Annotated in this window: 43 protein-coding genes (1 of these 43 running past the window's edge); 23 read left to right on the top strand and 20 right to left on the bottom strand. The window is 56.2% G+C overall.

Annotation, left to right across the window (positions count from 1 at the left end):
• Both RE6C_RS16280 and RE6C_RS32495 read right to left on the bottom strand, forming a co-directional pair.
• Positions 1-210, bottom strand: the beginning of a protein-coding gene (locus RE6C_RS16280; RefSeq protein WP_008658231.1) for a ComF family protein. It extends 699 nt beyond the left edge of the window; the window shows 210 of its 909 coding nt (coding positions 1-210); the start codon lies at positions 208-210; its stop codon lies beyond the left edge, outside the window.
• A gap of 583 nt (positions 211-793) precedes the next feature.
• On the bottom strand, positions 794-931 hold the full coding sequence (locus tag RE6C_RS32495) for a hypothetical protein (RefSeq protein WP_173401797.1): 138 nt from the start codon (positions 929-931) through the stop codon (positions 794-796).
• An 89-nt stretch (positions 932-1020) separates the two neighbouring features.
• Between RE6C_RS32495 and RE6C_RS16270 the strand changes: the two genes are divergently transcribed.
• Complete coding sequence (locus RE6C_RS16270; RefSeq protein WP_008658229.1) at positions 1021-1776, top strand: RNA polymerase sigma factor; 756 nt, start codon at positions 1021-1023, stop codon at positions 1774-1776.
• A gap of 407 nt (positions 1777-2183) precedes the next feature.
• Positions 2184-2984 (top strand): response regulator, encoded by an 801-nt coding sequence (locus tag RE6C_RS16265; protein WP_039962301.1) that lies wholly within the window; start codon positions 2184-2186, stop codon positions 2982-2984.
• Between the two features lie 218 nt (positions 2985-3202).
• Here RE6C_RS16265 and RE6C_RS16260 read toward each other — a convergent pair whose 3' ends face one another.
• Positions 3203-4192, bottom strand: coding sequence for an alpha/beta hydrolase (locus RE6C_RS16260; protein ID WP_008658225.1), 990 nt, complete (start codon positions 4190-4192; stop codon positions 3203-3205).
• Between the two features lie 121 nt (positions 4193-4313).
• Here RE6C_RS16260 and RE6C_RS16255 point away from each other — a divergent pair, with 121 nt between their 5' ends.
• Positions 4314-4763 (top strand): nucleoside deaminase, encoded by a 450-nt coding sequence (locus tag RE6C_RS16255; protein WP_008658223.1) that lies wholly within the window; start codon positions 4314-4316, stop codon positions 4761-4763.
• Here RE6C_RS16255 and RE6C_RS16250 read toward each other — a convergent pair.
• A complete protein-coding gene (locus RE6C_RS16250; protein WP_008658221.1) occupies positions 4754-5872 on the bottom strand; it encodes a hypothetical protein in 1119 nt (372 codons plus the stop codon). The two genes, RE6C_RS16255 and RE6C_RS16250, sit on opposite strands and share 10 nt — an antisense overlap.
• A gap of 519 nt (positions 5873-6391) precedes the next feature.
• Positions 6392-8098, bottom strand: coding sequence for an ABC1 kinase family protein (locus RE6C_RS16245; protein ID WP_039962291.1), 1707 nt, complete (start codon positions 8096-8098; stop codon positions 6392-6394).
• Between RE6C_RS16245 and RE6C_RS16240 the strand changes: the two genes are divergently transcribed.
• The 4 genes from RE6C_RS16240 to RE6C_RS16225 all read left to right on the top strand — a co-directional run bounded on the left by RE6C_RS16240 (position 8097) and on the right by RE6C_RS16225 (position 13721).
• Positions 8097-9764 carry an ABC transporter permease gene (locus RE6C_RS16240; RefSeq protein ID WP_039962289.1) on the top strand — a complete coding sequence of 556 codons (1668 nt, stop codon included), beginning with the start codon at positions 8097-8099 and terminating at the stop codon, positions 9762-9764. The genes RE6C_RS16245 and RE6C_RS16240 overlap by 2 nt on opposite strands.
• Positions 9765-9803: 39 nt before the next feature.
• The gene (locus RE6C_RS16235) at positions 9804-10763 is read left to right on the top strand and encodes a ZIP family metal transporter (RefSeq protein WP_008658214.1); all 960 of its coding nucleotides are present in this window, start codon (positions 9804-9806) and stop codon (positions 10761-10763) included.
• 23 nt (positions 10764-10786) lie between these two features.
• On the top strand, positions 10787-11782 hold the full coding sequence (locus RE6C_RS16230) for a cation diffusion facilitator family transporter (protein WP_008658212.1): 996 nt from the start codon (positions 10787-10789) through the stop codon (positions 11780-11782).
• A gap of 76 nt (positions 11783-11858) precedes the next feature.
• A complete protein-coding gene (locus RE6C_RS16225) occupies positions 11859-13721 on the top strand; it encodes an alkaline phosphatase D family protein (RefSeq protein ID WP_008658209.1) in 1863 nt (620 codons plus the stop codon).
• Between the two features lie 4 nt (positions 13722-13725).
• On the opposite strand, the gene RE6C_RS16220 is transcribed toward RE6C_RS16225, so the two are convergent.
• A complete protein-coding gene (locus RE6C_RS16220) occupies positions 13726-14745 on the bottom strand; it encodes an alkaline phosphatase family protein (RefSeq protein WP_052034983.1) in 1020 nt (339 codons plus the stop codon).
• A 34-nt stretch (positions 14746-14779) separates the two neighbouring features.
• Here RE6C_RS16220 and RE6C_RS16215 point away from each other — a divergent pair, with 34 nt between their 5' ends.
• The gene (locus RE6C_RS16215) at positions 14780-15064 is read left to right on the top strand and encodes an acylphosphatase (protein ID WP_008658205.1); all 285 of its coding nucleotides are present in this window, start codon (positions 14780-14782) and stop codon (positions 15062-15064) included.
• Between the two features lie 105 nt (positions 15065-15169).
• Here RE6C_RS16215 and gyrA read toward each other — a convergent pair whose 3' ends face one another.
• Positions 15170-18106 carry a DNA gyrase subunit A gene (gene gyrA / locus RE6C_RS16210; protein ID WP_008658203.1) on the bottom strand — a complete coding sequence of 979 codons (2937 nt, stop codon included), beginning with the start codon at positions 18104-18106 and terminating at the stop codon, positions 15170-15172.
• A gap of 198 nt (positions 18107-18304) precedes the next feature.
• Between gyrA and RE6C_RS16205 the strand changes: the two genes are divergently transcribed.
• Entirely contained in the window at positions 18305-20140 is a 1836-nt protein-coding gene (locus RE6C_RS16205) for an AAA family ATPase (RefSeq protein ID WP_008658202.1), read from the top strand.
• A gap of 88 nt (positions 20141-20228) precedes the next feature.
• Here the strand turns inward: RE6C_RS16205 and RE6C_RS16200 are convergent, their stop codons facing one another.
• The 9 genes from RE6C_RS16200 to RE6C_RS16160 form a co-directional block, all read right to left on the bottom strand.
• Positions 20229-21077: a hypothetical protein gene (locus RE6C_RS16200; RefSeq protein WP_008658201.1), complete on the bottom strand. Its 849-nt coding sequence runs from the start codon at positions 21075-21077 to the stop codon at positions 20229-20231.
• Positions 21078-21128: 51 nt separating this feature from the next.
• Positions 21129-21830: a class I SAM-dependent methyltransferase gene (locus RE6C_RS16195; RefSeq protein ID WP_039962300.1), complete on the bottom strand. Its 702-nt coding sequence runs from the start codon at positions 21828-21830 to the stop codon at positions 21129-21131.
• On the bottom strand, positions 21827-22777 hold the full coding sequence (locus tag RE6C_RS16190; RefSeq protein ID WP_008658199.1) for a hypothetical protein: 951 nt from the start codon (positions 22775-22777) through the stop codon (positions 21827-21829). The genes RE6C_RS16195 and RE6C_RS16190 overlap by 4 nt, the downstream gene beginning before the upstream one ends.
• Positions 22764-23627, bottom strand: a complete 864-nt coding sequence (locus RE6C_RS16185) for a fumarylacetoacetate hydrolase family protein (RefSeq protein WP_008658197.1) — start codon at positions 23625-23627, stop codon at positions 22764-22766. The genes RE6C_RS16190 and RE6C_RS16185 overlap by 14 nt, the downstream gene beginning before the upstream one ends.
• Before the next feature lie 74 nt (positions 23628-23701).
• A complete protein-coding gene (locus RE6C_RS16180; RefSeq protein WP_008658196.1) occupies positions 23702-24802 on the bottom strand; it encodes a type III polyketide synthase in 1101 nt (366 codons plus the stop codon).
• Positions 24799-26145 carry an NAD(P)/FAD-dependent oxidoreductase gene (locus RE6C_RS16175; protein ID WP_008658194.1) on the bottom strand — a complete coding sequence of 449 codons (1347 nt, stop codon included), beginning with the start codon at positions 26143-26145 and terminating at the stop codon, positions 24799-24801. Before RE6C_RS16175 ends, RE6C_RS16180 begins: the two co-directional genes overlap by 4 nt.
• Positions 26145-26900: a methyltransferase domain-containing protein gene (locus RE6C_RS16170; protein WP_008658193.1), complete on the bottom strand. Its 756-nt coding sequence runs from the start codon at positions 26898-26900 to the stop codon at positions 26145-26147. The genes RE6C_RS16175 and RE6C_RS16170 overlap by 1 nt, the downstream gene beginning before the upstream one ends.
• A complete protein-coding gene (locus RE6C_RS16165) occupies positions 26897-27895 on the bottom strand; it encodes a 2-hydroxyacid dehydrogenase (protein WP_008658192.1) in 999 nt (332 codons plus the stop codon). Before RE6C_RS16165 ends, RE6C_RS16170 begins: the two co-directional genes overlap by 4 nt.
• A gap of 81 nt (positions 27896-27976) precedes the next feature.
• A complete protein-coding gene (locus tag RE6C_RS16160) occupies positions 27977-29386 on the bottom strand; it encodes a prolipoprotein diacylglyceryl transferase (RefSeq protein ID WP_390175922.1) in 1410 nt (469 codons plus the stop codon).
• Positions 29387-29741: 355 nt separating this feature from the next.
• On the opposite strand from RE6C_RS16160, the gene RE6C_RS31740 reads away from it, so the two are divergent.
• From RE6C_RS31740 to RE6C_RS16135, 5 genes are all read left to right on the top strand, one after another.
• On the top strand, positions 29742-29945 hold the full coding sequence (locus RE6C_RS31740) for a hypothetical protein (RefSeq protein WP_011122042.1): 204 nt from the start codon (positions 29742-29744) through the stop codon (positions 29943-29945).
• Between the two features lie 306 nt (positions 29946-30251).
• Positions 30252-31589 (top strand): hypothetical protein, encoded by a 1338-nt coding sequence (locus tag RE6C_RS16150; protein WP_008658185.1) that lies wholly within the window; start codon positions 30252-30254, stop codon positions 31587-31589.
• A gap of 38 nt (positions 31590-31627) precedes the next feature.
• The gene (locus RE6C_RS16145; RefSeq protein WP_008658183.1) at positions 31628-32758 is read left to right on the top strand and encodes an Mrp/NBP35 family ATP-binding protein; all 1131 of its coding nucleotides are present in this window, start codon (positions 31628-31630) and stop codon (positions 32756-32758) included.
• A 53-nt stretch (positions 32759-32811) separates the two neighbouring features.
• The gene (locus tag RE6C_RS16140) at positions 32812-33567 is read left to right on the top strand and encodes an SDR family NAD(P)-dependent oxidoreductase (RefSeq protein ID WP_008658182.1); all 756 of its coding nucleotides are present in this window, start codon (positions 32812-32814) and stop codon (positions 33565-33567) included.
• 62 nt (positions 33568-33629) lie between these two features.
• The gene (locus RE6C_RS16135) at positions 33630-34445 is read left to right on the top strand and encodes an MIP/aquaporin family protein (RefSeq protein ID WP_236618262.1); all 816 of its coding nucleotides are present in this window, start codon (positions 33630-33632) and stop codon (positions 34443-34445) included.
• A 42-nt stretch (positions 34446-34487) separates the two neighbouring features.
• On the opposite strand, the gene RE6C_RS16130 is transcribed toward RE6C_RS16135, so the two are convergent.
• Positions 34488-36842 carry a CHASE3 domain-containing protein gene (locus RE6C_RS16130; protein ID WP_052034982.1) on the bottom strand — a complete coding sequence of 785 codons (2355 nt, stop codon included), beginning with the start codon at positions 36840-36842 and terminating at the stop codon, positions 34488-34490.
• 516 nt (positions 36843-37358) lie between these two features.
• On the opposite strand from RE6C_RS16130, the gene RE6C_RS16125 reads away from it, so the two are divergent.
• Both RE6C_RS16125 and RE6C_RS16120 read left to right on the top strand, forming a co-directional pair.
• Positions 37359-38297 carry a TFIIB-type zinc ribbon-containing protein gene (locus RE6C_RS16125; RefSeq protein WP_039962286.1) on the top strand — a complete coding sequence of 313 codons (939 nt, stop codon included), beginning with the start codon at positions 37359-37361 and terminating at the stop codon, positions 38295-38297.
• Positions 38298-38304: 7 nt separating this feature from the next.
• On the top strand, positions 38305-39267 hold the full coding sequence (locus RE6C_RS16120) for a hypothetical protein (RefSeq protein ID WP_008658175.1): 963 nt from the start codon (positions 38305-38307) through the stop codon (positions 39265-39267).
• Positions 39268-39300: 33 nt separating this feature from the next.
• Here RE6C_RS16120 and RE6C_RS16115 read toward each other — a convergent pair whose 3' ends face one another.
• From RE6C_RS16115 to RE6C_RS16105, 3 genes are all read right to left on the bottom strand, one after another.
• On the bottom strand, positions 39301-39747 hold the full coding sequence (locus RE6C_RS16115) for a peptidase associated/transthyretin-like domain-containing protein (RefSeq protein ID WP_008658173.1): 447 nt from the start codon (positions 39745-39747) through the stop codon (positions 39301-39303).
• 1 nt (position 39748) lies between these two features.
• Positions 39749-40798, bottom strand: a complete 1050-nt coding sequence (locus tag RE6C_RS16110; RefSeq protein WP_008658171.1) for a DUF1559 domain-containing protein — start codon at positions 40796-40798, stop codon at positions 39749-39751.
• A gap of 363 nt (positions 40799-41161) precedes the next feature.
• Complete coding sequence (locus RE6C_RS16105) at positions 41162-42607, bottom strand: alkaline phosphatase PhoX (RefSeq protein ID WP_039962284.1); 1446 nt, start codon at positions 42605-42607, stop codon at positions 41162-41164.
• A 396-nt stretch (positions 42608-43003) separates the two neighbouring features.
• Between RE6C_RS16105 and RE6C_RS16090 the strand changes: the two genes are divergently transcribed.
• The 7 genes from RE6C_RS16090 (at position 43004) to RE6C_RS16055 (ending at position 57494) form a co-directional block, all read left to right on the top strand.
• Positions 43004-44587: an alkaline phosphatase D family protein gene (locus RE6C_RS16090; RefSeq protein WP_008658166.1), complete on the top strand. Its 1584-nt coding sequence runs from the start codon at positions 43004-43006 to the stop codon at positions 44585-44587.
• A gap of 603 nt (positions 44588-45190) precedes the next feature.
• The gene (locus RE6C_RS16080; RefSeq protein ID WP_008658161.1) at positions 45191-49198 is read left to right on the top strand and encodes a PVC-type heme-binding CxxCH protein; all 4008 of its coding nucleotides are present in this window, start codon (positions 45191-45193) and stop codon (positions 49196-49198) included.
• A gap of 321 nt (positions 49199-49519) precedes the next feature.
• The gene (locus RE6C_RS16075) at positions 49520-50707 is read left to right on the top strand and encodes a sialidase family protein (RefSeq protein ID WP_008658160.1); all 1188 of its coding nucleotides are present in this window, start codon (positions 49520-49522) and stop codon (positions 50705-50707) included.
• A gap of 280 nt (positions 50708-50987) precedes the next feature.
• Positions 50988-52466: a family 43 glycosylhydrolase gene (locus RE6C_RS16070; RefSeq protein WP_008658158.1), complete on the top strand. Its 1479-nt coding sequence runs from the start codon at positions 50988-50990 to the stop codon at positions 52464-52466.
• Between the two features lie 148 nt (positions 52467-52614).
• Positions 52615-53574: a hypothetical protein gene (locus RE6C_RS16065; protein WP_008658157.1), complete on the top strand. Its 960-nt coding sequence runs from the start codon at positions 52615-52617 to the stop codon at positions 53572-53574.
• A gap of 272 nt (positions 53575-53846) precedes the next feature.
• Positions 53847-55439 (top strand): CsgG/HfaB family protein, encoded by a 1593-nt coding sequence (locus RE6C_RS16060; RefSeq protein ID WP_039962280.1) that lies wholly within the window; start codon positions 53847-53849, stop codon positions 55437-55439.
• Positions 55440-55835: 396 nt separating this feature from the next.
• Positions 55836-57494 carry a Na/Pi cotransporter family protein gene (locus RE6C_RS16055; RefSeq protein ID WP_008658155.1) on the top strand — a complete coding sequence of 553 codons (1659 nt, stop codon included), beginning with the start codon at positions 55836-55838 and terminating at the stop codon, positions 57492-57494.
• The last annotated feature ends 177 nt before the right edge of the window (positions 57495-57671 follow it).

Raw genomic sequence — 57671 nt, 5'->3', positions numbered from 1 at the left:
CGGGGCGGACTGGACTAATGAGGTTTCGCACAGCCGGCAAAAGGATGCGAAGCGGCGTCGGGAAGCCAACGGAACGTTGGCTGAATCATCGCGTTCCGGTGCGATCCCTGTCAGCTCACCACAAAGCACGCAAACAGGCGGAAAAAGAAGCGGAGCCAGCAATTCGCTGGCGTTTTGCACACTTTCGGTCAAAAAGTCAGAGCTTTTCACAAAATAACTTTGTGTTCCCGCGAACCTTCTGCTGAAATAATCCTCTAACCAGTCAGCGACATCACCACCCCGTACGGGCGGGGACGTTGCATGAAGCGGTCGGTCACGGGCATGATTCCCTTGGCCGGTTCGTGATTGTAACGAATTCGGTGTCCTTACTTTCCGTTTTTGAGCTCCATCACCGCACCGAGAAAATCGGCGCAGGGAGGATTCGATGCGTAACCTGATCTCGACTCAACGTGTTGTCCGCATTTCCCACATCGTGGATGTCATGCGTACCAATGCTGCCGAGACTCTGTGCGTCGTCATCCATACCTGCTCATTGCAGTGGGAGGGCCTCGGTTATCCGGGGTCCAGCGCCCCGGAGCCTCTGGCAGCCAGTTTTGCGGCAATAAAACCCTGGCGGTTTTCATTTGCCACAGACCAAACGTGTCACAGGTCCATGCGATAAGGCCCCAGCCTTTTCCTCGCATTGAACTGAAGCACGCCGCGAAAAGTCTCTGGCACGACTGACCCTTTGGTCACGCCGTCGACTTTTTGTTTGCCGCCCATCGCGTTTCGCGTCGGCAGCGCCCCGCTCGGATCAGAACTTCGCCTGCATCTTCGTCCATCGTTCCAATCGATGGCGGAAGTCTCTCAACCAGACTTCTGGCAAAAACGTTGTTGCATCGAGCGAAGCAATCTCATCCGTCCGCTGGGCTCGCTGATTGAGCTGATTCACCGATCGGGTTTTCCAACTGGTTTGAAACAATTCAGCAGGCAGTCGTTTGGCTGGCCTGAACAGGAAAGTAATCCCGGAACTCCGGGAGGATGGACACCATGAAGATCACCCCTGATTTCACGACCACCGTGCCGCCTAGCGACGGCAACGCAATCGTTCGCAACTCGACTTCCGCATCCGCTTCCGGTCAAACGGTTGCCCAATTGGTGATTGCCGCCCAAGGCGGAGACCAATTGGCATTCGGTGATTTGTTCGAACGCTATCGTCCTGTCATTGTCGCATTGGCAATCAGCCGAGTTCGCAACGTGCACGAAGCCGAAGAATTGACACAAGACGTTTTCATCCAAGCGATGCAAAAGCTGGATCAACTTCGCGTGCCAGAAGCGTTCGGCGGATGGTTACGTCAGATCGTTCACCGAATGGCAATCAACCGATTCAGCCGACAACGAACTGCCACCGCGTGCGACCCAGAAACCCTGGAAGCAACTTGCGTGGATGACATCACGCCTGACAACGTGGCTCAAGATCGCGAGCAAGCCGCGGCGGTTCGAAGTGGCATCGCACGATTGGGAAGCTTGGATCGTCAAACGCTCAACGCGTTTTACCTCGATGGACAATCGTTGATCGAGATGAGCGATGCGTTCGACGCGCCAGTCGGAACGATCAAGCGGCGTCTGCACACCGCACGACGCCGATTGGCAGAAACACTGCAGGACGAAATGGCGTTTGGGGATTCGGCGGACAACAGTGCCGACGAATCCCCCGCCGTCTTGCCGATGCCATCGGCTCGTGAACGGTCGGATGACTCCATCGGTGATTCCACCCTGATCGCGCAAGCGGTCTGAATGGGGCCCGTGTATTTATTCCCTTCAACGTGTTTGGTGATGAAGACCAGAAACTTCAACTGAGCGGCGATCCAAAGTCGTCGCTCTCTAGGACTGGCGAGCCCAGCCACTGGCACTGAACAAGTTTCCAGAAACTCCGGCATCAGCACGGCGTTTTGCAGTCCTATGGAGTCCCCCGCTCTACCAGAACATTTTTCAAATCTCCGTTGACTCTACAGGAGTAAATGAATCTACTCCCATGCAGAGGTAGCAGTGATTTCAGGATCGGAATCAAAAACTGTCAATGGAATGGGGCAACTCTTCTCGCGAATCTTCATGCAAGGTTGACGTAATCCGGCGGGATTCGTGAGGTTTTTGAGGGTCGACTTGTGCCGTCGATGCTCACGCAACGAAACGGAGTTCCAGACATGTTGTTACTATCACGTAAACCGGGCGAAGCCATCGTATTTCCAGGCTTGGGAATCACGGTCAATGTCACGCGGTCTTCTGCAAGAACCGCCACGATCGGAATCGACGCGCCGCCCGAGATTCGCATCCTTCGAAAAGAGCTATTCAACGGGGCAGTTGAAAAAGCTATCGATTTCCCAAGTTTTGAGCAGGCTTTTGGGAATGTGCAGCGTGAAGTCCACCAGCTTCGTAATCATTTGAACACGCTGAACTTGGGGCTCCAGCTCTACCGCCAGCAAATGAATGCGGGGCTGAAAGAGGCGGCAGATCGAACGTTCTCGAAGGTGATTCATCAACTCGATTGTATCGAGCAACACTTCGGAAAACGTTCTGAAGCCATCGACGCACAGATGGAAAACCCAAACCTTCAAAGCTCGGTCAAACTGCTGCTGGTCGAAGACGACCCCGACCAACGAGAATTGCTGGCTGGCATCCTCTCCATGCGTGGCTGCGTTGTCGATTGCGTTGCAAGTGGCAATGCCGCGATCAGCTATCTGGACACCAACGAATCACCTGACTACGTCCTGCTGGATATGCAAATGGCGGACGGTGACGGTGCTTCAACGATCCGACAATTGCGACAATGCGAAGCGTCAAAGAACATTCGCATTGTCGCGACCAGCGGAAAGCCTCCCTGCGACTATGGAATCGCGGAAGGTCCAAACGGGTTCGATCGCTGGTTTGCAAAGCCGCTCAATACAGACGGCCTGCTTCAGTACATCCAATCCGATGACAACAGCATCAAACCATTGGCCTGCTAGCCAGTTCGCAGATATTATTCATGCACATCATCACTCGCACTCAAGGTTTGTGTTCAAGAAGCTTGCATTCAAGAGTTGCTATTGAACCTCATGGAATGAACCTCATGGACGAGGGTGAAGTACGACAAACGTTTTACTTCGACACAAACCAATCGCGGGTCACTGAAGCAAGACGCTTCGGTGACCCGTCTTTCATTTTGCAAACGAAGCCACCGATATCATTCATCCTTGATCGCGGTATCAAGCAGTCCAAAATTCGCGGCGTGGAATCGCATCAGATCAACACATCGCTGCTCGTAAATTTTCAATCCCGAGTGAGGCACATCCGGAACAACAATGCTTTCAAATGGAATCTCCAGTGATTTCAAGAAAGCCATGTATTCCAAGTTGTCCTGATAGTTGAAACCTTTGGTCCCGACGTAAATCATCCAGTCAACCTCGGGTGTTTTCGCCTTGGAATAGGCTCGTGCCAAATCCCAAGCGTTGTCACCTTCTGCGAAGACAAGCGTCGCTGACTCGCGACCGCCCGACTCGCTGATCTTGCGTTCGGTTTCATAACCGCCTCCGCCCGCTGCAGCACTGCAAAACAAATCCGGGTAACGAAGCGACAGCCGCATTGTTCCACGACCGCCCTGTGAAAACCCTTCAATTCCGCGGTGCTCACGATCAGCGATCGTTCGATAGGTATCGTCGATGTGTGGGATCAGTTCTTTGATGAACACGTCCGCACCCTGCTTGGTTGGTTCGCCGGGGATGTTGTAGTGGCTGACCGGACCGCCGTTGACAAAAACGTAGATCATGCCCGGAACTTGCCCTGATTCCATTGCCGAATGCATCTGCGGAACCAAGGCGATGGACTTCGATTCGCTGCCCGGTCGCCCGCCATGCAAGTAATAGACAACGGGAAATCGTTTGTCCGGTTCACCATCGGTGTATCCCGGCGGCAATAAAATTGCGTAGCCAACTTCGTGCTTCAGCGATGGGCTTTGGAAGGTTCCGTGTTTGAGCGACGAGTGTTGCCGTTGTTTGGGAATGGGATTCACCCACGCGAACGGAGCTGGCTTTTTCTTTCTCGGTTTTCGCGTTGTGTTCTTCTTGTCAGCTTGGGACGGCGACTTGTCCACTGACTGCGTCTGAGGTGCCTCCGCGAATGAGGCGGTTCCCGCAAGCAACGAGAAACTGAGAACCAAACACACAATGTGACGCATGAGCAATGTCCAGGGCGGGGATATTCGGTGGGGAAGCACCACTATACTATTCCGAGTTGCGACCGTTGTTCCGACAACGCAACACTCCCCAAGTTCCCTTCCACGATCGAGCGTCCCAACGATGGATCCGTTCTTGCAAGCCGCTCTAGACGAAGCACGCCAGGGGCTGAACGAACACGGAATCCCGATCGGTTCCGTGCTGGTGATCGACGATGAAATCGTTTCCCGCGGTCACAACCGCCGCATTCAAAGTGGCAGTTCGATTCTGCACGCCGAAATGGATTGCTTGGAACGTGCTGGCCGACTGACCGCCAACGACTACTCCCGATCCACGCTGTATTCGACATTGTCTCCTTGCGACATGTGCAGCGGTGCCGCCCTGCTCTACAAAATCCCACGGATCATCGTCGGCGAAAACCAAACGTTTCGAGGACCGGAGTCCTACGTACGCAGTCGTGGAGTCGACCTACAGATCATCAATGATCCAAATTGCATCGAGCTGATGCGGACCTTCATTCGAGACAACCCGACGCTTTGGAATGAAGACATCGGTCTACCAACTCAATCCTGACTTTCCTCCGCGACATCTCGCTCAACCACGGAACCGACGCCACACTTTTCACAGGCAGGCAAGAGCGAGTGACGGACTCCACCGCACTTCTCGCAAGCGTGAAAGAGCGTCGTTTCGCAGCACGGACAGGTGTACGGTTGATCGAATGTGGCCACATCGCCATCGACCGTGACGGGAGTTCGTTTCTTCAAACTTCGCCGCGTCCACACCGCGAATTTCAGTGGGCCACGTTGGATCGGGTAGTCGCATATTGGGCAGAAGAAATGTGCGTATGCTTCTCGGTATTGGCGAAGCAACCAATCGCGACTGGGTTTGGCAATCAGCCTCAGCAACCGCACCAAGACTCCCGTCGCAATCGCCAACGACAGCAAAATCAGGATGTACTTGAAGTAGATCGCGGGAAAGTGATCGTGCATCACGAGCAGAACCCGAGCGGCCACCGCACCGCTGATTGCATACACCAGCATCGCATAGGTGCCGCCGGCGTGACGTACAAACAACCAACCGCAAACAAGCAACAACGGGATTAACAACGCGAGTTTGTACGCAGCCAGTTTCCATTGATGCTGTTCCGCAAGCTCATCGTACTCATCCGCAATCGGGCGACTGGCTCGCGTGATGGCTTCTTCGTTCTCTCGTTGCTGCTGCTCGATATCGTCCAGTTGGTCATTGAGATTGGATAGTTCAGCATTGAGTGTTTGCGTTTGGCTTTGATTCGCCAAAAACAATTGCAGACTATCCGTGAGTGCCGATTGTTGACCATCGCTCAAAGACGTTGCATTCTCATCCGCGTTGCGTTTGAGTTCCAGCAACTGATTGATCGTCTGCTGCGAATCGCGAGTCGTTTGCGTCGTCAGTTGCCGACGTCGTTCGGTCGACACAATCTGCTGTTTCAGATCCACCAACTCCGCGGCGAGCACTTGCCGTTCGTCCTGCAACTCTTGCGGCAATCCGTCCTCCAGCATCCGGCTGTAGTTCGGCCCTTGCACGCGATCGATGTCGCGAACGATGTAACCGAGCAACCAAAACGCGAGCAGCCCCACCGCGACGCTGAATCCAAAGACCATGAAGCGAAGCATGAACGATCCGCGATGTTTCTTCGTCTTCATCTGTTCGCCTCGAGTCGAATGTTGGTGGGTGGAATTTCTTAACCTAAGCAGGTAGTCAGGAGTCTTTGGGTAAGTAAGCCGTTTGGCGTTCGCCTAGGCTTTCAAAAAGTTGTTGTTGCAGCGGATTCAACTTTCGCAGGTTTTGTTTCACGACTTCGCCCCAACGGGGCAGCCCTATGCCAGCCCAGGGCAACGCCCTGGGTTATGCCAAGACCAAGATTGCAAAGCCCCAAAGGGGGCAGTCCTAGCGGGTTTCGGGGAACGAAACCCCAGGCGATGCCTGGGGCTATCTTAGAGCTGCCCCGTTGGGGCGTAGGACAGAACAAAAACGAATGCCGCATTTTCCGTGTCAAACCTCCAGTTTTAAATGTCCAGCAATAACCCCAGTTAAGCGTGGGAACCGTGGCGAACGCCAAACGGCTCACATACCCGATGACACCTGCGTACCTGCCTAAAGCCCACTGCTTCGAGATTCTTCGCGAAAAATCCACCAAGTCTGTTTTTGGCGAAGTGGTCTGCCTACTCGCTTCGCAAAATCGCGAGGCACAGAGCGACCATCACGCTGAAACTGGCGATCAATCCCACCAGTCCCAGGATACTGACTCGTTGGATCCCGAACATTGGCTGATCGGGGAACAGCACCGGTGAAACCTCGTAGGACAGCATTAGCGCCGACCCAAGGAAAACCGCACTGGTCATCAAGCCAACGACCAAACGGTTGACCACCGGCGCAAAACGCTTGGGTTCCAAACGCACCTGCAACTGCCCCAGTCGAGCTTGGTTCATCAACGACAGCAATTGCTCTGGCGCGTTCTCCATGAACGCTTCGCTCTCCAGATAGATCCGTCGGGCTTGCCGAAGTCGCCGTGCCGGAGTTAAACGGCGAATCATCACGCGGCGAAGATAGGAGCGAACGATATCAAGCGAATCGAACCCAACGCCAATTTCGCGAAGTGTTCCTTCCAATGAGATCAGCATTTTCAGCAGCAGTGCCGACTGATTGGGCAAACCGATCCCATGCCGGTGAAGAATTTCGCTGAGTTGATTCAATGCCCCGGACAAATCAAAACGGTCGAGCGTTTGCCGGCCATACGTGTCCACAAAATCAGCCACATCGATTTCCAATGCGGATTGATCCAAGTCGACTCGCGGGTTGCCCACGCGACGAATCAAACGCGTCAGCCTTCGACAGTCTCCCGCGTTGATGGCCGCCAACATCTCTTCAATCGACTCACGCATCGCTTCATCAATGCGTCCGGTCATCCCAAAATCGAGAATTGCCAAACGACCGTCTTTCAAGCAAAACAAGTTGCCGGGGTGCGGATCGGCATGAAAGAACCCATCCTCGAACACCATTCGCAGATACGTTCGAGCAAGCGTTCGGCCCAGTTCGGGAGGCAAGTCCGCACGAGTTATCTCGTTTGACTCGCCAGAGGACGTGCGATCATCACGCTCAAACACTTTTGCCAATGGCTCGCCAACCATCTCTTCCATCACCAAGACGCGTCGCGTGCACAGTTGGTCGAACACGGATGGAATGACGATTTCGGCTTTGTCCGCCTCCAAGATCTGAGCGAACTGCTTCAGGTTGCTGCGTTCGCGATTGAAATCCAACTCTCGAAGGATCATCGGCATCAGTTGCCGGACCATGTCCGATGGTCCCCAGATAGCAAGCGACTCGACGTGGTCGGCCCATTGGGCCAAGCCCTCGAGAACATCCAGATCCTCGCGCATCATTTTCTCGATGCCGCGACGCTGGACCTTCAACACCACTCGCTGGCCGTCCATCAACTCGGCACGGTGGACTTGTCCGATCGAGGCGGTCGCGAGCGGCACCGGTTCGATGTGTCGGAAGTGTTTGCGGAAGTTCGGACCGAGCTCTTCGGCCAACGTTGCTTCGACGACTTCCATGCTGTCGGGTGAAACTTCGTTGCGAAGCTGTTTCAACTCTTCCGCGATTTCGTTGCCGACCAAGTCAGGTCGGGCCGCGAGGACCTGACCAACTTTGATGAACGTTGGCCCCAACTCGGTGATCGCCATCCGAATGCGTTGCGATCGTGTGTATTGCGTCAGCGGAACGCCCGAACGATCCTTGATCCAGTTCTGCAGCGGCAAACGTCTTGTGCGACTGATCCAGTCCGCCAATCCGTACCGGCGCAGCACCCTCAGGATCTCGCGTCCTCGGCGCAGATTGCGGTACAACTGGGGGATCGATGTCAGCTTCATGAGATTCCGTGAAAGTGTTGGTCGCTCCATTGTGATCGCAGGCTTGGCAAATCGTCGAGCAGGACGAATTTTCGGCCTCGAAAACCTTCCCTTTATGCCCAATATTCCGCTCGCAGCGTTGGTTCCGCCCGGATTGCCGGCCCCCGATCCGACATTTGCCGATGATTGGGCGACCGCGATCACAACGACGATCGAATTGATGCTGGTGTCAGCCGGGATCGCGGTTTTGATCGGAGTGCCCACCGCGTTTTTTGTCAGCCAATTGCGACCGAATCATTGGCTGGTTCGAACCTGGACGTTTTTCGCGTTCGTGACTTTGGCGATGCCCCTGATCTTGTTGGCGGCAGCCTGGGAATCAACCGCTGGTAAATTCGGATGGTTGGTTACAACGATGACGGGAGGCAACCTGGGCTGGGTCGGCTGGATCCATGGGATGCATGGAGTCGCCTTGGTGTCATTGGCAACGGTCTGGGCGACGCGTCGAATTTCTTCCGTCGCGATTCAACAGGCCGCCTTGGACTTCTCACCCGGCCAAAGCTGGTGGCGTGTGCGATTGCCAATCGCATTGCCATGGATCATTGCGTCGGCGATCGGTGTGATGGTGCTTGCGTCGACCGAAATGAGCGTCGCGGATTTGCACAGCGTCCGAACCGTCGCCGATCAGTTCTACCTATTCTACTCGGTGGATCCGAACACGACGTCCGTGCTGGTGTCCACGCTGGTGCCGATGGTGGTCGGTGGCATTCCAACCTTCCTGTGGTTTTGGCTGCAGCGTCGTCGATGGAAAGTCGCGTCCAATTGGGATGCTGAGCCAGTCGATGTGTCATCAACAACGACAGATACAGCATCAGGCGGAGTTCGCTTGATCGCGATGGCAGTCGTGATCGCTTGCACGCTGTTGTTGATCCTGCCACTTGCCGGATTGATCATCCAAACCGGCCACGCGGTCGAAGTGGTAGACGGCCAACGACAGGCGACCTTCCGCTGGCAATCATCCGTCCGCGCAATCGCCGAAGCTCCCAAGCTCTTTCGCGAAGAGATTGCCTGGACCATTCAGCTCGCTCTTTTCTCTGTCATCCTATCAGTGCCAATCGCAATGAGCCTTGCTCGTCTGGCACGCTCATCCAAGCCGGTTGGATTAGTCGTCGATGTGTTGGGAACGATGCTGTTCCTCGTGCCCGGCCCGGTCATTGGAATGACTGTCGCGGCTTTTTTCCGACTTCCTTTCGCGGGGCTGGACCGGCTCGCGACGCACACGTTGGTGCCGACGCTGATTGCGGTTGGCGTGCGAAGCGTTCTGGTCGCCTACGGGATTCTTCGAAATGCCTACGACGGCATTGATGATGCCACTTGGCAATCCGGGCAAATGGATGGCTCGGTCGTTTGGCGATGGTGGCACCTGGAGATCCCTTTGCTGCGACGCGGATTGGGTGTTGCCGCATTGGCGGTGGCGATCGTCTCGGCGGGCGACGTGCCAGCCGCGATGCCGGTTTTGCCCCCCGGCGTGACGACAACGGGCACTCGATTGTTCGGATTGCTGCACAGCGGAGCCCGATACCAGGAGGCATCGCTGGCGATGGTTCACACGGGAATAGTAATCCTGCTGTGCGGAGCGATCCTGGCCATGCGACTCCACTTGCGTCGTTCAAGCAAAGGCGTAGATTGAAACGTTTCGCCGCGTCCGTACCCCGCTTCGGCAATTGCCTTGTTTGTCCCCGAATCCCTGCTCGCGGTGTACTGCGTCCTCATCATCACGGCTTCGGTCAGTGGTGGATGGCTGCCATCTTTGGTGCGGATGACCCACCTGCGAACTCAGCTTTTGATGAGCTTTGTCGCCGGGTTGATGCTGGGGATCGCGATGCTGCACTTGTTGCCACATTCACTGCACAAGATCAGTTCCGCGTCCCAGGCCGGCGGAGGCGTCTTGGTTGGCATCATCACGATGTTCATCCTGCTCCGCGCGTTCCACACCCACGTGCACGGCCACGGCGAATCGCACGATCATCATCACCACGGTCATGAGCACGGGCACGCCCACAATCATGATCACCCGAGTGACCACAATCATGACCACAGCCACTCGCATTCTCATTCGAATGCCAAACGCGTCAGCAGCAAACCGCTCGGTTGGCTCGGCATGTTGTTTGGTTTGGGGCTTCACACGCTGATGGACGGAGTCGCCTTGGCAGCCAGCATCGCGGCGGAGTCCCAACACTCGCCGTGGTTGGGCCTAGCAGGACTAGGCACCTTCCTCGCCGTCGCACTACACAAGCCACTGGACGCTTTCGCGATCACATCCGTGATGAGCAAAGGCGGGTGGACGTCGGCCCAACGCACGATGGTGAACTTGACCTTTTCAATGGCCTGCCCGATCGGCGCGATCGCGTTTTACTTTGGTGCCACCCAATTTGCCAACACGGAAGCTTTGCTCGGATGGGGCCTGGCACTCTCGGCCGGGTTCTTTATCTGCATCTCGCTATCGGACTTGCTTCCCGAAGTCGCGTTTCATGACCACGATCGATTGAAGTTGACCACCGCGCTCTTGCTCGGCGTTGCCCTGGCCGTTGGAATCGAAAGCTTGCCTGGCCACAACCATTCCATCGCTCCACTCGGGCAACCTGCCTCGATCGTCGATAGCAACAACGTGCCAAACGTGAATCCCTAGTCCACTTACCCAGGATCAATCTCATGGGAAGTTGCGATCACAACCATTCCGGCGAATCGGCTGAGAACCACGAAAACTGTGGAAGCTTGCACCATCACGGCCTGACTTCCGCTGGTCAGTTCGACTCGGTCAGCGATTCAAGATTGCTCTGGTCGGTGTTGCTGAATCAATTCCTGACAGTTGCCCAAGTGATCGCGGGAATCTTCTCGGGCAGCGTGGCCTTGCTGTCCGACGCGGCCCACAACTTCAGCGATGCCAACTCGCTGCTGATCGCCTACATCGCCCGGCGAATCGCTCGCAAAAAAGCGAACCAGAGATACACGTTTGGTTATCGAAGGGCCGAACTAATTGGAGCCACCATCAACCTCACACTGTTGGCCGTCGTCGGCTGTTACTTGGTTTACGAAGCCATCCATCGCTTCTTTGATCCACAACCGATCATTGGTTGGTTGATGGCGGTGACTGCCGCCATCGCATTGGTCGTCGACCTTGGCACCGCATTTTTGCTGTGGGCGATGAGCAAGGGTTCGCTGAACGTCCGAGCCGCCTTCATTCACAACTTGGTGGACGCCGCCGGCAGCGTTGCCGTTCTCATCGGAGCCGCGGCCGTGATTTATTTGGATTGGCTTTGGGTGGACTCGTTTCTAACGCTGTTGATCGCGACTTACATCCTCTACCAAGTCTGGCAGATGCTCCCCGAAGCGACTCGCATCTTGATGGAAGGAGCCCCCGCAAACTTCCATTTCGAGGAAATGATGACCGACCTCGGTGGAATCGATGGCGTATCGGGTGTCCACCATGTCCATCTTTGGGAACTGGACGAATCACATCGGGCGTTGGAAGCTCATGTCGTGATTCAGCCGACACGGTTTGAGGATTTGGAAACAATCAAACGTGAAATCAAGTCGTACCTCACCGGCGAACACAACATCCGTCACTCCACACTCGAGTTTGAATTCGCTGGGACGTCGGACTGTCACGATTCCGACGGCAACCTGATCCATGAGGGCTGTTCGTAGAAGCCACTGGCAGCGTGTTCGGCAGGTACACTGGGAAACCCCAATCCTCCCCCTGCCCATCATCACGCGTTGCCCCATGACACGATTCCCATCGACCGCATTTGCACTCGCACTTGTTGCTCTGGTCTCTTTTTCGTCCACCACATACGCACAACGTGATCCCAGTCGATTGACTCACGGCCCCATGCTTGGCAGGCCGTCATCAACCAGCGTCGCCGTATGGGCTCGCACATCGGACGCGGGCGAATTCACCGTGCACTACGGAACTCGACCACCCGGAAACCATGGGGGCGATTTGTCGGACCACGTCAGCGAACCGGGCCGAACACGCATTGAACACGACAACACGGGCGTGGTGATGCTCAGCGATCTCCAACCCGACACGCGGTACTACTATCGCGTCTATGTGAACGACCGTCCGCAAGGTGAACCGGGAACGTTCCGCACATTGCCCGATCAGGCAGGCTCCGAATCGGAACACAATCCTGATGGACTGTTCAACTTCCGATTTCAAATTGGTTCGTGTGCCAACCAAAACCCGCTGCATGGAATCGGCCACGACAGCCCCACCTACAAACACCTCAATCAAGATTGGGCGGACAAAGTCCATTTCCACATCATGAACGGAGACTGGCTGTACGAAGAACTTCGAGAGTATCCGGCTGAGGCGTGGAGACTGACACAAGGCATCGACCAACTTCCGCAAGTTGTTCAAACCATGCCAACCGTGACCGGCGTGTGGGAGAACTACAAACTGTATCTCACTCGAAACCATGCCCTGTCGACTTGGCACCGCAATGTGCCCTCGCTGTTTACCTTCGATGACCACGAATTGGTCAATGACATCTGGGGAGCCTCCGAAGCGGGCAAGCGTCACCGCCGAACCGTCTTCCGCGACATTGGAACTTACGCCTGGAACGATTACCTGGGCTGGGCCAACCCGTTCGAATCCAAGCAACGTTTGCATGTTGGGACTGCGAAGTTGACCGCCGGCAGCGACTTGTTGGTCGATCGCCAAACCAACTTTCGACAGTTACCGCTGAACGAAATGCTGAACCTGCACGTCCACTGGGGAACCGATACGGCAGGCGTCAACGACATGGTCTACGACACCGACGATGGTGAAGCCAATTCGTACGTCTATGACATCGTCGAAGTGGTGGATGAACACACCGTTCGGCTTCACATGCCCGCCAAAGCGGACGGCCAAGTCAGCTACTCCATCGGGCAACGCAGCTACGGAAAGTTCAGTGTTTCCAACTGCGACTTCTTTTTGCTCGACACTCGCGGCGACCGTGACATGCACGATGTTTCACAGCGCGACAAACCAGGTGTTTCGATGCTGGGCCAACATCAACGCGATTGGCTGCTGCGTGAAATGAAAGCCAGCGACGCGAAATTCACTTTTCTCATTTCTAGCGTTCCGATGATGATCCCACACAGCGGTGCGGGTGGCTTCGAAGCCGACGAAGCCAACAAAGAAGAAGCCTGGACCGGCTTTCTCGACGAACGAGAAATGCTAATCGATGCCTGGGATGAGATGGACAAACAAGTCTTTGTGATGACCGGCGACCTGCACAACAGCTTCGCAATTCGCGTGACTGACAATGTGTGGGAATTTTGTTGCGGGCCTCACAACAGCGTCAATCACGTACCGGAACTCGACGAAAGCGACCGCCCTGCGACGGGACGGTTTCAGTTTGGGCCGCGAGAGTGCGACATCCGATGGAGCAGTTATGTGCTGGCCGACCTGCCCCGCTTGGAACGGCTGTACCCGCATTTTTGTGTGGTGCAGGTCAACAACGTATTCAATATGCCGGTCAAACAAGGCGACAAACGCTTGGTCGCCTACCCGCATCCGCAGGTCGTGTTCCAGTACTACGACGGCTGGACTGGCGAACTGGCTTACGCCGAGTCCGTTTCCTTGCCGCGGGAATGATCCATCATTCGGATTTGGCTTCGGCAGTCGTGGGCGTTGTCTCTAACCAACCTTCCGCACTGCCGGCCAGTTGCCACTTCGGATTGATTGGGATCTGAAGATGAGTCAACGCGACGGTGACCAAATCCACCGTCGCTGGCGGTGCGGTTCCTTCGGCCCGTTCGATTCCGTCACTTTTCATCGCAGCATCCCCACTGACGATCATCGGCGCGGTGAAGACGTTCGGATTTTCACGGCCTCCGCCGTGGCCGGTTCCTTCGCCACCATGATCGGTGCTGATGAGAACCAGCCAATCTTCATCGGCATATGTCTTGCGTTGTTTGACCGCAGCGATCAACTCACCCACCATTCGATCAACGTTCTCAATCGCCGCGACGTATGGTGGCACGCTGGGATGAAACCCGTACGAGTGACCGGTTTCGTCGGTTGAGCCAAAGTAGATAAACGTCCAGTCCATGTCATCGTTTTGCAGGACTGGGATCGCCGACCAAGCCAACGACTGATCCGCCGCTTTCCAAACGGTTGAGGCTGTGGCATTCTTGCCAGGTGTGACAACAACATCGATATCGGCGTCCGTTGTCACGTGGGTGCTCAAGGGTGTCCAACACAGATACGACGCGGTTTTCAGGTTCGGTTTGACTTGCTTTGCCAGCGTGAATCCGTGCGGCGCGGCTTTTGCATCGCGGCCGTTGAACGAGTTGTCGAGCACGCCATGCCGATCCGCCCAAACCCCCGTTAGAAAAGTGGTCCAGCCCGGTCCACTGACTGTGTCACTATCCGTAACATCATCGGACGTCACTCGAGTTTCCAAACACAACGTGCCATTCGCGGAAAGCGAATCCATGTGAGGTGTTTTCGCGGCGACAAATGCGTCACGTCTCAAACCATCAATGCCAATCGTCAACACCTTGGGTTCGCCTGCGTATGCAGTCGACACAAACGTTGATGCCAAACAGACCCAAGCAACGCCAACCGAATTCAAACGAAACCAACTCATATACCGACCGTGTGGTGTGATCTGCATTGTCGAAATTGAAAGTGGCCGTCACCATAATCCAATGAATGCTGTCAAACAAACCAGGAAGGTCGTCCGTTATCGCGGTGACGTGCAGGGAGTGGGATTCCGAGCCAACGCGATCCACCAAGGCCGTGGCCTGAACGTAAAGGGCTTCGTGCGCAACGAGCCCGATGGAGACGTCCTTCTGGACGTGCAAGGGCCAACAAACGACCTCAACGAACTGCTTCGACGAATTGGCAGCTCAATGGAAAGAAAGATCAATGAAACGTTGATCGACGAAAGAGAGCCACTGCCGGACCGAGAAAAATTCTCGATCCGGTATTAGTGCGTCCGCCGCACAAGCTTTTGGGTTTGGCGACAACAACATAAGACGGACTCGGAAGTCCGCCACATTTCGAGTTAGAAACTGTCAGGCGAGACCTGACCGACCTCATTCTGGTGCAACGTCTGAGTCGGATCCGGCGTCTGCCTCAGGGCTGGCATCGGTTTCTGCAACTGGCTCAGCTACCGCAGTGGCGTCGGCTTCCACCGCTTCCACCGCTTCTTCCGCATTCTCTTCAGCTGGCACGCGAACGACCGCGATCAGTTCGTCACCGTCATCCACGTTCATGATGCGAACACCTTGCGTGTTGCGACCGATCACGTTGATGTCGCCAGCACTGATTCGTTGCAGCTTGCCTTTTGCGGTCATCAGGAACAGCTCGTCATCATCATTGACGCGAGCGATTCCGATCACCTTGCCGTTCCGCTTGCTGGTCTTGATGTCTCGCAATCCTTTGCCACCACGCTTCTGCGTGCGGTAGCGAGCCGAACCGCTGGCAGCTGCCGCTTCGTCGTCTCCGCCTTCGCTGAATTCTTCCGAGTCGGTTTCAGAAACATCGGCCAAGTTGGGTCCGAACGGTGTTCGTTTTCCGTAACCGTTTTTGCAAACCGTCAGCAGAGTCGCTTCGGGGTCGGTCACGACCATTCCCACAACGGCGTCGTCGCCAACCAACGAGATCCCCTTCACGCCGGAAGTGTTGCGTCCCATCGGACGAGAATCCGATTCGCGGAAACGAATCGCCATGCCGTCGGCTGTGACCATGATGATCTCATCGCCAGGGCCAACCACGGCGGCGTCCACCAACTCATCGCCTTCGCGGAGTTTGATGGCGATGATGCCACCTCGCTTCGGTCGGCTGTATTGTTCCAGCGGAGTCTTCTTCACCAGACCGCTTTTGGTTGTCATCACAATCGTGTGACCGGGCTGGTTGAAATCGCGAACAGCCAAGCACTCGGCAATCTGCTCGCCTTCTTCCATCTGCAACAGGTTCACAATGGCGCGGCCTTTGGCATCACGAGCGAGTTGCGGGATGTCATAAACCTTTTGCCAACGAACTTTCCCGGCTGTCGTGAAGAACAACAGGTAAGCGTGGGTGCTGGCGACGAACAAGTGTTCGATTGGATCTTCGTTGTCGCTCTTGGCCCCCTTCATGCCTTTGCCGCCACGACGCTGCGTGTTGTAAACGCTAGTCGGTGTGCGTTTGATGTAACCACGGTGACTGATGGACACGACCATCGTCTCTTCCGTGATCAAATCTTCTAGGTCGATGTTGCCAAGTTCTTCGTGGCTGATCTCGGTTCGACGTTTGTCGCCAAAGCGACGCTTCATCTCTTCGAGGTCATCTTTGATGATGCCGTTGATGCGACTTGGGCTGCCGAGAATATCGATGTAGTCGATGATTTCCTTCAGCAATTCAGCATGCTCGCCGGAGAGTTTTTCTTGCTCCAGGTTGACCAACTGGCCCAAACGCATGCGAAGAATTTCGTCGGTTTGGACGCTGGTCAGCGTGTAGGAATCCGCTTCACCGCGTTCCAGTTGGAACTGTTTGAAACCTTCATCGCCAAGCGCCCGCTGCATCATCGATGCGGGGCACGCGATGCCCATCAAGCGTTCTTTTGCTTCGGGTTGAGTGCGGCTGGTGCGAATCGTTTGAATGATCTCGTCGATGTTGGCGAGTGCCAGCAGCAAACCTTCGACGGTGTGCTTGCGACGACGTGCTCGGGCCAACAAGAACTGCGTTCGGCGACGAATCACGGTCACGCGGTGACGCAGGAACTCGGCCAGCATCTCCTTCAGCGTCAACTCGCGAGGCTTGCCGTCGACGAGCGCCAAGAAGATCAGCGAGAACGTGTCTTGCAGCGGCGAGAACTGGTACAGCTGGTTCAAGATCACATCAGGATCTTCGCCACGCTTCAGTTCCACCACCAACCGGACGGGTTCTTTCAAATCGCTTTCATCGCGAATTCCGGAGATCCCTTTGATTCGGTCTCCGTTCACGAGCGCCGCGATCTTTTCAATGATCCGGTCGCGATATTGCTGGTATGGAATCTCGGTAACAACGATGCGATGACGGTTGCCCTTCATCTCTTCGATTTGGCAACGAGCCCGCACCACCATCGTGCTTCGCCCGGTTTTGTAACCTCGACGCACGCCGGCACGACCGCAGATGATACCGCCGGTTGGGAAGTCAGGACCGGGGATGATCTCGCACAACTCATCGATCGAAGTGTCTGGTTCTTCGATCAACTTGATCAGAGCATCGCAGACTTCGGTTGGGTTGTGAGGCGGAATGCTGGTCGCCATCCCAACCGCGATACCGCCCGAACCGTTGATGAGCAAGTTGGGGAACTTGCTGGGCAAGACCGTTGGTTCGGTTCTCGCTTCATCGTACGTCGGGATGTAATCGACCGTGTCGAGCTTGAGGTCGTCCAGCATGGCTGCTGCGACGGCACCCATGCGAGCTTCCGTGTATCGCATCGCAGCCGGAGGCAAACCCGCGACGCTACCGAAGTTCCCCTGCTTGTCGATCAACAAGCATCGCATGTTCCACTCTTGGGCCATCCGAACGAGCGTCGGATAAATCACACTTTCACCGTGAGGGTGATAGTTACCCGAGGTGTCACCGGAAATCTTGGCGCATTTGACCCGCTTGCTGCCTGGGCCGAGGTTCAGGTCGTTCATCGCCACCAAGATCCGACGCTGCGACGGTTTCAATCCGTCACGCACATCGGGCAAAGCGCGGCTGACGATCACGCTCATCGCGTACGTCAGATAGCTCTCACGAAGCTCGTCTTCGATCGGAAGATCCACCATCCGAAGAGCGCCGTGGCCTCCGTGGGGATCGGGATTGCCCGAACCGCCTTCAGGACCACCGCCCGATGGTGGTTCTGCACCGCCGGGAGGATTGCCGGCACCGGGCGGAACCTGCGCCCCGCCGCCAGCACCTGCTTCCGTGTTTTCTTGGCCGTTGTTATCCCCGGTGGATCCGTTCACTTCGCCCGCGTTTTCGTCGCCTGGTTCCTGATTTTCGCCGTCTTCAGCCAAGGGATTTGCTCGTTTATCACGGGGGAAGCGGGCCAGGACGGATCCATGATCCGAAGGCCCAAAATTGGAATGCCCATTTTACCTCGTTCACGCGTTTTTCACAACGCCGCGAGGCTTTCTGAACATTGACGCAAGCCATTGTTTTCCAAATACTTACGACGGTCTTTTTGATGCCCTTGTCCCCTTCGGATTCCAGCCATGAGTTCCCCCAGCGACGACGCGATCCTGCAATCCATTCGGCTGTATCGCGAAGCCCTTCAGCAAACGCTGAATCTGTTCGTCGAATCGGGTGAAATCGCCGAAGGCAGCTACGGTTGGCTGGCGGGACAGGACGCTTCCGCCTCCGTCGAGAAACGCGACATGCCACAACAGATGGCCGACCTGCACGAAGGATTCGTGATGAAGGTTTTCGCCACGATGGTGCCCGCCAGCAGCGCTCGAAATCTGGAACAACGACAACTCGGCCGCATCCTTCTGGAACATGTCTGGGGCGAAACCGTCCAAGGCAGCAAACTGCACGAAGCGATCGACTGGCTGATCACCACCGCCGAAGGCTTCTCTTGGTACGAAGTCACCCGCCCATTCCTGGAACTGCCATCGCTTCGCGATCGATGGGGCGAAGTCATCACGGCCGCCACTCGGATGGCCCATTTGATCGCGATGGTCGACGGCGATGACAGCAGCCTCGAACGCTCGCGTTTGCAATCGATGCTCGACGGGCTAGAAAACGCCAAGCAGGTCGCGAAGTCACCAACCAGCGTCACAGCGCCGACCTTGCCATCTGATTCACCGACCGTGGATCATCAAGCCGACCTGGACAACGCACGCGAAGCGATTTCTTGGTTGCGTTCGGAAGCCAAGCGGCTGCGTGAAGGAACCGGCCACGACGCCGCAAACAAGCCCACGCCCACCCGCGCCGGCGGCGGATCACCCGCATCCACCGAACCAGCCAAAACGCCCGCCAAAGAAACCGCCGAACAAGACGATCGCACGCCGGAAGAACGCTTGGCCGAAGCGCGAGCAAAACTGGATCGCTTGATCGGATTGGATGCGATCAAGAATCAAATCCAAACGCTCGCGAACTTCCTGGCGATGGAACGACACCGCGCCAAAGAAGGCCTGCCGACGACCAAACCCAGCCTGCACATGGCTTTCGTCGGAAACCCGGGAACAGGCAAAACCACGGTCGCGCGAATCATCGCCGAGATCTACGGAGGACTGGGCGTGCTCGAAAAAGGCCACTTGGTCGAAACTGACCGAAGTGGCCTCGTCGCCGAGTACGCCGGCCAAACCGGCCCCAAGACGAACGCCAAGATTGACGAAGCCCTCGATGGGGTTCTCTTCATCGACGAAGCCTACACGTTGATCGATGAAAGCGGCCAAGACCAATACGGTCGCGAAGCGATCCAAACGCTGCTGAAACGCATGGAAGATCAACGCGATCGATTGGTTGTGATCTTGGCCGGCTACCCGAAAGAAATGACCAAGATGATCCGCAGCAACCCGGGCCTGAGTTCTCGGGTTGGCACAACGATGCACTTTGACGACTACGATCCCGAGGCCCTGTGCCGGATCTTTGAACTGATCGCCGCGAAAGCTCAGTACGTCATTCCAACCGAAAGCCGACGACGACTGTTGCGAGGCTTCACGCATCTTTACTTCAATCGCGACCGACACTTCGGCAACGGCCGGACGTCACGCAACTCGTTTGAACGCAGCGTTCGGCGGCTCGCCAACCGCATTGCGGGTTCAACCGAAATCACGCGAGAACTACTGACAACACTCGAGCCATCCGACATTGAGATCCCAGATTTGACGGACGCGCAACTCGATGCGATGACCGAACCAAGCGGGATGATCCGAGTCACCTGTCCCCACTGCGACACGCCTCAGGTGATCGACGACACCATGATGGGCACAACGACCAATTGCAATTCCTGCAGTGAGCCGATGGAAGTCCAGTGGGGCAGCCCGGTGATCGACTTGAAAGCCCCCGCCGAAACACAACCCGAGCAGGATCTTTCCACTTCGTAACCCGCCGCGTCAGCAAGGCCCCTCCACGATTCGCATGGGCTGCATCACTGCAACCCAGCGAAACACGAGCGTCTTCGAGGAAAGCCAACTAACCCCGAAGCGGTCGATACAAGTCCAACTCTTCACGCCCCATCAACTGCGAATAGATGGCGGCGATTTGGCGTTGGCCTTCCCGCAACATTTCTTCGGCGTTGTTGGTCTCAGGTTCCGTCAGCTCAAACCAATATTCATCCGCAGCGGGCTTGCTAAAACCGCGAGCACTCTCCGGCAACCCAGCCACAATCACACATTCGCACTGTTGCGATTCAGGTACGTTGTCATCCGCTTCACCATCATTCTGATACTGCAACAAGTAGTCAGGCGGGATCGAACCATCCTGCTCGTCGTCAGCTTCCGACTCTTCATCGGGCTCGTCAACAACGTCCACTGCTTCGACCGATGTCACCACCACGTTTGGCCACACACGACCTCGCAACAAGTCCGAACGGGTCACGGCGAGCAACCCATCTCGGATCCATTCGCTGATGGTCACGGGCAATGCCGCGGGAATCTCGTCACCGCGTTGCGCCGCGATCGCGTTGAATGCCAAAGAAGACAAACTGCGATCGGGCAGCATGGGCGACGCGAGGTCCCAACATTCCGACAATTCACGGCCGTCCAACCAATGCCGGTCAAACCAATCGCCGCGGAAGGTCGGTCCAATTCGCCGAACCAAATCGTCAGCATTGGGACGGTCGGCCCACGCATCCGCGCCGCCGACCAAAGTCACATCGTACCCGAGGAAACGACCATACAAAGCCGCTTCAATCCCCAACTCCGTGGTGCCTATCACAACGATGGAACCAGGAGGATCAAGGGTGGAATCATTCATGAACACGTGCCGGTTCTCGGCAAAAACAAAGCGTTTCGAAAGCGAAAAGAACTCACATCCCGCCAATAGGCGGTCGCGTATCGTCGGGGCTGAGTCCCAAAATCGCAAGTGCCAATCCTAGCGGTCCACTTCCGACGACGATTCGCCCCCTGTGTCTTCTTCAATGTCTTCGACCGTCAATCGGCGATACAGACGCGATTGAAGGAAACCGAAATTGAGCAGCTTGGTTCGCTGAACACTCCATTGATCGGAGCCAAAGAACGGCTCCACCGCGACCAACGATTTTGACGAAAGACCGGTTTGCCAAGCAAAGAAAACATGCATCACCCGGCTCCAAAACGCCGCTCGCACGCGTCGCCATCCTGACGCCGGCATCACAAAATCAATGTGATAGAACCAACCTCGCGGTTCGACCCAACTCAACCAACGCGGCAAATGCTGACGCAACTCCGCTTCGGTGAAACAGTCCAAGAAGAACGGCGCAACGACACAATCAAACGTCTCTCCGCCGGCATCCCACCGCGTCGCATCAGCACAGACAAAGCAAACCCGATCAGTAGCATCCAGCCGGCTCACCCGCTCTTGCTGAAGCCGAATCATCTCCCGGCTTTGCTCGACGCTGGTGACCTGCACCTGAGCCCGCAAGACTTCCGCCAGCAAACGTCCATCGCCGTCGCCCAAGATTAACATTCGATGGACCGGTGGTAATTCAGGCAACAACGCTGTGCGTGCGTGTTGCAGGTCATTGCGAAAGACCGGCTTTTCCAGCAACCAATACCACCGAGCCAAGCGGTCATATCCTTGGGCTGACTCGCTCAAACGATGGCCCAGCAGATCAGCGGCGAAACCATTAGCGACCAATCCGCCATCGGAACCCATCGATCAAAACAAGGCAGCCGCACATCAGCCGACGACGCCCAACGACTCCATTCGGTCAGAGCCTTCCCCTGCCATCTCCAACAACAACTTGTCGCGAACAACGCCGTCGATCCGCCGACCAAGCAAACCACCACCAACCAAGGCAACCAACCGGCAAATCCACCGATCACAGCGAACACCGCCACGCCCGATGTCGACACCAGTTCGCGACGAGGCTTTCCCGCACGCGACGCGTCGTAGTTTTGATCCGCGACCGATTCGCGTTCCGCCACTGCCCAACAGTTCACCGTGAACAGCAACGCCGAAGCGACGCAGGCCAACCCCAACGAAACGCTGGGGGCTTCCAACCAACTGATCAAGCTCACTCCGGCAGCGAAGATCGCACCGACCTGCACTTCTTTCGCGAAAACACGCCTGACCGTGGCACGTCCCGGCCAGAAATGAACGCCGGCACCGTATGCCAGAACCAATGCTGCAACCAGCAACCCCATCCGGATCACCGCCGCATCCATCCAAAGCACCACGACAGAATTGGCGATCAGCAACACCACGATCCAAGCCATCACCCAAACAGACGCGAATTGGTGATGCATTCGATGCCGAACCAAGTGCGGTCTCGACAAGTCCAACCGCGATCCGTCAAGCAACCGGTCGGCGACATAGATCAACCAAACGACCGACGCCAAAACAAATGATTCGTACCAGCGTGGCGTTCGACCACAAAACGAAAAGATAAAAACAAACTGCCAAAGCAACGCGACCAAGACCGCATCCAGCGACAGCACATTCAACCAACACGCCAGCGGCAATCGCTCGACCGGCGTTGCTGACTGCTGAAGCGGCGTGAAGGCTGATTCAACCTGCGGGTTCGATTCAGGAGGCCGCACCTTGAACAATCCGGTTGGACAACGTTCCCACGCCACCGATGGTGATGTTTACAACGTCATCAGGAAGCAGCGTGAAGTCGCTAGTGGGAACAATCCCGGTCCCGGTCATCAAGAACGCCCCGTCGGCCATCGTGTTGTCACGTCCCAACCACTGCACCAAATCTTCAAACTTCCGGGCCATCTCAGCCGCCGATGTGGCCTGATCGAAAACGACATTTCCATCTCGGACGATTTTCAGGTCCACGGTGATGGCATCGGCCGAAGGCAGTTCATCCATCAATGTGATCCAAGGCCCCAGCCCCGCACATTGGTCATAACACTTCGCTTGAGGCAAATACAAAGGGTTTTCACCCTCGATGTCCCGTGAACTCATGTCATTGCCGACCGTCAATCCGACAATCTTCAAAGAGGGACTGAGTACCAACGTGATCTCAGGTTCCGGCACATTCCACTTGGCATCCGTTCGAATGCGAAGCGGTTGCTTGTGGCCGCTGACCCGCGACGGCGTCGCTTTGAAAAAGATCTCCGGCCGATCGGCGTTGTACACCTGGTCGTAGCAGGAGGCGGCCGCTTCGGACTCTTCCATCCGAGCCGTTTGGCTGCGTTTGTAGGTCACACCTGCCGCCCAGACTTCTTGCTGATCGATCGGTGGCAACCACTGCGTTGAATCATCGATCGCGATGGACTGATCTCGCCCCAAAGATCCTGCCGCGGCCGCGGGATTCTCCGCCGCCAAAATTGCCGACAATGTGGGAAGCTCCGCCGTCATTTGCAACGGAACCAAGCTTTCGTTTTCGACCAAAGCAACGCGAGTTTGGCCGGCTGAGTCAATGCATTTGGTGATATTCATGCCGACAAGATAACCGCCCAGACGCCCCGTCAGAAGACCTGAGGGAGCAGAAGACGTCCTTGCAGGAATAGCACTCAGCGAACGACGGCGACTTCAATTTCCAGGCCCGGACCAAAACCAAGCATCAACCAGGGACCGGGAACGTTTTGCTGCTGGAATTTCTGCAACACGAATCCCAGCGTCGCCGACGACATGTTGCCGTGTTCTCGCAGCACTTCTCGAGAAACATCGAGTGCGTCCGACGGCAACTCCAACGCGGTTTCGACCGACTGCAGAATTCGAACGCCGCCGGGATGAACCGCCCAGCCACCGATCGAATCCAAATCCAATCCCGACTTCGCCAACCAAGGCACACAGAAACTCACGAGTGTTTCGATGAATCCGGGCACGCTGGCTTCGAGCGTCATGATGAATCCGTTGTCACCGATCCGCCACGTCATCGCGTCATGACTGTCGCGAATTAAACAGGAGCCTACCAAAACGATTTCGCCGAGCGGTGAATCGACTCCTGACGCGGGGCAGTCATCGCCGGCGACAATCAAACCGGCGGAACCATCGGCAAACAAAGATCCCGACACAATCCGCTGAGCATCGTATCCGTACTGATAATGCAGACTGCAAAGTTCGATGCAAACGATCAACACGACCGCATCGGAATCAGCGGCAACCAAACCACGTGCGGTCCGAAGTGCGTTGACCAAACCGTGACAGCCCATGAACCCAACTTGAATTCGCTGGGTCGTGATTGGCAAGCCGAGCTTGTCAATCAATTGCACATCGATCCCCGGCGCGGTGAATCCGGTACAAGTGACGGTGACCACGTGCGTGACATCGTCCGGTGAAATACCGCTGCCATCCAGCGCCCCCTGGCCGGCTCGGCATGCCAATGCGGGTGCTTCTTCAGCATAGCGTTCGTTGCGAGTGGCCATGGTTGGCCCGCGATCGCCACCATCTTGCATCGGAGGATAGAAAGATTGTGTCAGCTCGCCCGCATCGCCTTTTTCAACCAACACACTTCCGCGAGTATCGACCCCGGTTCGACGATACAGCTTGGCCAATTTCACGGCCTGCGATTCGTCCTCGCATGACATGCTTTGGGCGCAGTGAGTTGAGAACGCAAGGTCGGCCTTGTGCGTTGGCTGAGCCGTCGCAATCGATAAGATCTGGGCAGTCATGACGAGACGTGAGTCCGAAGAGAAGCGTCCGCGAAGCTCGATGCGGTGCGATGGATGGAGGACGTTGCGTCGAAACGCGGGCCGTTTGCGAGACTACGAGTGAAAGGAGTCGCCAACCAATGAGCACGTCGTAGAACATGACATGCTAACCAGCGAGCCGGTCGATACCGGACCATCCCGGTGACCCAACGACATAAATACCGACGGCGGGTTTGAAACTTCGCTGCTCGACGATCCCAGTTTGCACCAAAATCGGCTTCACCGTTAGCCGTCATCTGTCCCAACCGATACAAAGCCCAAGAATCAGCCACCGCCAAACCGCTTTCAATCCCCCACGTCATTCCTTCGCCCGTCAGCGGCTCAACATAACCAGCCGCATCACCAATCGCGACAACACGACCTCGGCCGCTCACTCTTCTGCGCCTCAGCGGTGGGGTGGTTTGCCAACACGCCACTTCGGCGAACCAAAGCTTCAGTTTTCGCGACTGTAATGAATCGAACAGTCCCGAATCCAACAGCAACGCCAGAGTTTTCATCTGGATCGCCACCTTGCCTCCCCCCATCACAGAGGGGGTCTTCTTGCCAGGATGGACAGCGGCGGCGATATCAAGACTTCCGTTTGGAAGACAAACGATTCCGACATAGCCATCACGACCGCAGTGCATCTGGATTTCACCAGATTCCAACTTCCAATCAATCTCTTTTGCTTCGTCGCGACTCATATGAGCAGATAGACCCATCGGGCCATTGGGCGTTTCAAGCCAACGAAGATCCGCCGCATCGCGTTGTCGAAAACGCCCGGTCAGCCCCGCCGCAACGACCACCAAATCAAAGGTCTCTGGCGATCCTGTTCCGGCATCGATTGAAACGCTTTCGCCAGACTCCGCGACAATCGTGGCTTCGCAAGGCTGCCGCACTTGCACGCCCGCCTCGATCGCCAAGGTCAAAAGATGCTGATCCAACTCTGCTCGCGAAAGTGCGATGCCCTCACGAATTGGAATGCGTACCGCGGGAACACGCGACCGTTTCTCTTCTGTCACCTGCGTCGCCGTTGGGCTTGCCTTGGCCACTTGAAAGTAGCCACGAAAGAACTTGGTCGGCAGGCCGAGATCGCGAATCGATTCGCCGGCTCCAATGGCATCCAGTGCCGCCAATCCCGCAGCCCCCAAACAACACCCGCAAACTTTTTCGCGTGGGAAAACAGATCGCTCAAACAAAGTGACCTTCGCACCACGTTGCGCGAACCGAATTGCCGCTGCAGAACCTGCCACGCCCGCGCCGACGATCGCGACCTTGCCCAAGCCCTGGTCTTCAATCGAGGAACCTGATTCGGCGGGGCCCATCACGGAATGGCACCCGACAGAATTGGTGAAGGCGCCCCCACCCTTTCTGCCACGCAAGTTTGATCGATCGCTGCAAGGAATCGGCAAGGAAACGAAATGCGAACGGGAATGTCGTAGCCCATCGCTTGTCGAAGAAGCGACGAAAACTCAGGGCGACTGTACGCGGCTCGAACACTGGCCGTTGCATCGTGGTGAACAACATCACTTCGCGAGACCAACCGCGACGCGGCGGCGACCAACGCCAGGTTCACCGATGATCGATCCAGGTCACAAATCAGCACGGAGCGTTCACTCACACGCCACATTTCCTGGATCAACCGGACCGCTTGGTAATTTTCTAGGTGATGCATGAACAAAGAATTGGTCACGACATCAAATCCAGACGGCAATCCATCCGCCAGGCAATCCCGCACGACAGTGCCCAAAGTCACACCAGCAGCCTTGGCCGATTCCAAGGCGAAATCCATGGCGGTTTCGCTGCGATCCAGCGAGGTGACTTCCATCCGGATGCCCTGTCGCTTGGCTCGACACAACCAATCGATGGGAAGGTCCGCACTGCCGCTGGCAACATCCAAAATGCGCAGAGGTCGTTGCGGTTGTTGCTGCGCCATCCGAACCAGACGAGGGTAAAACACGCGCGAAACCAAACTGATTCGGTTCAACCGAGCCAATCCAGCCAAAGCCTGTCGATGTCGATCTGGATCCAAACCGGGATCGTCCATCCACTCATCACTGCGAATGCGTGCGAAGGTCATGATGGTGTTGCAACCACCTCGTTAACCAACTCTTCATCGCGACTGAACACGTCGATGCTTTGCAGCGTGGTTTCAGCGATCGTTTCCAACGCTTCTCGCGTGAAGAAGGCTTGGTGAGAAGTGATCAAGACATTGGGAAACGTCATCAAACGCGACAGCACGTCATCCTGCATGACCTGCTGCGACAGATCTTCAAAGAACACGCCTGATTCCTCTTCATAGACATCCAAGGCAAACCCGCCTAATTGGCCGGACTTCAAACCTTCAATGGCCGCGGAAGTGTCGACCAATCCGCCTCGCGATGTGTTGACCAACATCGCACCGCGTTTCATTTTGCTCAGACGTTCAGCATCAATCAAATGGTATGTGTCCGGGGTCAGCGGACACTGCAGAGAAACCAAATCAGATTCGGCCAGCAATCGATCCAGATCGACGTATTCGCCGAGCTTTTTGGCCTCGTCATTTGGATATGGATCGTACATCAACACGCGGCAACCAAAGCCACCCACGATCCCAGCCAAAGTACGACCGATCGCGCCAGTACCGATCACCCCAAATGTTCGGCCGTGTAAATCAAAGCCCAAAAAACCATCGATCGAAAAGTTGTTTTCACGCACTCGGTTGTACGCTTTGTGAATCTTCCGATTCAAAGTCAAAATCAATCCGATCGTGTGCTCCGCCACCGCATGGGGTGAATAACGAGGCACTCGCACGACGCGGACACCAAACTTCGCCGCGGCATCCAGGTCGACGTTATTAACCCCGGCGCATCGCATCGCGAGCAAACCAATTCCAACCTCGCGAAGTCGCTGGAGTACAGAGGCATCCAACGTGTCGTTGACGAAGGCACACACGGCATCGCATCCCTCCGCCAACACCACGGTCGACGCATCCAACCGGTGTTCTAGAAATACAAATTCATGCTCAAATCTGTCCGAAGCCGCTGATAAAAACTGCTCGTCGTAAGGCTTGGTGCTGAAGCAGGCGATTTTCATGTACCGCTCTCAATATTCAAAGTATCTCAATCAATCAAAATGGGTTTCGATGAAGGCAAAACGCAACCTGCCGTCGACTCGTCACATCCCGGCCGCTGCCGCATCCGATCCGCCAACCACTTTCGCGTTTCCACCACCAGGAGTTTGCTCCGATGTCGAGTCTGCACCGCGCCAACGAATGAACAGTGTCACCAGACTGGCCGCGATGACGACCAAACTGACCCACTGCGAAATCGACAATGAAGTGCCAAATTGACCTTTCTCGTCCACGCGAATCCACTCAAGCACAATTCGAAGCACGCCGTAAGCGATGAAGCCGACCAGCATCAAAATCCCTGGTCGACGTCTTCCGGAAATAGCTCGCTCCGGCGCGGCATCATCCGTTTGTTTGGGTTGTCGATGCAGAATCCGTTCCACAATCAGCAAAACGACAAACATGATCGCTGCAAACACGGAGCTGATAATTTGCGTGCCCCAAACGGGAGCCGCAATCGAGGGCAAGTCACTCGGCGAATATCTCGCAATAACTTCGTCCTCTCTTAGCACCACAACGCCCGGCAAGGCTTCTTCCGCGGGCCGATCCAAAGGCACCTGATCTCGATAGGTCGGGTCCAAAGCGATCGTCAACGTCTCACCGTTCTGCACTCCCGCTTGGCTGGCCAACGAATCTGGACTCACTGAATCCACCACCATTCGCGATTGACCGGCGGGTAGCTCCTCTTCCGAAACGACCGGCTGACCTTCGATGCCCAACAGTTCGCCTGACAACAACTGCTCCGCGTGAACCTGTGAGCCAGCCGGAAATCGAACCGCCAGTGGCCCCGCTTCGCACGCGCCACCGTAGCAACAACCGTTCATCAAGCATCCCAATCGACCGAACAGCAATCCCACGAACACGCAAGGAATGATCACATCCCCGATTCGCCAGATCGGCGTTTGATGTCGCTTCAACGCGATCAACGATGCGATGAACCCGCCGATGAATCCGCCATAGACGACCAATCCACCTTGATTCAGCGCCGCCATCGCCATCAGGGTTTCACCCCAGGTCGGCCGCAGAAAATCTTCGAAGTACTGCGTGACGTAAAAAATGCGTGCTCCCAGCAGTCCACCGATGAACGTCCAGGGTGCCAATTGCAGAATCGAATCGGCTCCCAATCCAGCACGCTCGGCTCGCCAAGCCGCCAAGCCAACCGACGCAATCGCGGCCAGCATCAGAAACATCCCGTAGCCACGGACCGCGACACCGACCGGATCGCCCAGCGTGTTGACCAACTCGGTTCTCGGAACCACGACCACTAGAATCACCGCGGCCATCACGGCAAAGCCCGAGATTTGGCCAATGGCGGTGGAGGCGCCCAAACCACCGCGGCGGGATTCCCAGCCGATGTAGGCCAACACGGCAATCAAGAGAAACAGCAACGCCCAACCAATCCCAAAAATGGGCCAGCCCGCGAATTCGTGAGGGATCAAAAACAGCGTCCGACGCATGGTTGCCTGTCGAGAGAGGGTCAGTCCGTCAAATGCGTGCGGAATTCGCACGGTTCTCGCCACGTCCAAATTCCGGTGGCACTTGCCTTTATCGTCGCATCGTTCGGCCTGAAACGATAGGCGAATTGGCTCCTGAGAACTGTTCCAACCGGTCCAAACGGACCGAAGTGCCGTGGGGAAATGGCGAAATCACGGGAACTTGGGCATTTTCTTTTGGTTGAACTATACTGACGGCCAAACCTAGAAGGCGAGTTTGTTATCCTTGCCACGCGAGTCGACAGTCTCGCCGAAACCGGGACACGCGTCCCGCTCCAATTGCATCCTGATTCTCCGAAATTGATCGAGGTTCCCGTCCATGCCCAAGGCTCTTTGTCTAGTTAGCCTTGTGGCGTCCATCTTGCTGTTGGTGCTATTTGGAGCCGATTTGCTGTTGGGCGTGGCTGGAATGAGCGACATGGCGCCGCTCGGATCCGCGAGCATGCTGATGAACCTCGGATTCGTCATTTTTTCTGGGTTGCTGGCCTTCCTCAGCTTCACCACCTACCGCGAACAGCGGTAGTGAATCCCCCACGGCGATATCTTTTGTTCGCCGAATGTTTCCGAGTCGTTCTCTAAAACGCTCGCGACCGCAGAATGAATCTCGCGGTGGACCCATCATTTGCGAAGCCCGCTTTCTGCAGGCCCATGTCATTGCTGGCCCGTGTCATCGCTGGCCCCTGCGATCACGCCCCGGTGGCGACCGCCAATCAACTAAACTGCTGGGCCGGTTCGTTTGCCCTGGGTGCTCTCACCGCCTCGGCTCATCGCGCCGGCCATCTCCCGCCTGAACTCCCTTCCCCACGCCATCCCCACCGGAGTCGCTCCGATGCCACGCTTGAATCCCCTGCCCCGCCGCCAATTTCTCGCGACCAATCTTGCCGCCGGATCCGCCTTGCTGGCGAGTTCGTCCTCCATGGCTTTCGCGAAGGAACCCGCTAGCGAGACCGGTCCGCTGGAAACCTTTGTGCCGACGCGGACGATCACTCACGGTCCCAAATTTCACTGGTTTGGCTACTACGACAAACAAGAATTCGATCCCACCGGCCGCTTCGTGCTGTCCAACGAAGTCGACTTCGAAGGCCGCAGCCCCAATGCCGAGGATCGCATCGGAGTCGGATACGTGGACACCGCCAACAACGATCAATGGATCCCGTTGGGCACCAGTCAAGCGTGGGGGTGGCAGCAAGGCTGCATGCTGCAGTTCGTCGGCCAAGACGGCAAACGCGTTCTCTGGAACGACCAAGATGGCGACCGGTTCGTGTGCCGAATCCGCGATCTAGAATCGGGACAGACGAAAACAATCGATCGGCCGATCTATACGATCAGCCAGGACGGACGGACCGGTTTGTCAGCCGATTTCCGGCGAATCAACAACCTCCGGCCAGGCTACGGTTACTCCGGTTTGGCCGATCCCCACGTGGACGAGCGAGCCCCGGAAGAGTCCGGCGTGTGGCGGGTCGATCTGCAAACCGGCCGCAGCGAATTGATTCTGTCGTTGGCCCAGGTTGCTCAATTGCCTTGGCCCGATGGCGACAAACATGCCGAAGCGTGGCACTACTTCAATCATCTTCTGATCAACCCATCCGGCACCCGTTTCATTGTGCTGCATCGATATCGCCCCGAGTTCGATCCGTCGACACTGCAGTACAAAGGCGGATTTGTCACGCGAATGTTGACCGCCAACATGGACGGCTCAGACCTGCATGTGCTCGATCCATCCGGCTACACATCGCACTTCATTTGGAAAGGCGATGATGCCGTGACCATGTGGACCCGGCCCGCCGGCAAACCCAATGGTTTCTATGTCTTTGAAGATCAAACCAATCTCGTTCGACCGGTCGGGGGCGGCAAGATGCCAACCAACGGGCACAACACTTACTTGGCTGGCGACTACGGGGATTGGATCCTGAACGATACCTACCCGAGCAAGTCCCGGCGCCAAACGGTTTATCTGTATCACGTTCCCAGCGACCGACGATTTGATCTGGGGCATTTCCCATCACCCAAACGCTACACCGGCGAATGGCGTTGCGACACACACCCGCGATGCAGCCCCGATGGACGCACCGTTGCCATCGACAGTCCGCACGCGGTTGACCAGAACGATGGCGGACGCCAAGTTCACTTGCTGGACATCGGCGAATTGCTGGATGCCAACTCGTGACACCACTTCCTTGGTCTTGATCGCCCCTGGTTTTTGAAATGACGACTCCCGTCGAACCCGACGCCCTGATCGCCTCTCTTCGCGAACGAATCGGCCAACACCCGGATCCTGAAACCGGACGACCGATCCAAAGCACCGGGCAATTGGGCGAAATCACGCTGGATGGCGACACGCTCAAAATGTCCGTCGGAATCACATCCCACTGCCAACCCATCGCCGATGAGATCGCGGACACGATTCGCGATCTGGCCCTGACCGTGGCACCTGGAAAAACGATCGAGGTGCAAACGCCAGTTCACGCTCGCCCGCCAGCTCGACTGGGCCAAGTCGGCTTGAAAGCCAAAAGCGTGATCTTGGTCGGCAGCGGCAAAGGCGGCGTCGGCAAGAGCACCGTGGCGGCATCGTTGGCTTTGACGCTTCGTCGGTTGGGTGCCAACGTTGGCCTGATGGACGCCGATGTGTACGGCCCCAGCGTTCCACACCTTCTCGGACTGTCCGGCCGACCCGCCATCTCCGAAGACAAAAAGATCGAACCGATTCGGCTCGGCCCCAACGGCGAATCAGGAGTCCCACCCGAAACCGAAGGTGCAATGCCCGTCATGTCGATGGGTTTCTTGCTGGAACCTGACCAGGCCGTGATTTGGCGTGGTCCGATGCTGCACGGTTCGATCCAACAATTCCTGCGTGACACGTCCTGGGGCGAACTGGACTACTTGGTCATCGACATGCCACCGGGCACCGGCGACATCGCGTTGACGCTTTCGCAAGCGATCCCGATCACGGGTGCCGTCGTGGTTTGCACCCCGCAAGAGGTCGCTTTGTTGGATGCGGTCAAAGCCATCAGCATGTTCCGCAAAGTCAACATTCCAATCGCTGGCATGGTGGAAAACATGAGCGGCTTCACTTGCCCGGATTGCGGCAAGACCTACGACATCTTTGGTCGTGGTGGAGCTCGCGACAAAGCCGAAGAACTCACCGTTCCGTACTTGGGCGGATTGCCCATCGACATCACACTTCGCGAAGCCGGTGACGCGGGCAAATTGGCCGAGGTTCTCGCGAACGATCATCGTGCCCGCGCACCGTTCGACCAAGTCGCTCGCTCGTTGGTTCGCAACCTGGCCGCGAAAGCCGCTTCGGCACCGCCCAAAGCTTCGTTGCCGACGCTGTAGTTCAGCGATCCGTTTGATTTCGACTGCCTTCTTCGATTCCCACCGAGTTCTCGATGTCTTCTTCATCACGTCCCGTTGCTTTAGTCACCGGCGCAGCCACCGGTGTGGGCCGAGCCTGTGCGATTGGACTGGCCCGGCAAGGTCACGATGTTGTCGTCAACTATTCACGCAGCGAGGCGGAGGCCAAACAAACCGCCGCCGATGTGGAAGCCCTCGGCGCGAAATCCATGTTGGTCCGATGCGATGTGTCGGTCGATGAAGATGTCCGCGCGATGGTCCATCAGATTGGCGAAACCTTCGGACGACTGGATTGCCTGATCAACAACGCGGCAACTACCGAGTTCATTGAACATTCCGCTCTCGAAACGCTCACCGAGCCGATGTGGGACCGCATTCTCGGCGTGAACTTGAAAGGTCCCTTCTTTGTCACGCGGGCCGCCGCTGCATTGCTTCGCGAAGGCGACGGTGGCTCCGTCGTCAATGTCAGCTCCGTCGCGGGGATCACCGGTTCAGGTTCCTCGATCGCGTATTGTGCCAGCAAAGGTGGCTTGAACACGCTCACGAAATCGCTGGCTCGATCCCTCGCTCCCAAAATTCGCGTCAACGCCGTGTGCCCCGGCCCAATCGACAGCCGTTGGATTCGTCAGGGAAATCCCAATTGGGACCTCGAGGAGATGGTCGCAGACTACCCGCTGCCCAAGGCATCTCAGCCAGAAGACATCGCCGATGCGGTGCTGTTCTTTGCGACGGGAACCAGCATGACAACCGGCCAACTGCTCCCCGTCGATGGCGGCCAAACGTTAGGTTAGTGCCAGTTCACCGAAAATCGGAGGCCCCCTCTCATTCAGTGAACCGTTGGAGCTGAAGCGGATTGGCTACCAAACCCTCGCGTTCCAGCGTCTTGCCAGTCACATTGAAACTGAAGAAAGGTGGAACCATGCATCCGTACGTCGCAGAGTTTATTGGGACGATGTTCCTGATCTTGTTTGGCAATGGAGTGGTCGCGAACGTCGTTCTGCCAAAGACAAACGGGAACAACGGAGGCTGGATTGTGATTGCCGCAGGATGGGGCATCGGCGTTTTCATCGGAGCGTTCTGCGCCAGCGAATTCAGTGGCGCACACCTGAATCCAGCCGTCACCTTTGCGATGTACTGGGCCGACAAAGAATTCGGCCTACTCGATAGTGGCGGGTACATCGGGGCTCAAATGTTGGGTGCCATGGCCGGAGCAGTTCTGGTCTATGTCTTCTACCGCGAACATTTTCGCGAAGCGTCAGATGACCCCGATAGCATGCTGGCCTGTTTCAGCACCGCACCGAGCATTCGCAAACTTCCACAAGCGTTTGTCTGCGAAATGATTGGCACCTTCGCTTTGATTTTGCCCATCTTCTTGATGGTTGCTCCCGGCTTCAGCTCTGGACCGGAACCGGTCGACACGGACCCGGTGCTCGGACTAGGCTCGATTGGTTTGCTGCCCGTCGGCTTGCTCGTGTTCGGCATCGGTTTGTCGCTGGGCGGAACCACCGGCTACGCGATCAACCCAGCCCGTGACCTCGGTCCGCGATTGATTCATGCCTTGCTACCGCTCAAGGGAAAACAAGGGAGCGATTGGGCCTACGCCTGGGTTCCCGTGCTGGGGCCGCTCACCGGTGCCGCCTTGGCTGCCCTGGTCAACGCGTTCTTGTAGGCCTTGTTGATCTGCCAGTTGGACGCAAACGCAGCTTCTGAATCAAGATCGTGCCCGGCCTTCGCGTTCGATCTTTTGTTGCAACTGATTGGCTCGCAAATAGCGACGTTCAACCAACTCGCTCACATCCATTTCTTGGGTGTAGTTGGCGACCATGCTAACCAATTTGACGTGGTCGATGGGTTTGGACAGATAGTCGTCGCACCCGCCGTTGAGGCACCGATCGCGGTCACCTTTCATCGCGTCGGCGGTGAGCGCAATGATCGGCCAATCAATCCCCGCCGAACGCAGAAGCGCGGTCGCTTGCAGCCCATCGACGACGGGCATCTGCATGTCCATCACGATCAAGTCGTATGGATGCCCCGAGTCACGAGCTTGAACGGCAGCGTCCATGCCTTGCTGACCATCTTCTGCCGTGTCAACTTTCGCTCCCGCTTTTTCGAGGAAGTGTTGACTGATGTGGCGAACATCTCTGCGATCATCGACCACCAAAACGCGGCAGTCCAATTTCGGAGTTTCCGCGAGCAACTCCTCCGGACGCGATGGTTGTTTGACCAAATCGGGTGTCACCAGCTCGATGCCTTCGACCGAATGAACCGGCAACCGGACAAAGAACGTTGACCCTTCGCCGAGCTCGCTTTCCAGCGACATCTCGCCGTCCATCATCTCGATCAATCGTTGACTGATAGCCAGCCCCAAGCCACTGCCACCATATTTTCGCGTCACCGACGCATCGCCTTGCGAAAACGGTTTGAACAATCGGTCCTGCTGTTCTTTGCTGATACCGATCCCGGTGTCGACAATCGAGAACTCGACGACCGGAGGATCGGCCCCTTTCATGAAGCGAACCTTCAATCCCACCTTGCCTTCGTCAGTGAACTTGATCGCGTTGCCAATCAAGTTGATCAACACTTGACGCAGGCGAGTTGGATCGGTCTCGATCGATTGTGGAACGCGACCTTCAAACTCGACTTGGAAGTCGACATTTTTCTCGTCCGCACGGACCTGCATCAAAGACTGGATGTCGCCCACCAATCGCGGCAACGGAACCGACTCCGCGTCCACGCTGAGCTTGCCAGCCTCGATGCGAGACAAGTCGAGAATATCGTTGATCAACGACAACAAGTGCTCACCGTTGCGTTTGATGATCATCACGCAATTGCGATTGTCGGGGTCTTCCAAGTGACCAAGCAAAACATCCGCGTAACCGAGAATGGCCGCCATGGGAGTCCGAATCTCATGGCTCATGTTGGCCAAGAACTCGCTCTTGGATTGATTGGCCGCCAACGCGATTTGCTCGCTTCGTTGCAAACGTTCCTCTTGGCGTTTGCGTTCGGTCACGTCCGCGACCGTTCCATCGAAACTGGTCAACACCGCTTTGCCGCGGCGTCGGCTAGCCCGAGCGATCCCCTTGCTCGATACCCAACGGATAGAACCGTCCCGGTGAACGACACGGTATTCAACCGAATAAGGCGAGGGGTCCAACGGTGACATCGATGCTCGCACCGCTTGCCGAACCCTCGCTCGATCATCCGGGTGAATCCGTTTCAACGAATCCTCGAACGTCATTTCCTTCTGTTCGACACCATGAATGCGGCGATAACGTTCGTCGGTTTGAAGGGCGCTCGTCTCGGGGTCGATATTCCAAGCTCCCATTTCCGCCGCATCCAACGCCAACTGAACTCGCTCCCGAGTCGCGTTCAACATCAACGCATCCCGTTCCGCCTTCCGGCGATTGCGTTCCAGCAGATACAGCACGCTGCCAACGAGAATCAGACCGATCAACGTGGACGAAACCGAGGTCACAATCCCGCTGCGATAAGCTCGCGTCGCCATTGCTTCGCGGACAACCAACAGATCCTCTTCGATCTTTCGCATCGAGATCGCCAGATCGTCGATCTTGCCCATCAAGTTCTGATCTAAATTCAGGATCACGGCGTCGCGAGCAGCTTCGGGACCTTCTTCGGCTCGAATATCCAACACCGCATTGAGATGCGTGATTCGATCTTCGACATTGTCCCGAAGTAAGTCGAACTTGGCTCGCTGGACCGCATGGTCTTGAGTCAGCTTCTCGAATTGATCAAGGCTCTGCGTCGTGCGTTTGACAGCTTCCTCGAAAGGTTCCAAATGCCGCTGATCGCCCGTGATCAAGTAGTCCCGTTGCCCACGTTCGGCATCCATCACGGCGCCCTCGATCTCCGCCAAAGACGCCAAAACTTTCAGCGTCAAACCAACTTTGAGTCGCGTTTCCTGCAATTCACGGATGTTGTGAAATGCGATCACCCCACTGATGATCAGCACGATCATCACCACGGCAACCGCGAGTGGATTGACCAAACTGCGAGTCAGGCTTCGTTGATTTTCGGTCGTTGCGGTCGAATTCACCCGTGCTTCCATCCTCGCGTGAAAGAACGCTTCGAACTGGGCGACGTCACCGAGACGGGCCACGATGCGTCAATGTCACCGACAGTTTGCCACTTCAATGCGGAGACAAGGGACACAATTCTCCAGCGGAAGTTAAAAAACTTCTCCGCCCCCATCCAGTGAAACTCACGTCGCTTGTCTTCTCTTGTCAGAGAGGAATTGAAATCCATCCTCGCAGTTTGGTCAATTCGACTGCTCCATCGCATCGGAAGGACAACTAACCTGTCAAAAACCCGCGAGCCCTCCTGAGTGTATCCTCTCAAGCTATTCGTCAAGCTGTCATTCGCGAAAGCACCGATGAACCGCCATAAGCATGTACACCTTCCCTCCGTAGCCGACTTCGACACTTGGAGAGCCCACGTGTCGATTAATCCCATTTTTGTTGCTATCAATGCAGTCGCCGTGCGCCCCGACCTGCGAAAAAACTCGCCTGTTCACTGGCGACTTTTTCATCAACGACCGTATTGACCAAAGCGAGACCAATCCGGAATGCCCACCGCGGAAATGACGACCGAACCTGAACTGCAGGAGATTGCGTGTCAATCGTGTGGTGCTGCGTTGACGGGTCTGTCGGGCATGCTGGCGACGATTTGTCCGTATTGCGCCTCACCATCGGTGATCCAGCGTCCTCCGTCAAAGAACCGCCCCACGCCGACATTCGCGATTGGGTTTGTCGTGGACCAAGAACGAGCCACACAGCTGGTTAAACAATGGATCGGCAGAGCCCACTGGTTCGCTCGCTCCGATTTCAAACGAGCCGCACCAGACTGCACACGTGGGGTCTATCTGCCAGCGTACTTGTATGGTGCCGTTGCCGACACCCAGTATTCCGCCAGCATCGGTGAGAACTACACGGAGACGGAAACCTACACGACGACCGATTCCAAAGGCAAACGTGTCACGCGGACTCGAACCGTCACCAAAACCGAATGGCGGAACCTGGAGGGGCAACATTCGTGCTATGTCCTGGACGTGATTGTGACCGCATCCAAAGGCACCGACAACGATTCACTGGAAGCGATCGAACCGTTTGATTTGCGAGCCCTTCGTCGGTATTCACCATCGATCATCACCGGTTGGCTGGCGGAACTCCCCTCCAAAGACCAAGCGACTTGTTTTCAGTTGGCACATGGCGAAACAATCGCGAAAGTCGGTTCGCAACTGAAACACTTCATGCCCGGTGATTCCCATCAAAACCTGGAACATCGCACACAACTCTCTCGCGAAGTGATCGACCTCGTGCTTCTGCCCATCTGGTGCTTTGCCGTCCGCTACGACGAGAACCAACCTCCGGTGCAAATTTTGGTCAATGGACAAACCGGGCGAGTCGCTGGCAGCGTGCCCACATCGACCACCAAAATCGCATTGGTCGTCGGAGCCGTGCTGCTGTTCATCGCCGCCATCGTTCTTCTTTCCGCCATGCAGTGAGTTGACGATGCCTGAAATCATTTCTGTTTGCTCTCGCTGCGACACACCGCTCGAACACGGCGACCTGCGCTGCTCGATTTGTGGTCAATCGTCACCTCCAAACGAAACCACAAAACAGCAAGTCGCTGCGAAAATCCTGCGTTGCAAGGGTTGTGGTGCTGCGGTCGCGTTTGATCCCGAGCATCAAGCCCCACGATGTTCGTTCTGCGATGGAATCGTTGAGATCGAAACCATCGTCGACCCGATGGAACAAACCGAAGCCTATCTGCCCTTCATGCTGACGCCCGATGATGCTCAGCGTGCTCTCCGGCAATGGCTTGGCTCACTCGGTTGGTTCCGTCCCAGCGATCTGACATCCGCTTCGCACGTCGATGACCTGCATCCGCTGTACTGGGTCGCATGGGTCTTCGACACCGAGTGCAAAATCAGTTGGGCCGCAGACTCCAACGCCAATTCACGACGATCAAGCTGGGCACCTCACTCTGGTCAAACCGATGTGGTGTTTCAAAACATTCTCGTGTCCGCATCTCGTGGACTCTCGCAAGCGGAAGCGGTTGCCGTCAGCCAGCGACTGGATCTTCGCACCGCGCGAGCGACTCCCAACCTCGAAGACGGTGTGACGAGAGAGCAATTCGATGTCCAACGATCTCAGGCCCGACGTCAAGTCCGTGACGCGTTGCGTTTGATGGCAAAGAAGCACGTTGAAGGAACCCAAATTCCAGGCTCAAGCTTTCGCAACGTTCACGTCGAAACCGTCGTTAAAGGTCTGACCACTCGGCGTTTGTCACTGCCCGCCTATGTCATGGCGTATCGCTATCACGATCAGCTCTACCGAGTCGTCATCAGCGGGCAAAACTCGCAGGACCTGACGGGAACCGCCCCCTACTCCACTGCGAAAATCGTGCTCACGATCTGCGGTGCGGTTGCCTTGGCATTGCTGTTCTTGATGGTGATCGCAGCCGCTCAGTGAATTCGACGCCAACGACGTCGATTTTGAATGCGATCACTTTTTGCTGGACAACTGAATCGTCCCGGCGTCCCAAGAGTCTCCGTCCGGCACCGTCCACTGAATGGATGACTGGTCAGGTTTTGAGTAGCGACCGTTCAATCGATCGCCTTCCTGAGAACGCGTCACAATGTTGAACTCGCTCCATACGAAGGTGACATCGTACGTCCCCGGTTTCACTCCATCACCTTGCGTCAGCGTGCTGATTTCAAATCGCCCACCTTCCGATGTGATCCCCTTTGCCAGCGACGGTGCATTGGATTGAGGATGCAGCTCAATGACGACGCCGACCGCAGGCTGGCCGTCCACTTCTAAAACGCCGCTCACCGGAACCATTCCATCGTCAGGCTTCTTGCTGGTGCAACCAACCATCAGCCCGATCAACAACACCAAACTCAACTGCTGATCAATTCCCACAACTGCAATCCTTCGCCGTTTCAACATCCTAAATCCCATCTTCAGCAATCACTTCCCGGCCACGTCGCGTGATGTTGGACGAAAACACAAGCGGTTCAATGCTGGTGTTGATAAAACGAATCGAGCCATCAGCGAATGCAAAGTGACAACCGCCTGAGTGAAAGCTGTGGAACCCAAACCCTCGAGCATTGGTGCAGTTGATCGCACAGGGTCCACCAACCGGAGGCCAACTCAATCCACTTCGCAATGAACCTTGTAGCCAGTGTTCGCCGTTGAGTAGATCTCCCCAACCACCGCCTTCGACGCCGATCAATGCTGCGGTGGCAACCGGGTCTTCGCGACCAGCGCTGTAAACCACGTTGCCGCCCGTGCGTTCACCAAACAAAGTTGTGTGAGACAATCCATCCAAGATGTCAGCAAAACGGCCGTCTTGGTCGCCACCGAAAATTGCACTGACAACCTGAAGAGCACCTTCGCGGCCGCCACTCAGCGTCGCGCCATAGGCGAAGTTCGCATACGTTCCACGCACACCCGTGGTCGGGGAAAAATCCGCCGGGGCTAAATTCGTCGCCGTGAATGGCAATCCGGCCGGATTGGAATCGAACAAGTAACGCCGTGACTCAATCCCACCGGGCGAGGAAGGACAGATAAACATCGACATCGGCGTTTGCAAAGCGGCCACGTTGTCGGGACTGAGTTGATCGACCGGCAAGATGCTTTGATCGATTTGGTCGTACAGCCCTTGTTGTTCCAGCTGTGGCAAGATCGACATCATCCAGTTGCCACCGTTGAACGCCTTCGGTGGAGTCTCCAACCACCACGCTCTCGGCAACTTGCGAAATGCCGAGTGGTAATTGTGAATCGCCAAGGCGAGCTGACGTGATCGGTTGCTGCAATCGGCCCGACGCGCCGCTTCGCGAGCCGCCTGGACCGCGGGCAACAACAGCCCCACCAGCATTCCAATGATCGCAATGACCACCAGCAACTCAACCAACGTGAATCCAGATCGTGATGGCCTCGCTAAGTCGTCCGCGTTCTCGCCACTTTTGCTGCCAATCGGCTGTGTCGTTCGTCTCATTGCCTCGTGCCTGTTTGCAATGTGTCGATGCATTCACCACAGACGACCGCAAACGCCACCCACCCCCCGAAAGAACCTCGGCAACACGCAAAATGGCGTCGCAAACTTAGGAAACTTCGTTGTTCTGATGCTTACGATGTTCAAGGTGAAAACCATGAAGAGATCGCAGAATACACCGTCTTGGGGTCCCCCGAAGGTCAAAAAGCGCGAAAATCCACCTCCGTCGCCGAAATGGAGTTCCGACAAACATTGCCGTCCTCAAAGGAGGAAGAAAACGACACAACTGATTTGCCAGCTAGCGAGACCAGCCGGTATCAACCATTCAACCTTTGGACGGATCCCCAGCTCGCCGCGCCCGGGAACTCAAGCGAAGGCGTCTTTCCAGGGTCCCGTGATGGCACAGGTGATACCGGGGCTTTGCAAATTGACGAACAACCATTTCCCATCGGGACTGAACGTCGCTCCGGCCCACTCTTTGGTTCGGAAGTCACCCTGGAAGCCGTTCTTTTCTCCATGGAGCTGAACGTTGTTTTCCGCCAACAACTTCAATCGTCCATCTTGCGAAAGCGTGAACGCTCGTTGCGGATACTCGTTGGCTCCGTAGTCATTGTCTTCGCACAACACCAAACCACCTTGAGGACTGACGCATAGGTTGTCGGGCATGTTCAAGGTTGGCTTGCTGGGCGATTCAAACAACAACGTCAACGTTTGCTGCTTTGGATCGAACTGCCAAATTTGGCCCGCCTTCGCCGCACCACCACTGGTCGCGTCGAAGTACACGACGCCGTTGCCGAACCAACACCCTTCGAGGCGTGAGAACGCCGAGCCACCTTTCGCCTGCCCCTGTCGGAAGACACCCAACTCATCACCGATTTCGCCTTCTTTCGAAACGTTCTTCAGCGACTCAGGACTGTGAGCCAGCGTTGGGTCATCGATCAAGTGCCAACGCACATCGAACTGGGTACCGTTTTGGAAACCGCCACGCAGGTCAGACTGACCGACGACTTCCGCCATTTCCAAGCGTCCGCCATCGGCCAACTTGCCAGGCGTGTTGGGCAAGAAACGATAGAAGCCCGACGTCGAACGATCTTCCGTGAGATACACGATGCCGCTGTTTCGATCGATCGCAACGGCTTCGTGAACGAAGCGTCCCATGTCTTTCAATGGCACCGGATTGCCATCGTCATCGGTGTGGCCGACTTCGAAGACCCAACCGTGAGTCTTCTCGAACGTGCGAACCTTGTCGGCCTTGTAGTGGTCGGCATCGAGAGGTCCCAACACGGTCTCCTCAGCGGTCAGCCAAGTTCCCCACGGTGTCACGCCACCGGCACAGTTGCGACTGGATCCGGAGAACACCACACGGCTGTCGAGCCATTCACCTTTGGCACTGTCAAACCGCAACTCGGTGCAACCGCCTTGAGCTCGACTGTCATAGGCATGCCCCGATTTGATCGCGATCGCTCGACCGTCGTCGCCGATTTCGTGGTTGCGACAAAGCGTCAACACATCGCCCTCACCGGAGATCACTCCCATCCCATCATGAGCGGCCGGGGTCGGCGTTCCATCGGCCATGATGTCACCCGTCCAACCAAACGTGCGATACCGGAACCCTTCCGGCAATCGCAACAGCGGCAACCCCGTCGTGTCATCCGATGTGGGTCGCAAAGTTGATACGGCATCGGGCTGCTCGCCTCGTACCACACGTTGCCCCAATCCGGCCAAAGCCGCAGTCACACCGAAAGAACCCAAGGCGGAAAAGTTGTCGCTGAGAAATTGTCGACGATTGCGATCGGTCACGATGCAGACCACTCCTATCGGAAAGGGATCGTATGGAGGCAGATCAGCCCAGCCGATCCATTGAAACTGGCTTGGATAGAACACGGCTGCGGGACACTTGATCGCCCACTGCCGATTTCGCGACAGAGTATCGAATTTGTGTTCAAACGCATCTCGCTGTTTTGCACCAAACGACAAACTTCATGGTTTGTTCATAAAAGCCATCGACCGAATTTGTGAAGTTTTCCCGAAATCGAAGCATGCAACCGCGGATCACATTGGTTCAAAATGAGCGATCGATACACTTCCCGCAAAATGGCCGCCAGAGCCTGCGGGGGCGATCGAAATTGCCTTCCTGTCTTCACCGGCTGACGCGATGCCATTTGATTTTCGTTTTGCCGATCCCGCCTGACACACACCGAGCCACCCATGTCACGACCAACCCACGCTGATCGAGTCTCTTCCGCCGCCTGGAATCGTCGGCGGTTCCTCGCGTTCACCGGCGCACTGCCCACCTATGTGCTCTCGACCCAACACGCCTGGGCCGATGCCAAGATCTCTTTCTCAAACAACCCGTTCAGCCTAGGCGTCGCATCAGGAGATCCCGACCATCGCGGGATGGTGCTGTGGACTCGCCTGGCACCTTCGCCGTTGCTTCCCGATGGTGGCATGCCGGCCCAAAACGTCGAGGTGACCTGGGAAGTCGCAACGGATGACTCGATGCGAAACGTCGTTGCATCGGGCACTCAACTGGCCACACCTCAACTGGGTCACTCCGTCCACGTCGAACTGAACCAACTCGAGTCCGACCGATGGTACTGGTACCGATTCAGATGCGGCGACGCTGAAAGCACGATCGGTCGCACCCGCACCATGCCACTGCCGCACCAGCTGCCCGACAAAGTTCGCTTTGCCGTCACCTCATGCCAAAACTACGAACAAGGTCTCTACACCGCCTACGAGCAAATGGCGGCCGACAACGTCGACATGGTCTTTCACCTAGGCGACTACATCTACGAATACGAAGCCGGTCGCAATGGAAAAGTCCGAACTCACCATGGTTCTGAAATCATGTCACTGGGTGACTACCGCGTCCGCCACGCTCAGTATCGATCGGATCCATTGCTGCAAAACATGCACGCTCAATGTCCTTGGTGGCTGACGTGGGATGATCATGAGTTTGACAACAACTGTGCTTGCGACATTTCAGAAGAGTCAGGCGTCGACTCACTCTCGTTCCTTTCGCGACGAGCCAACGCCTACCAAGCCTATTACGAAATGATGCCGCTTCGCTTGCGTCAGATTCCTCGTGGCAGCGACATGCGTTTGTATCGCTCCGGCCAATTTGGACGACTGGCTGAGTTCTCGATTCTGGATACCCGTCAGTACCGAACCGACCAACCCAATGACGATCGCAAGAGCCCACTGAACGAAGCCGCCTTGGATCCAACTCAATCGATGTTGGGAACAAAGCAACGCGGATGGTTGTCTCGCAACCTGATCCGATCAACCGCCACTTGGAACGTGCTGGCACAACAAGTCATGATGGGAATGGTCAACCGTTCCGGCGATCCTGACGATCCTCAATTCTCGATGGATCAATGGCCCGGCTACGCTCACGAACGGATGGAACTGCTGAACTACATTCGCGACCGACAAGTCAGCAATCCTGTTGTCTTGACCGGCGACATTCACTCCAACTGGGCCAACGAACTTCGCGTTGACGACCGGCAAACGGAACAAGGTCTCGTTGCCACTGAGTTTGTTGCGACTTCGCTATCCAGCGGAGGCAACGGCCCGGACAAACCCAAGAACCTCGACGCGGTGCTGGCAGAAAACGCTTGTGTCAAATGGCACAACGCCGAACGCGGCTACATCCGCTGCGACGTCACGCCGGATAGCTGGAAGTCCGACTACATGGTTGTCGACGATGTGTTGAAACCAGGCGGCAAAACATTCGCTCGCACTTCCTTCGTTGTCGAATCAGGTTCCCCCAAACTGAACCAAGCCTGATCACGAAGATCGTCTTGTTGCACTTTGGCCGGTGACTTCAACAGTCACCGGCCGGATGCTCGATGCTTGACCAAGCAGTTGGCCAACTTCTCCAACGAGCACATGTTGTCCGAATGCCAAAATCAAATTTGCCATTCGGATGATGCAGAAATTCCGCCGCCGCTGGAACCTTCTTTCGAGTTCCAGCAACACCCATCGAGCCGACTGCTTGGCTTCATCTGCATTGTGTTGCAATTTGGCGATGTACCTCTTCAGTTGCGGAGGCTTCCAGTTGTCCAGCCAATGTGTTCGCGGGATAGAACAAAGGCCGAGCGTGCAGCGATCGAGACCTGGCGCCGCCGAACGGTGGTTTCCCACATCCGTTTGGTCGGATGGCTTCTTGCCTTCTGAGCACCCAGGATCGATTGCAATCGATCGAGCACGCCGGCTCACTCCATAGACATCCACGCTCGATGGACACGGCAAATGCGACAAATCATCGGACTACCGCTGCCTTCGATGATCCATAAGCTAGGGCGATGAACTAGAATACGACGTTCACCCACCTCCCCACCTCTCACCTTCTTCGGCGAGCAAAACTCGCTGCTAAGAACCTGCCTCAAAATGAAACTGTTAGCCAAAAACAATTTGCGACCACCAGCAAATCAATTGCGACTTTCGACGTCGAAACTGACTCGCGTTGGCCTCGCTTGTGCCACTCTCCTCCTCGCCGGAGGACTGTCGCGGTCGCACGCGGATGACAAGTCCGCTGACGAGTCCGTCGGCCCCGAAGTCATCACGACCGTCACGGACAATGAAACTCAACAAACCAAACGAGTCCGTCCGGAATACCTGCAACCCGTCGAAGTCGAGAGCGATGCTCCCGCCACCTCGCTGCCACTGAAACCATCCCAAGGCGAAACGATTGCCTTCCTCGGCAACGGATTGGCCTCGCGAATGGAGTTGTTCAATGCATTTGAAACAGCTCTCTACAAACAATTCCCGGACAAAGAACTGACCTTCCGGAACATGGGCTTCCCAGGCCACACGCCCGCCTACCGCCCCGAAGCCGGCAAGAAAGACCCGTGGGCATTTCCCGGTGCTGAGAAGTTCCGACCTGAAATCCAAGCCCACTACGGCGAGGGCCATTATCCCAAACCAGACGAATGGCTGACCATTGTCCAAGCACACACGATCGTTGCCTTCTTTGGGTTCAACGAATCCTTCGACGGCATGGACGGGGTCGAAAATTTCAAAAACGAACTACGCGCCTTCGTCGATCACACCCTTTCGCGTTCCTACGAACGTGACGCATCCAAACCACCTCGTTTGGTGCTGGCCACTCCGATCGCGATGGAGCAACACCCCGAGTTCAATCTCCCCAACGCTGACGAGCGAAACGCCATCCTCAAGGCGTACTCGGATGCCGTCGGTGCGGTCGCCGATGAAAAACATGTCGGCTTCATCGATCTCTATACACCCACCTCGCAGTGGTTCCAAACCTCCGACGAACCGCTGACGATCAACGGCGTGCACCTGTCCGAAACAGGTTATCGCAAACTCGCTCCCGTCATCATGCAGCAATTGTTCGGCGCCGACTCCGGTGTCGCCCCCGCCGATTCGCTGTTGCACCAAGCCGTCCAAGACAAAGCGTGGTTCTGGCGCAATGACTTCCGCATGCTCAACGGCGTGCACGCTTACGGTCGTCGCTGGGCTCCCTACGGCAACTTCAACTACCCCGAAGAAATCGAAAAGATCCGTCAAATGACGGTCTTGCGTGACCAAAACATTTGGGCCATCGCTCAAGGCAAATCGTCGACGCTCGAAGTCGATGACTCGATCACTCGGCCTTTGACGTCGGTTGAAACGAACTTCCGCATGAGCGAGAAGAACGGCAACCCGGACTACCTCAAAGGCGAAGAAGAAGCTCTCAAGACTTTCACGTTGCCCGAAGGCTATGAAGTCTCGATGTTTGCCTCCGAGCAAGATTTCCCAAACCTGGGCAACCCCGCCCAAATGCGTTTTGACAACCAAGGCCGCTTGTGGGTTTCGACCCTGCCCAGCTACCCACACTACAAACCGGGCGACTCCAAACCCAACGACATGATCCTCATCTATGAGGACACCGACGGCGACGGACGAGCGGACAAAGAAACCGTCTTCGCCGATGGCTTGCACATGCCGATCGGTTTCGAACTGGCTCCCGAAGGCGTTTACCTTTCACAAGAACCTTTCTTGGTTCTGCTGAAGGACACCGACGGAGACGACCACGCCGACAAGATGGAAGTCCTGCTCGACGGTTTCGATCCTCACGACACTCACCACGCCATTTCGGCATTTGATGTCGACCACGGTGCCGGCATCTACATGTGCGAAGGTCGCTTCCTGCACTCGCAAGTCGAAACGCCCTGGGGCCCCGAGCGCATGACCGACGGTGGCGTTTGGCGATTCGATCCCAAGTCATGGAAGGTCGAACGCGTGATGCAGTCGGATGTCTCCAACCCCTGGGGTGTCGCTCATGACGAATACGGTCAAACATTCGTCAACGATGCCTCCGGCGGATCGCAATACTGGATGCTGGGTTACTCGATCAAGGTCCCGCACTCAAAAGAGATTCCAAAGGTTTCGAAGTTCAATTACGAACACCATGCTCGTCCAACATCGGGCTCGGAGTTTCTCTACAGCCGTCACTTCCCCGATGAAGTCCAAGGCGACTACCTGTACGCCAACACGATTGGCTTCCTCGGCATCAAGCAGTACAAGACGGTGGAAGACGGCGTTGAGATCAAAGGCAAATTCCGCCAAGACTTGATCCAGTCTTCCGATGGCAACTTCCGTCCTTGTGACCTGGAAGTCGCTCCCGACGGAAGCCTGTACTTCATCGATTGGCACAACACGCTGATCGGTCACATGCAACACAGCGCTCGTGACCCGATGCGGAACTCAGAATATGGCCGCATCTACCGCATCACCTATGCGGACCGCGACTTGGTCGAACCGCCAACCGTTGCCGGTGCTGACATCGAGCAACTGTTCGAAAACATGAAGTTGCCTGAACTCAACGCTCGCAAACGCTCGCATCTCGAACTTCGCGGTCGTGACAAACAAGCCGTGCTCGCTGCGGCGAAGAAATTCGCCAGCGACAACGCTGACAACGAACGCTTGGTCCTGGAAGCTCTCTGGGCAACCTGGGGACAACAAGAACCATCCACCGAGCTGATCAACCAGTGCTTGCAAGCCGAAGACCACCGCGTCCGCGCCGCAGCGGTTCGAGTCGTCCGGCACTGTCTGCACTTGCTCGATCAACCTGAGACGTACTTGCTGACCGCCGCGACCGACGAACACCCACGCGTTCGCTTGGAAGCTCTCTCGGCCGGTTCATGGTTAGGTGGCAAACGCGGAGCGGAAGTGTTGCTCACGGTCGCCTACCAGAAAACGGATCGCTGGATTCGCAACGCTCTCAACAGCGCCATGCCGCTGCTCAAAGAAGACGTCGAACAGTTGATCGAAGACAAGCAATTCGATCCAGAAAACTTGTTGGTGGAATACAAGCAGTTGCTCGCCAGCAAATTGGAAGGCGCCGCCAAGCCGAAGGACTACCGAACCAAGTCCGACAAGTTCAAGGACAAGACGTTTGCTCAGACCTACAACCTGGGTCAGCAAGTCTTCTTTGAAGAAGGATCTTGTTACGCCTGCCACCGTGACAACGGCGAAGGCATCGTTCGGATCTACCCGCCACTGGCTGGTAGTGAATGGGTCAACGGCGATTCCGAGCGTCTGATCAAACTCACGCTGCACGGCATCTGGGGAAAAATTCGCGTTCGCGGGAAGGTCTTTGAACCGACCCAAGGCGTGCCCCCGATGACCGCGATCGGCAACATGTTCTCCGACGCAGAAATCGCTGCCGCATTGACGTACGTCCGAAACAGCTGGGGCAATGACGCCAGCGAAATCAAACCGGACGAAGTCAAACGCATTCGTGCCGCGACCGAAGATCGCCAACGCTTCTACAGCCCCGAAGAACTGATCGAGATGCATCCGTTCCCCGAAGGCAGTCGTCCCGAGATGGTGGAAGACGAACCCGCCACCAACCAGCTCGAAAACGAACTCCTCGCAGAATCACTCAGCGATCTGGTTCGTGACGCAACTGAAAATGGCGACGCCATTCGAGGCGCCGGCTACTTCTATGGTTCCAAGACCGCTTGTGCGACGTGCCACGATGTCAGCGAAGGCTACCAGCTTGGCCCTCAACTCACCAAATCTCGTGAGGACATCACGAACGAGCACTTGCTCGAGTCCATCCTGAAACCGTCCGAGAAGATCCTGGAAGGCTACCAAACCGTGAACGTGATCACGGTCGACGGTGCCATCCTGTCGGGCTTCTTGGTCGAAGAAACGGACGACAAGATCACGCTCAGCATCGCAGCCGATCAAGGCAAACCCCGCACCATTCCAATCGATGATGTGGAAGACGTGCTCGAGTCGCAAAACTCGACCATGCCGCCCGGACTCGTCAACATGCTGAAGGATCGACAAGAGTTCTTGGACCTCGCCAAGTTCATCTTCGAAGTCAACGAAGGCGGCACGAAGAAGCTGAACCAGTTGAAGAAGAAAGCGAAGATCAAGAACTGATCCGCAAGGAAGTTCGCTTTCGAAAGACACGTTTCCCCCCTCGCCCGCTTCGAGGTCGTGCAGTTTTCTGCTAGCGTTTTTGGCAGATTTCTACATGGCGTACCTCTCCCGAAACAAAGTTTCGGGAGAGGTCGAGCGACGCCGTTCAGGCGTACGCGAGGGTGAGGGCCGGGCATGGGAAGTGACGAGTGTTACCCTTCCCAGCAACTCCTAGGTTTTCGAACTCGACTATCTTGAAGCCGACGCGAAACTTGCCAGCCAAGTTTCGCGTCGGCTTTTTTATTTGCCTCCCACCAAACCCGCCCCGCCAAGTCCCCTCCCATGTCCCAGCGATTCATCTCCCCACGTTGCCTCGCAACGATCCTGACTTCGATCCTCACCGCCTGCTCGCTCACACCCATTGCAAGCGCGAACGAGCGAACATCGGTGATCCTTCACCGCCAAGGCGATCACGATTGTCATACATTTCGCATCCCCGGTATCGCTCGTTCCAACGCCGGCACTTTGCTGGCGGTTTACGACATGCGTTATGACAGTCGCCGCGATCTCCAAGGCCACATGGACATCGGACTTTCGCGATCCACTGATGGCGGAAAGACTTGGTCCGTTCCAGGTCCGATCATGGACATGGGCACCCACGGAGGATTGCCCGAGAACCAAAACGGATGCTCCGACCCCAATATCTTGGTCGACACGCACACCGGAGAAATCATCGTCACAGCCGTCTGGACACACGGCAAACCAGGCACGCATCAATGGCGTGGCAATGGATCCGAACCGGGACTGGACATAGACACCTCCACCCAATTCTTAGCGGTGCGTTCCACCGACGACGGACAGACTTGGTCGTCCCCCGAGAACTGGACCAAGCAACTCAAGGATCCCAAGTGGTACTTGTTCGCTCCCGCGCCAGGCAACGGAATCACCATGACCGACGGCACGCTGGTGATCCCAACACAAGGCCGCGACCAAACCGGACTTCCGTTTTCCAACCTCATCTATTCGCGTGATCACGGTCAAACATGGACGGTCTCGTCTTTAGCTCGCTCCGATACCACCGAGTGCGCCGTGGCTGAGTTGGCCGATGGTTCGTTGATGTTGAACATGCGAGACAACCGAAATCGCAAAGACAAATCCGATACCAACGGACGAGCCATCAGCGTGACGAGCGACTTGGGCCTGACCTGGACAGTTCACCCCAGCGACCACGGCGCCCTGCCTGAACCTGTCTGCATGGCCAGCCTGATCGCACACTCATTGCCCGATGGTCGCCGCGTCCTGTTCTTCAGCAACCCGAACCACAAAACTCGGCGTGCCAACATGACTGTCCGAGCCAGCCTCGATGACGGTGCAACCTGGCCGTCCAATCGACAAGTCGTCTTGGACACGGAAGGCGGAGCCTACAGCTCGCTCGTGATGGTCGACGACAAAACCCTCGGCATCCTCTACGAATCTTCGCGAGCGGACCTGGAATTCCAAACCATCTCACTCGACGAGTTCGGCTTGTGAAGATCCTCCCAAGCACAAATCTCAATCAGGCGCACGAACGACCGCCATTGCCCGTGCCTTCGATAATGCGTTGCACTCTCCCGCCACAACATTCCCACGTCGCCATACAGTTTCGCGACGGTGAGACTTCAAAATCGAGTTATGATTTATGGCGGGTGCAGGCATCGTTCCAATGGCGTTTCGATTCAACAACTAAAATCAGCTTCGAGAATCAACCGCTTGGTTCGATTCAACTGCCCACCGCTGCTTTCTCCCCACCGCGTCACGACTCCCCTCGCTCATGAAGTCCCAAACAATCCTCGCCGCTTGTCTTCTTCTCGCGTTCCCGTTTGCTGGCGCAAACGCAGCACCACCCGCCGACGGCAACCTGCACGTGATTTTGGGCGGCGATCATGCCGACCCAACGATCGTTCGTGATGGCGAAGACTTCTACATGACGCACAGTTCTTACCGGACCTATCCCGGTCTGACGATTTGGCACTCCACCAACCTGACCGACTGGAAGCCGATTGCAAAAGCCCTCCGTCAAGACGTTGGCACCGTCTGGGCCCCCGACTTGATCAAACACGATGGGCTGTTCTATCTGTACTTTCCATCGAGCGGCAAGAACTACGTCGTCACCGCGGAAGATCCTCATGGATCTTGGTCGGATCCAATCGAACTCGACGTTCCCGGCATCGACCCGGGCCACATCGCGACGCCCGAAGGCGACCGCTACTTGTACATGCACAACGGCAAAGTCGTTCCGCTTTCACGCGATGGATTGAAAGTCACGGGCGATCCCGAACAAAAACACGATGGCTGGCAGTACCCGGCCGACTGGGAAGTCGAATGCTTTTGCCTCGAATCACCCAAACTCATTTTTCGCGACGGTTACTACTACATGACCGCGGCGCAAGGTGGCACGGCCGGTCCCGCGACCAGCCACATGGTCACATCGGCTCGCTCGCGGTCGCCACTGGGGCCTTGGGAAAACAGCCCTCACAATCCAGTCGTCCACACTTGGTCGCGAAACGAAACTTATTGGTCCAAAGGACACGGCACGATCATCGACGACGCCGATGGCAATTGGTACGTCGTCTACCACGGATACAAGAAAGGTGCCTTGCCACACGGACGTCACACGCTGATCGAAGCGATCGAGTGGACGGATGACGGATGGTTCAAACTCAAACGTGATCCCAAGCAAGAGCCCAAGATCATCGAACACCTCAACGGTCCGGTCTCGAACGATTCGTTTGAGTCCTCCGAACTTGGCCTGCAATGGCAACTGACCGGCGCTCACGCGCTGAAGTCTTACCAAGTCGGCGATGGACGCTTTCGGTTCGAAAACCCCGATGATCGAATGCGAACCCTGCAAGTCGTCTCCCCCGAAAAAAACTACGACGTTCGGATCAAACTTGGTGAACGTGATCCCGACGTCGAACTAGGACTTTCAATCTGGTACTCCGAAGCCCGCTTGGCCGGCGTCGCCGTGCAAGGCGACCGAGTCATCATGCGACTGAACGATTCTCGTCGGTCATTCCGTGGCGTCCGAGGTGACAAAATTCGATTCTTGCGAGCCACTCTGTCCAACCAAACCGCCAATCTCTACGTCAGCGAAGACGGCGAGAACTGGACCAAGTGCTCGCGGACTTTCGAGCTGTCTGGATTCGACCACAACGTTCTGGGGAGTTTCTCCTACCTTCGCCCCGCCATTTATGCGGAAGGAACCGGCAACGCAGAGATCCGATCATTTGAGTATTCACCGCTCGACTGAGCTCGTTGGACTCACGAACGAGCGGGCGTTTGATTCTCCATTCGGACTTTCGCTGTGGCACCGTTTCGCTTTCTCGGCCAGGAACTAGAATCGGGAGCCATGGAACCGAAATTCGGACCAATCTGCTCACACCGAACGAGATAACGACGTGACTCACTTTGACGTTTTCAATGGCGACGCGGATGGCATTTGCGCGCTGCATCAACTGCGGTTGGCGGAACCCAAAGACAGCACGCTGGTGACTGGCGTCAAACGAGACATCAACCTTCTCAAACGAGTTCCAGCGGTCTCGGGCGACTCCGTGACCGTGCTCGACATTTCGCTCGACAAGAACCGCGACGAACTCCAACGAGTCTTGGATGCTGAGGTTCCGGTCACCTACTTCGATCACCACTTCGCTGGCGACATTCCCGATTCGCCGCTGCTGTCGACGAACATCGACACCGCCGGCGACGTGTGCACCGGACTGCTCGTCAATCGATTCCTCAATGGTCAATTCTTGCCCTGGGCGGTCACCGCTCTGTACGGTGACAACCTGCACGACGCGGCGAAGTCCGCCGCCGCGCCACTGAACCTCAACGATTCGCAACTCGCGGAACTGGAACAACTCGGCACGCTGCTCAACTACAACGGCTACGGCGGAACACTCGACGATCTCTACTTCGCTCCCGACGACTTGTATCGCAAAGTCCAACCGTACGCGGACCCGTTTGAGTTCATCGCATCGGACACCACCTTTGAAACCCTTCGCGATGGTTTCGACAGCGACATGAAACGAGCGGCCTCGATCGAGCCCAAAATGGCGACCGAATCCTGTGCAGCGTTCCTGTTCCCCAACGATCCATTCTCACGTCGAGTCAGTGGCGTCTACAGCAACCAACTCGCACGCGAAAATCCAGAACGAGCCCACGCGTTGCTGAGCGAACTGCCATCGGGCGATTACCTGGTCAGCGTTCGAGCCCCGCTGGCGACCAAGACCGGCGCCGACGAACTTGTTCGCCAATTCCCAACCGGAGGCGGCCGCAAAGCCGCGGCGGGCATCAACCAACTGCCCGCCGACCAACTGCAAAAATTCCTCGACGCCATGCAGCAACAATTTGCCGAGTAAGCACGGCTTCTCGTCTTTCGCATCTTTGCGTCTGATTCCTCCATGCGAGCCTGACGAAAAAGTGGATCTCGATCATCAGGCAAGCCACTGACGCATTCGTCAGTCGCTTCACGCTGTCAGCAAATTTGACGCCCCCCTCGACGCTGGTACGATAAAGCCCAACGCGACTCCAGAAACAGACTCCGTCTGGAACTATCATGAGGCACTCTCAAATTGAACCGCTCGTCGCTCAGACGCTCTCTATTTCACCAGCCTGATCAATCAATCGCTCCATGGTACCTCACGCCATCCGCTCGCTTGCGTTCAGGCACTTTTTGTTCGTTTTTCTCTTCGGTAACTTCGCTTGCCCACCGGTTTCAGCGCAGGTTTCTTCGCCGCCATTGTTCAAGGTGATCCTGAAGGACAACTCTGAGCCCATTATCGGCACGCTCCTCAAACAAGACCCGACGAGCGTGACGATCCAAGACATTCACACCAAGACGGATGTCAATTTCGAGCGAAGCAATGTCAAAGAGGTTGTCACGCCCTTCGCTTTCGATGACGCGGTGGAATCGATCGGGCTGACAGAAATGTTGAGTTGGAAGATCGCACAAGTTGCCGCGCAACGAAAGCAACCGGGGCGAATCGCGAAAGTGTCATCGCAAGTCATCTATGTCACGCTTGGTACCAACAGCGGAATTCGCGAAGGCACAAAACTGGATGTCTTCCGCAATGAAGGGGAAATCAAAGATCCCGTGAGCGGTGAGGTGATCGCCGTCGAACGTCCGAAGATTGCCGAGATTCAGGTCGTCGAGACCCACGAGAAATACAGCAAAGCCAAACTGTTCGGAAACCTGGAACCCGAGCTGGAGGTCGGTGACGAGGTTGAACCCAATCTCGATCTACGAGTCGCGGTTTGTCCCATTCGCGATCAGAATGGCAACACGGCTGACGAGACTCTTGTCATGGCAGAAGATCTCACGACCAGGCTCGTCAACCGAAGAGTTCCTGTCGTCGATCGTGAATCACTGGGACAAGTCTTGGACGAACTGCTCGTGCAGAATTCCATCCTGTTCGATCCGAAAACCGCCCGGAAACTTGGCAATTTGACCGGAGCAACTCATGTGGTGGCAGGCAAAATCGTCCCCAACGGCCGCACGCGAGGCATCGTTTATGCCCGGCTGATCGATGTACAGACCGGCCGGATCGTCATCGCAACCTCCACCTCCATCAGCTTGCCTCGTGCGCTCGCGGGCTCGGCCCCCAACCGTACGATGGAACAACGAACCCCAGCCCGTACGGTCCGAACCGGCAACTCCTTGGGAGAGTCGCGATCCCTGCCGTCATTCCTCACGACGCGATCGCGTTACCAGAAAGGTGAAGCGGGCGGCATCCGCATTCAGGGCTACAACGAATTCACCTATCGAAACCAAGGAGTCATCTTCACCAAAGACATTGGTTGCGTTTCTCGAGACTTCACGTTTGAAGTGGTTCTTCAATTCGGCCCCGAAGACATGGCTGCAAACATTGGGCTCGGATACGGAGTCGCTGACCGAAGCTACAACGGTTTGAAAGACTCCGTTTATCTGCGGTTGTATTCACCGTCCATGCGAAGTGAACCGGGAGTGGTCAAGCTGAATCGCTTCAAGCTAGGAGAAGAGATCATCGGAGAATTGGCCACCGCGGGACCTCACCTCGTACGGATCACGAAACAAGGCGACACGGTCACATTCCAAGTGGACTCAGGCAACGACGGCCCCTCCGACGATGACTTCGAAACCACGATCGCCAACATCAGAGAATTTGCACCTTTCCTTCATTCGAAGAACTCCCCTCTGTTCTTCGCAGGTGCCGGAGAATTCATTGGCGCATCGATTTCGAAATAGAGTCTCCAGATAGCGCCGGCCATCAGCTTTCGCCGACTCGCTGACCTGACACAGCGTTCCCTGCGACGCTTGCCCCCCGGTGCTTGCATGAAGTCGCAGAAAGTTGATCTGAGTGGGGCCTTCTTCTGGTGTGCCTACAGGCGGCCCCCCAAAAACCGGGAACCAAATCGCCCCGTTTGTTCGTGGGTGAAGAGATTGGAGTGCTGGCTCTCGCTACGGCGCCATCCTGAGGCACGCCAGAACCATTGCACGCACGGCGAAAATGGACCGACCGCCCCCCAAAAGCGACTGACGAGGTTACAATCCCGCCGCATCGCCACGCCTTCATGAATTCTTAACAATCCACCTCTGAAGATTTGGGACGGGAAACCCTTGGATTCTTCCACGCTGATTAAAATGATTTTCGAGCTAGCCGGCGGACTCGGCATTTTTCTTTTGGGCATGAAGCACATGTCCGATGGGATGCAAGCCGTCGCTGGGAACAGCCTGCGTCGATTAGTCGGTGCGGTCACGAACCATCGGGTGTTCGCCACAACTGTTGGCATCATCGTGACGTGCATCGTCCAGTCCAGCTCGATCACGACGGTGATGGTCGTCGGATTCGTCAACAGCGGCGTGATGAATTTGTCCCAAGCAGTCGGCGTGATCATGGGCGCAAACATCGGCACGACCATCACCGGCTGGATCTTGGTTCTGAAAATCGGCAAGTATGGGTTGCCGCTGCTGGGATTTGCAGCGTTCATGTACCTGTTTACCCGCAATGATCGCTGGCGCTATTGGGCGATGTTTGTAATGGGCATCGGCATGGTGTTCTTTGGGCTCGAAGTGATGAAAGACGCGTGTTCAATCATCAAGGAGATGCCTGACTTCGAAGCCTGGTTCGCCCGTTTTCAGGCTGACACCTACGTGGGTGTTCTGAAATGCGCCCTCGTCGGCTGCGTGCTCACTACGTTGGTCCAGTCCTCTTCGGCGACGCTTGGCATCACAATCTCCCTAGCGACCCAAGGCGTGATTTCGTACCCGACGGCAGCTGCTTTGATCTTGGGTGAGAATCTTGGAACAACGATCACGGCCTTCCTGGCATCTCTTGGAACCACCACGAACGCAAAACGTGCTGCGTATTTTCACGTCATCTTCAACCTGATTGGAGTGTTCTGGATCACGTTGATTTTCCAGTGGTACATCCAACTGATCCAAGGCATCGTCGGTGTCGATGTGGCTGAATCAGTCTTGATCGATGGGAAAGAAACTTATCCCAATACGGTCGCAGCCATCGCGGCAACACACAGCGTTTTCAATGTTTGCAACACCTTGCTGTTCATGCCATTCCTGACGCCAATCGTCCGTTTTCTGGAACGGATCATCCCGTCGCTGTCCTACAAAGAAAAACCGCGTCTAACGGATCTGGACATCCGCATCTTGGAAACGCCGCTGCTGGCGATCGAGCAATCACGCAAAGAGATTCTCAAGATGGGCGACGGCTGCTTGAAAATGCTCGACTGGCATTTGGAACTGATGCAAGCCGACGAACCCAACAAGCAACTCGGCGATCGACTGCGACAACGTGAACGAGTGTTGGATTCGGTCCAAGATGAGGTCGCCGCGTTCATCACCAATTTGCTCTCCGGAAACGTCTCGCATGCGACGGCGGAAGAGGGACGCCGACAATTGCGTCTTGCCGACGAATACGAATCCATCAGCGACTACATCGTCAACCTAGACAAGTTTGATCGCAAACTAAGACGCGACGGATTTCGATTCACCGACTCGCAACGGGCAGACCTAGAATCACTCAATCGCCACGTCAAAACTTACACCCACGATATTCACGAGGCTCTGTCAGCCTCCAATCCAAACATCTTGACCAGCACCGATGCCAGCGGCAAACGCATCCGAGATCAAGTGAAGGCTTTGCGTCGCAAACACCTGGAAGAACTTTCCGCCGGCACGATTCCGCCAGTGGTCAGTGTCGCATTCATGGCCGCCCTGAATGCATACATTCGTGTTCGAGACCACGCCCGAAACATCGCCGAGACAATCGCTCTCGAAAAGTGATCCTCGTCTCTCCCATCGCCGGCGGCTGATCCGAAAAAGTGGATCGTCCCACGAGTCGCCACAGGCCAATCGAACGGATGCACCAATGGATGCACCAAACTTAGTCCAACTGGGTCAAATGGAGTCCATTTCTGTCACAATGGGCAACTTGCCCGATTGTGCCGATTTCGGTCTAGA

This window comes from Rhodopirellula europaea 6C (assembly GCF_000338295.1).
GTDB lineage: Bacteria > Planctomycetota > Planctomycetia > Pirellulales > Pirellulaceae > Rhodopirellula > Rhodopirellula europaea.
The sequence above is the reverse complement of the archived record's forward strand: the minus strand, read 5'-3'. Positions and strand labels throughout refer to the sequence as shown.

Excerpts from the sequence above, each read along its gene's own strand:
- RE6C_RS16090 (WP_008658166.1), top strand. The coding sequence starts at position 43,004 with ATGTCACGACCAACCCACGCTGATCGAGTCTCTTCCGCCGCCTGGAAT.
- RE6C_RS16270 (WP_008658229.1), top strand. The coding sequence starts at position 1,021 with ATGGACACCATGAAGATCACCCCTGATTTCACGACCACCGTGCCGCCT.
- RE6C_RS16160 (WP_390175922.1), bottom strand. The coding sequence starts at position 29,386 with ATGCGTCGGACGCTGTTTTTGATCCCTCACGAATTCGCGGGCTGGCCC.
- RE6C_RS16260 (WP_008658225.1), bottom strand. The coding sequence starts at position 4,192 with ATGCGTCACATTGTGTGTTTGGTTCTCAGTTTCTCGTTGCTTGCGGGA.
- RE6C_RS31740 (WP_011122042.1), top strand. The coding sequence starts at position 29,742 with ATGCCCAAGGCTCTTTGTCTAGTTAGCCTTGTGGCGTCCATCTTGCTG.
- RE6C_RS16140 (WP_008658182.1), top strand. The coding sequence starts at position 32,812 with ATGTCTTCTTCATCACGTCCCGTTGCTTTAGTCACCGGCGCAGCCACC.
- RE6C_RS16205 (WP_008658202.1), top strand. The coding sequence starts at position 18,305 with ATGAGTTCCCCCAGCGACGACGCGATCCTGCAATCCATTCGGCTGTAT.
- RE6C_RS16265 (WP_039962301.1), top strand. The coding sequence starts at position 2,184 with ATGTTGTTACTATCACGTAAACCGGGCGAAGCCATCGTATTTCCAGGC.
- RE6C_RS16230 (WP_008658212.1), top strand. The coding sequence starts at position 10,787 with ATGGGAAGTTGCGATCACAACCATTCCGGCGAATCGGCTGAGAACCAC.
- RE6C_RS16220 (WP_052034983.1), bottom strand. The coding sequence starts at position 14,745 with ATGCAGATCACACCACACGGTCGGTATATGAGTTGGTTTCGTTTGAAT.
- RE6C_RS16080 (WP_008658161.1), top strand. The coding sequence starts at position 45,191 with ATGAAACTGTTAGCCAAAAACAATTTGCGACCACCAGCAAATCAATTG.
- RE6C_RS16115 (WP_008658173.1), bottom strand. The coding sequence starts at position 39,747 with ATGTTGAAACGGCGAAGGATTGCAGTTGTGGGAATTGATCAGCAGTTG.
- RE6C_RS16240 (WP_039962289.1), top strand. The coding sequence starts at position 8,097 with ATGAGATTCCGTGAAAGTGTTGGTCGCTCCATTGTGATCGCAGGCTTG.
- RE6C_RS16075 (WP_008658160.1), top strand. The coding sequence starts at position 49,520 with ATGTCCCAGCGATTCATCTCCCCACGTTGCCTCGCAACGATCCTGACT.
- RE6C_RS16175 (WP_008658194.1), bottom strand. The coding sequence starts at position 26,145 with ATGGGCCCCGCCGAATCAGGTTCCTCGATTGAAGACCAGGGCTTGGGC.
- RE6C_RS16255 (WP_008658223.1), top strand. The coding sequence starts at position 4,314 with ATGGATCCGTTCTTGCAAGCCGCTCTAGACGAAGCACGCCAGGGGCTG.
- RE6C_RS16245 (WP_039962291.1), bottom strand. The coding sequence starts at position 8,098 with ATGAAGCTGACATCGATCCCCCAGTTGTACCGCAATCTGCGCCGAGGA.
- RE6C_RS16125 (WP_039962286.1), top strand. The coding sequence starts at position 37,359 with ATGCCCACCGCGGAAATGACGACCGAACCTGAACTGCAGGAGATTGCG.
- RE6C_RS16060 (WP_039962280.1), top strand. The coding sequence starts at position 53,847 with ATGGTACCTCACGCCATCCGCTCGCTTGCGTTCAGGCACTTTTTGTTC.
- RE6C_RS16055 (WP_008658155.1), top strand. The coding sequence starts at position 55,836 with ATGATTTTCGAGCTAGCCGGCGGACTCGGCATTTTTCTTTTGGGCATG.
- RE6C_RS16070 (WP_008658158.1), top strand. The coding sequence starts at position 50,988 with ATGAAGTCCCAAACAATCCTCGCCGCTTGTCTTCTTCTCGCGTTCCCG.
- RE6C_RS16215 (WP_008658205.1), top strand. The coding sequence starts at position 14,780 with ATGAATGCTGTCAAACAAACCAGGAAGGTCGTCCGTTATCGCGGTGAC.
- RE6C_RS16150 (WP_008658185.1), top strand. The coding sequence starts at position 30,252 with ATGCCACGCTTGAATCCCCTGCCCCGCCGCCAATTTCTCGCGACCAAT.
- RE6C_RS16165 (WP_008658192.1), bottom strand. The coding sequence starts at position 27,895 with ATGAAAATCGCCTGCTTCAGCACCAAGCCTTACGACGAGCAGTTTTTA.
- RE6C_RS16180 (WP_008658196.1), bottom strand. The coding sequence starts at position 24,802 with ATGACTGCCCAGATCTTATCGATTGCGACGGCTCAGCCAACGCACAAG.
- RE6C_RS16185 (WP_008658197.1), bottom strand. The coding sequence starts at position 23,627 with ATGAATATCACCAAATGCATTGACTCAGCCGGCCAAACTCGCGTTGCT.
- RE6C_RS16120 (WP_008658175.1), top strand. The coding sequence starts at position 38,305 with ATGCCTGAAATCATTTCTGTTTGCTCTCGCTGCGACACACCGCTCGAA.
- RE6C_RS16130 (WP_052034982.1), bottom strand. The coding sequence starts at position 36,842 with ATGGAAGCACGGGTGAATTCGACCGCAACGACCGAAAATCAACGAAGC.
- RE6C_RS16170 (WP_008658193.1), bottom strand. The coding sequence starts at position 26,900 with ATGACCTTCGCACGCATTCGCAGTGATGAGTGGATGGACGATCCCGGT.
- RE6C_RS16145 (WP_008658183.1), top strand. The coding sequence starts at position 31,628 with ATGACGACTCCCGTCGAACCCGACGCCCTGATCGCCTCTCTTCGCGAA.
- RE6C_RS16250 (WP_008658221.1), bottom strand. The coding sequence starts at position 5,872 with ATGAAGACGAAGAAACATCGCGGATCGTTCATGCTTCGCTTCATGGTC.
- RE6C_RS16225 (WP_008658209.1), top strand. The coding sequence starts at position 11,859 with ATGACACGATTCCCATCGACCGCATTTGCACTCGCACTTGTTGCTCTG.
- RE6C_RS16110 (WP_008658171.1), bottom strand. The coding sequence starts at position 40,798 with ATGAGACGAACGACACAGCCGATTGGCAGCAAAAGTGGCGAGAACGCG.